The following is a 57671-nucleotide window of genomic DNA, read 5'->3' on the forward strand; positions in this document are numbered from 1 at the left end:
GAAAAGTAAAAACAGTTCAATTAGCTTAGGAAAGCGAAAATGGTGCCCCGGGGTGGAATCGAACCACCGACCAACAGCTTAGAAGGCTGCTGCTCTATCCACTGAGCTACCGGAGCTCGGATTCATCCAATCTGAACATTATAAAGGAAATGAGGCAGCTCGGCAATGCTGTCCAAAGCCTCTGGATGCAAACTTAAATACACTTCCAAGCCAAAGGCAAGGATATTATTGAAAGAATGAAAGGCCACCGAGGTCCAAACTGAACCTGTTCGACGATAGGTTTCATTCAAAATTAAACCCAAAATAAAAAGAGGAATAAAAGTCTGAAATTGCACATGGATGAGAGCAAATAAAACGGCACTGAGCACGCTTCCAAGCCAAAGAGGCCAAATCTTTACAAACACGCGATACACGAATCCACGAAAAAGAAATTCCTCCAAAAAAGGTGCGAATACGCCCACCAGAACAAAACCGATCAAAATGCCCCAAAAATCCTGACCAAAGAGAGGCAAATGCGATTCCTGAGCTTCATAACCCGGCAGCGCCGTTCCTGTCATATACAATGTCAGCACAATGCCAAGCATTAGCAAAACATAAGCAAAATAAGCCAAAAGCACCGTCGAAACCAAACATTTTAAAGAAACTTTTTGAAACCCAAAATCATCCAAACGCGCATTGTATTTCGCGACCACAAAAAACCAAAGAGGGCAAAACAAAATAACAAACTGCAAAAGGTACTGAATCAAAAAAGCAATGGACGGATGCAAAGTGATAAAAAAAACGTCCACTTCAGGAACCAAGGTCAAGAGGTAGACAAAAATCACATACAAAAAAATAGCAGTGCCAAAAACCTTGAGAAAATCTCGGAATTCAAAGCGGGTTTCCACCGTCGTGAAGGGGCTAGGATGGCTCGCATTATAAGAAATTTTTTGCTACATTGAAAGCCCAAAGACTCTCCCCATGATTGATCCCACTTTCATTTCAACCGAAGACGAAGCGACTCGCATCCCGCAAGCTCAAAAAATGCCGGAGGAAAATCAAAGTGAAAATGTGCTGCGTCCGCAATCCTTAAAAGATTACGTAGGTCAAGAAGAACTCAAGCGCAACTTAGATGTTTTTTTGGCGGCAGCTCAAAAACGAGGTGAAGCCATGGAGCATGTGCTCTTGCACGGCTGTCCGGGGCTGGGAAAAACCACTCTCGCTCTCATTCTAGCCAAAGAAATGGGCGTACAAATCCGAAACACGAGTGGTCCTGCTATTGAGCGCCCGGGCGACCTAGCCGCGTTGCTCACGAATCTACAGCCCAACGACGTCCTTTTCATCGATGAAATTCATCGCCTGCGACCCGCCGTTGAAGAAATTTTATACAGCGCCATGGAAGATTTTTGCCTCGATTTAGTCGTAGGAAAAGGCCCTTCCGCACGCAGCATGCGCATCACCCTGCCCAAATTCACCCTCATCGGAGCCACCACCAAACTCTCTTCTCTTTCTTCACCTTTGCGTGATCGATTTGGAAACGTTTTAAAACTGGAATTTTACAGTCAAAAAGACATTGAAGCCATCTTAAAACGCAGCTCCGACTTACTTGGGATTTCCATTGAAAAAACGGCTGCCCAGCGCTTGGCGCAAAGTTCGCGATCCACCCCTCGAGTGGCCAATCGACTCTTACGACGAGCGCGCGATTTTGCTCATGTGAACAACCACCCTCTCATTGCTTATGACACCGTGCTCGCCACCCTTGAACTGCTGGGAATCGACGAACTCGGCCTGGATGCCACAGATAGAAAATTACTTCTCACCTTGGCAGAAAAATTCAAAGGTGGACCCGTGGGTCTCTCCACCCTTTCAGCCGCCAGCAATGAAGAAGAAGAAACCGTCGAAGACATTTACGAACCTTTTTTGATGCAACTGGGCTTTCTGCAACGCACCCCTCGAGGTCGCCTACTCACCGAAAAGGTTTACGCCCATCTGGGTCTTTCTTTCGCTAACCCCCTTTCTCAATGAAACTTTCCACTTTAAAAATCAGCCTTTTAACCCTCAGCCTTTTTCTGAGCGCTTGCGGAAGCAGCGACGAATTGAGCGCCCCTCTCAGCCGAGAATACGAGTCCTACACGGGCACTTTGACTTCTTTGGGAAGCATTAAAGTCTCACCCATCGTGACTCACCTTTTTGAAACTCAAGAAGGCGATGTACTCTATGCCTTTTCCGAACGTTACGACCTGGATGAATATGCCAAGGCCATGGATGCTTATGGCATCGTCAGCACTTACGAAGAGCTCGACAAACCACTTTACGAAATCACTCGTTTGACCGAAGCCAAAGAGGAAGAAATCGAAGCCGAAGAAGTCACAAAAGTAGAATACCGCAATAGTGAACTCGGGGTCGTCACTCAAATCTATAGCAATTGGCAAGTGGAAATCAATGACGCAAGCGGTTTGATTTCCTTCAAAATTCCTCATGAAACAGAAGAAACCGAAACGCCCGAAACCCCAGTGTTGGAAGACCACATCGACCTCATACAGTTCAGCCAGGTTTTGAGCAGCACCAGTGAATCCACTCCTGAAGAAAGAAGCACCGACATCAAAAACCATGTGATTGGAAATTACGCCGATCTCGCCAACATCGTGCCAGAACAAATCACCGTGGGCATCGATGCCGTCATGGGCCTGCGCTACAAAACTTCAGCCGGAAACATTCATGTGTTCATCCCTCGCGGCTCTGACCTCCTCGAATGGAGTTATCACTATTTATACACCGATGAAACCCTGCGCGTTCAAAACACCAACCTATTCAGCGCCGTGCTCAATGAGTTCCGCTTCATCACCGTGGACGAAATCCCTGCCGAAACTCCCGACTCTCCCGCCCCCAGCAGCCCCTCAGTGAGCCAAGTTGAAATCAGTAAATTTGCCACTCTCAGCAGCAATTTTGGCTTCACCATGTCCTACCCCGCCGCTTGGTATTACGTGGGTGGCAGCACCGGTTATTCCTTCGACGATGCCGAAATTGAAGAAGTCACGGCAGAAGCCCTCGTGAGGATGGAATTCAACACCGGCGCAGCAGAAGGAGTCGCACACAATGGAAATTTGGTATCCGTCACAAAAAAAGTGGATAGCCGAAGCTTCACCCTAACAGGTTCAGCTGAGTATCAAAACGTGATGCAAACCATGCTCGATTCAATCCAGACCATAAAAGCAGAATAAATCAAAGCCAATTGAATGCTAAGAAGCGCTAGATTTGCTAGAATGAAATGAAACTTTTTCATCCACTCCACTCCTTATGAACAACCCCGATCAATTCAATAAATTCACTCGAGAAGCCAAACAAGCCCTGTTGGTGGCTCAAGAAGTCGCTAAAAAAACAGGGACTAGCTATGTGGGAACCGAGCACCTGCTCATTGGAATTTTATCTCAAAAAGCTTCCCTCGGAGCCACCGTTCTACAAAATTTTGGAGTCACTTTAGAAAATGTGAATTTGGTGCTCAAAACCGTAGGACGCACTCAAGTTTCATCACGCTCAAGCAAAAACCCTGGCGGACTTTCCGGCTTTGCAAAAAAAGTCATTGAAGACGCCATTCGCAGCGCACACGAATTTTCTCACAGTTTTGTGGGCACCGAGCATTTGCTCTACGCCCTGGTGATTCAAGAAAACACAGCCGCAACCGTGATCTTAGAAAACATGAAAATTTCCCCTGAAGATTTGCGCCAGGAGTTGATTCAAACTTTTGAACGCATGAAAAATGCTCCTCTGCCCAACAATGGAGGGCCGATGCACACGGCTCAAAATGTCAATCCTTTAGAATTCTTCTTGAATGGCCTTCAAGGAGTGCTTGCAGGACAAGACTCCAAAGAAACCGGATTCGACACGAAAAAGAAGGAGAGTAAATCTTCCACTCCCGCGCTGGATTACTTCACCACCGATATGATGGCGGAAGCGGCTCAAGAAAAAAAGATGGATCCCGTGATTGGAAGAGATAAAGAGATCGAACGTTGCATCGCCATTTTGCTGCGAAAAACCAAGAACAATCCCGTGCTCATCGGGGAACCGGGCGTGGGTAAAACCGCCGTGGTGGAAGGGCTCGCTCAACGCATCGTACGCGAACAAGTGCCCGACGCCATGCTCGACAAACGCATCCTCAGTCTTTCTATGGCCTCTGTCGTGGCCGGCACCAAATATCGCGGAGAGTTTGAAGAACGCATCAAACAAATCCTAGAAGAAGCAGCCAGCCAACCGAATGTGATTCTCTTTATTGATGAATTGCACACCGTGATCGGGGCTGGAAGTGCCGAAGGAAGCCTAGATGCAGCCAATATTTTAAAGCCTTCCCTTTCTCGAGGACGCGTGCAAGTCATCGGAGCCACCACCACCAACGAATACCGCAAACACGTGGAACCCGATGCCGCATTGGAACGACGTTTCCAATCGGTAATGGTGGATGAACCTTCCGAAGAAGACAGCGTCGCCATCTTAAAAGGACTGAAAGAGTCCTTTGAAAACCACCACAATTTGGTGATCATGGATGAAGCCTTAGACGCTGCGGTAAAATTTTCCAAACGCTACATCAACGACCGCTTTTTACCCGATAAAGCCATCGACGTGATGGATGAAGCCGCAGCCTTAAAAGGCATGGTGGCCAAACAAGACAACGATAAGGTGAAAGATTTTCAACGCGAACTCAAACGCATCATCAAAGAAAAGAACATGCCGTAACAGAACAAGATTACGAACGAGCCGCCGATCTTCGTCAACAAGAACTGATTCTGAATGAAAAATTGAGGAAGAAAAACACGTCAAAATTCCTCGTGAAATGCGAGGCAGCATCGACAGCGAAGACATCGCTCGGGTGATCTCTCGCATGACCGGCGTGCCTGTGACCAAGCTCGTGAAAGAAGACACCGATCGTCTGAAAGATTTAGAAAACATCATGAAAAATCGCGTGATCGGACAAGAAGAAGCCATCGAAAAAGTGGCTCGTGCCATCCGTCGTTCCCGCACCGGTATTTCCAGTGGAAAACGCCCCATCGCCTCCTTCATTTTTCTCGGTCCCACCGGAGTCGGTAAAACCGAACTCGTAAAAACCATCGCCAAAGAGGTTTATAACGACGAAGAAGCGCTGATCAAAATCGACATGAGCGAGTTCATGGAACGCCATAACACTTCTCGCCTCACCGGTACCACAGCAGGTTACGTGGGCTATGAAGACGGCGGTCAACTCACCGAAAAAGTGCGCCGCAAACCCTACAGCGTGATCCTCTTCGATGAGATTGAAAAGGCACACACCGACGTGTTCAATATTTTTGCTTCAAATTTTAGAAGACGGTCATCTCACCGATGGAAAAGGCCGCAAAGTGGACTTCACCAACACCATCATTGTGATGACTTCCAACATTGGAGCTCGCAAACTCACAGAAGGAGCCGCTCCTATCGGATTCAAGATCAATTCCGAGGCCATGGACGTGGCCATGCAAGATTTTGACCACAAACGTGACGAAGTCATGAAAGATCTCAAAGATCACTTCAAACCCGAATTTTTGAATCGCATCGACAACATCATCGTGTTCCGACCCCTCACCCACGAACTCATCAAAGGCATCGTTGAAATCCACTTGCAGGACTTGCAAAAGCACTTGCGTGACAAACATCTCGCCCTTGAAATGACGCCCGAAGCACTCGACACTCTGGCGACCCTCAGCACCGATCCCGATTACGGAGCACGCCCTGTGCGCCGTAAGGTTCAAGAGCTCATTGAAGACCCGCTGGCTCAAGGCATTTTGGATGGAGAATTCACCGAAGGATCCTCATTCAAATCGTCAAAGAAGGGGACAGCATCAAGCTTCAAAAAGGCACCGCTCAAGGAAAATCCAACGCAGGGATTAAAAAGCGCAGCTCAAAATCCTCTTTACAGGTTAAGAAAAACTAAGTAAAGTGCAGCCGCTCGCTTTCTTCCGCTTGTGTCAGCCACAGATGGAACGGAGGGGCGGGTTTTACTCCTTATTCCAGACTGTGCAAACCTTATTATGAGTGACTCAACTCAAACCGTTGTAGTCCCTATGGACTCGCTTCTTAATGATTCCCCTGCTTTTACCCTTCCTGAACCTGGACAAATCGTAGAAGGCAAGGTGGCTTTTATCAGTAAAAAACACATCATCGTGGATCTCGGGGGTGTGCTCACCGGTCTCATCTCCGGCCGAGAAATGAAAGATTCCATGGGCACTACAGAAGAACTCCACATTGGAGACCTCGTGTCTGCCTGTGTACTCGAAGCGGAAAATGAAGATGGACTCGTGGTCCTCTCTCTTCGCCGTGCCAGCCAAGACAAGACTTGGGACAAATTCGTCAAAGCTTACGAAGCCAATCAATCCCTCAAAGTTCGTCCTAAAGAAGCCAACAAAGGAGGATTGCTTCTGGAAGTCGATGGAATCAAGGGCTTCATCCCTGTTTCTCAATTGGCGCCGCTGCACTATCCTCGCGTGAACGGAGCCGACAGTGCCAAAATTCTGTCTCGCCTCCAAGAACTCATCGGACAAGAATTCACCGTGAAAATCATCAGCATCGACAAGGAAAACGGAAAACTCATCCTCTCTGAACGTGCAGCTTTCGAACGCGAACGTTTCGACACTCTGGCTACTCTCAAAGCAGGCAGTGTGGTCACAGGAACCGTCAGTGGAATCGTGAAATTCGGTATCTTCGTGGCTTTCGACGGTCTCGAAGGACTCGTTCACATTTCCGAAATCGCTTGGGGACATGTGTCCGATGCTCACGACTTCGCTCGCCTTGGAGACAAGGTGGAAGTGAAAATCATCGGAATCGAAGGAGATAAAATTTCTCTGTCCATGAAGCAACTCACTCCTGATCCTTGGGAAGAAATCGAAAAGAAATATAAGATTGGTACCGTGATCAAAACCAAAATCAGCCGCCTAGCTCAATTCGGAGCTTTTGTTCAACTCGAAGAAGACATCACCGGCCTCATCCACAATTCTGAAATTCCTGGAAACCCCGATGACGCTGCGAAGGCTCTCGAAGTGGGCCAAGCCGTGGATGCTCGGGTGATCGAAATCAATAAAGACGAAAAACGCGTCGGGCTTTCTTTGCTCGAAGAAGGCGCTGCTCCTACTGAAAAAAAGGAGAAAAAGGCTAAGAAAAACGAAAAAGAGGAGGAAGAAGGGGAAGAGGAAAATGCTTAGTCCAACTCTAGAGAAGAGCCCTCAAAAATGGGGGCTCTTTTTTCGTACAAAGAAGTGTTCATAAAATAAAAACTCTTTTCTTCAAAGAGCTTTTTAATAAATGATATTGATGAGCTAAAGGGGTGAGTTTATACTTACCGGTGAGCGGAAGAAAATTGCCAAGGAGGGACTCGTCTACGTATGGCAATGTTGAACCAAGCCACTCCCTGACAATTTTCTTTCATTCACCGTTTCTTTCAAAGGTCATCATAAAACTATACAACATTTAATTAAGAATGTCAAATACTATTCTAGCTCTTGTCTTAGCCATTCTGGCAGTGGGGGGACTCATTTTTTTCATCAATAAGAAGTTCAATGAACTGAAAACTCCTGCCGATGATTCCTCACAAAAATTGATGCTTCAACTGATGGCCGATCTTCGTAAAGAAGTGGGCGAAGGCCATGGAAAAAATCGGCAAGAACTGGAGGCAAAACTCAACCAAATGACTTTGCTCCTCAAACAACAGCAAAGCGACAACACTCAAACCTTGCAAAAACAATTCGCTCAAAGCACGGCCATCATTCAAGAAGTAACCAAGAATCTCACCCATCTTCAGGAGACCAACAAACAAGTCGTGGGTTTTGCAGAACAGATGAAAAGTTTAGAAAACATTCTTAAAAACCCAAAACAGCGCGGCATTTTAGGGGAATATTTTTTAGAAACTTTGCTGAATAATGTATTGGCTCCCGGTCAATATTCCATGCAATTCAAAATGGCCAATGGCGAAATTGTGGATGCAGCCATTTTTTACAATCAAATGGTGATTCCCGTCGACGCAAAGTTTTCATTGGAAAAATACAATTTAATGATGGAAGAATTGGATGCCGTTCGACGCGAAGAACTTGAAAAAGCCTTCAAAACAGATGTAAAAAAACGCATCGATGAAACTTCCAAATACATTCACGCCAACGAAGGAACCACCGACTTCGCCTTCATGTTCATCCCAGCAGAAGGCGTTTATTACAACCTGATGGTGGCTCAGGTGGGAAGTCTGCATGTGAATACTGAAAACTTACTGGAATACGCCTTTAAAAAACGAGTGATCATCGTCTCCCCCACCTCGTTCTTTGCCTATCTTCAAACAGTGATTCAAGGCATGAAGGCCATGAAAATGGAGGAATCCGTAAAAGAAGTCCTCAAAAACATTGAAACCTTAGGTAAGCATGTGGGCGCTTACGATGAATACATGCAAAAACTCGGTAAACAATTGGGTACCACCGTAAACACTTACAATACGGCTTCTCGTGAATTCAAAAAAATCGACAAAGACGTTTATAAACTCAGCGACGGAAAAGTTGGCGGAAACATCGAAGCCCTGCTTTTGGAAGAAAGGCCCTTAGAGGAGAATTAAGTTTTCTGAGCGGGTGTCTTTGAGACTAGAGGCTATCTCAAAAAAAGGAAAGGACAAGAACGCAGAGGATTTTAAGCTGAAAGAGCTGAAGACGAAGTCGGCTTAGCTGGGTTAAGTCGACTGAGGATGAAGCTTTTGTAAGCAAAATAATCCAGTTCTTGCCTTTAAGAGTGCATGGACGGACACGAAGTCAGTGCCGTCCTAAATACTCTGGTCTTTTTTTGAGATAGCCTCTAAAACAGAGCCCTGATGCAAACCCTTGGAGAAGCGATTCAATTCTCTTTGAATATCAGGACTGAGATAGAGCAGATTCTGCCTTTGCAAAGCCTGAATCTGCTCATAAAGGACAAGAAAACTCTTTAAGTCATCTCCTTCAGACAAGCCTTTTTCCATTAAACATTGTACTTTTTCATTGACCCTTTGCACCAGGCCCAAAAGTTCCTCATGAGTTAAAGCTTCAAGCAGGTCCTTCTTTTCGGCTTGCTTTGGAGTCGGGCCTCCTCCTTCAGAATTAGAAGTGAGTCTATCCTCATTATTCATAGCTTCTAAAGCTAAGAACGTTTTCAATTTTCAGTCAAGCCATTTGCTTTAAATAAAATTTATGGTTTAATTGAAAGCTCTCTCTCACGGCACGAGCCTCACCTCATTCTATACTGAAATGAATCATATACTCGACTCTCTCATGGACCCTCTCGTTATCCTTCACAGACATCTTTTAAGAGAAAAACAGGTAGGCAAAAAGGTAGAAGTGGAGGGCACCTCACCGAACTTACTCCAAAAAATCGCTCACTTTGGCCCCCTAGGCCTGATTCCATTTTTCCGAGAACAAATAGCTCAAATTCCAAACTTACCACACCTTGGACAAGGTCGCTTGGCTTTGATCGACAGCCAAGTCACTCCTCTAGCTTTCGATCCTCAAAGACTAGCACAGGCCGAAACCAATTTCAGAGCAGCGTTAGATTGTTGCAAAGAACCTATTTCCGCCGTAAGGGGACAAATCTTGATGCATTTGGGCGATATTGCCTACCTTAGAAATCAGCATCCAATAGCCTTGGCCTACTATGAGGCGGCCCATTCACAAGGCTTAAAAGATCCGGAGCTCTACTTCAGAACAGCTCAAACAGCATTCGCAATGCAAAGGATGCCTCCCGACTCCATCCAAACCCTGTTCAAAACGGCCATCAATGGAGGGTCCGTAGCGGCTTTGTACCCGTATGCGCAGTTCTTTAAAGCAAGGCATGACGGAATACCTCGCCTAACAGTACAACTTTGGATGCGCGCCGCAAGCTACGGGGACGAACGGGCCCAAATAGAGCTACAAAAGGCCGCACCTAGATGGAGACGCTGCATTGAGCAGGCCACTGAAGAAGAAGCAGCCGCAGATCGCAAGCAAGTGCAGGTGTACTGGGACCGCTTTTTCGCTAAAACCCATGATCGATTCGAAGCCTGACTTAAGCCTTGCCTTTGAACCTGTTTTAACCTAAAGTGGGTGGGCTTTATGGCCATCCCTCTTACACAACTCGCTTCCAAACTGGGTTTTACAGAAGCCGAAATGGAAAAAAAAATCCTTGAACTTGGTTTTGACGTGAGCGAAAAATTGGAAGACGACTTAGCCGAACTCATCATTGAAGAAGTGCTGGGAAAGGTGAAAAAAAGTGCCGCCGAATTTTATGATGAAAAAATCGCTGAAGAACAAGAAAAAGAAATCGTAAAAAGCCAACGCAAACAAAAAGCAGGGAAAATCGTAAAAAAAGCCCCCGCTCGGAATTTTGAACGAATGGAAGTGCGCAAAGGAACGGTTGAAATCCCAGAAAGCATCACCGTAAAAGAACTGGCAGAGAAAACCAGTGTGAGCGCTGCCGTACTGATTGGAGCCTTGATGAAAAATGGAATTTTGGCCAACATCAATCAAGTCATCGACTACGACACCGCCGTGATCATCACGGCCGACCTCGGTGTGCAGCTTAAAAAAGCGCACGAAAGCGCAACTGCAGAAGATATTTTTAAGGGAAATTTAGAAAAACTCCTCGAAGAAGATGATGAAGCCATTTTAGAAAAACGCCCCCCTGTTGTTTGTGTGATGGGTCACGTGGATCACGGAAAAACCACTCTTTTGGACGCTATTCGAGACGCTCATGTGGTGGAGTCGGAAGCAGGAGGCATCACTCAACACATCGGAGCTTACCAAGTGGAGCATAAGGGGAGAAAAATCACCTTTTTGGACACCCCCGGACACGAAGCTTTCACCGCCATGCGTGCTCGTGGAGCTCGAGTGACCGATGTAGCCATTTTGGTCGTGGCTGCCGATGACGGAATCATGCCTCAAACCATCGAGGCCATCAATCATGCCAAAGAAGCCGGTGTACCTGTAGTTGTGGCCATCAATAAAATGGATAAGCCCGATGCCAATCCCAACAAAATCAAAGCTGAATTGGTTGAACACGGCCTACAATCCGAAGACTGGGGAGGTCAAACCATCATGGTGCCGATTTCTGCCAAAAAACAGGAAGGAATCAATGAATTATTGGAAAGTGTGCTCCTGGTTGCAGATATGCTCGATTTAAAAGCCAACCCAAAGCGCCCTGCCGTCGCCAGTGTGGTGGAATCTCACCTCGACCCCAGTTTAGGTCCGGTGGCCACCCTACTTGTGAACACGGGAACGTTGAATGTAGGAGACAATTTCATTGTGGGGCAAACCTTTGGACGCGTGGAAATTGATGAAAGACGCGCATAAAAGAACCTTAAAACGCTGGGCCCCTCCGATACCGCTCAAATTGCCGGACTCAATGATCCTGTGGAAAGCGGCCAAATTTTACAGGTAATGGACACTGAAAAAATTGCTCGCCAAAAAGCCATGCAAGTGCACAACATGGCTCGGGAAGAAATGATCAGCGCCGGAATGGGCATGCAAGAAATTTTACAACGCATCAAAGAAGGAACCCTCAAACTCTTAAAAGTAGTTCTGAAAGCAGACACTCAAGGCTCCTTAGAAGCCATCAAACAAGCGCTCGCAAAAGTGAAAAATGACGACGTTGCGATCCGCGTGATTCACAGCGGGGTGGGCTCCATTTCTGAATCGGATGTGATGATGGCTGCAGCCAGTCGCGGAACTTTGGTGCTGGGCTTCCACACCGAAGCCAATTTACAGGTTGAACGCCTGGCCGAGCGCATGGGCATTGAAGTGGTGACTTATAAAGTCATTTATGAACTGATCGACGACCTCAAGAAGATCTTGACAGGCATGTTACAACCCGAACTCATCCACATTGAACTGGGCCAATTCAAAGTCATGAAGATCTTTTACACCGGAAAAAATGAAATGGTGGTGGGAGGAGCCATTACAGAAGGCAAAATGGAAAAGAAAGCCAAGTTACGAGTTTTGAGAGAAGGTGAAAAAATCGGTGAAGGACAGCTCACCGGACTCAAATTGGTGAATGAAGACGTGGAGATGCTTGAAAAAGGCACCGAATGTGGAGCGCGTTATCAAGGAAAAGTGAGCCTACAAGAAGGCGACATTTTAGAAGCTTGGAAAGAAGAAAAGAAAATGAAGACCCTTTAAGTTTTGTTATGAAAGTTCTTATAACCGGTGGAGCCGGTTTCATTGGCACCAACTACGTTTACGCTCATTTGGCGCGTCATCCGCAAGATGAGCTTTGGGTCTTGGATGCACTCACCTATTCAGGACATCGTGAAAATTTAGCAGAAGCCGAAGCCAAAGGAGTACACTTTATAGAAGGTCGCATCGAGGATGTTCCCTTTGTGAGAGACTTGTTCGAGACGGTGGGTTTCGATCTTGTGGTGCACTTTGCCGCCGAAAGCCATGTGGATCGCAGCATCAAAAACCCTGCTGCCTTCGTGCTCACCAATGTAGTCGGGACTCAAACTCTCTTGGATGCAGCTCGCGATTTCGAAGTAAAGCGCTTCCACCACATCTCCACAGACGAAGTGTATGGAGACCTCGGGTTCGGTTCAAAAGAGCGTTTCAACGAAAACTCACCCATCCGCCCCAGCAGCCCTTATTCAGCCAGCAAAGCTGCCTCCGATTTTTTAGTGCTTTCCTACCTGAAAACCTATGGATTGCCTGTGACTCTCAGCCGTTGTTCCAACAACTACGGCCCCTATCAAAGCCTTGAAAACCTCATTCCTCTGCTCATCTCTAAAGCAGTAGAAGGCGGCGCTCTACCTCTTTATGGAACCGGAAAAAACGTGAGAGATTGGCTTTTTGTGGAAGATCACTGCGAAGCCATTTTGACCATTTTAGAAAAAGGAAAAATTGGAGAAATTTACAATATTGGAGGGGACAGCGAACAAGAAAATGTAGAAGTGGCTCAAAACATTTTGCAAATCTTAAAAAAGCCAGAATCTCTCATCCACTTTGTAGAGGATCGCAAAGGGCACGACGAACGTTACGCCATCGATTTTTCAAAATTAAAGACCGAATTGGGCTGGAGTCCAAAAATGAATTTCGAAGAAGGGATGCGCCGCACCGTAGAATGGTATACACTGAGCACATATGAAAGGAGTCCTACTCGCGGGGGGAACCGGATCTCGGCTCGCTCCACTCACCAAAGTCACGAACAAACATCTGCTGCCGGTCTATAAGCAGCCCATGATCTATTACCCTTTGCTAAAAATGAAGCAAATGGGCATTGAAAGTGTTTTACTCGTGTCTGGAAGAGGCCACGCAGGTCACTTTTTGGAGCTTTTAGGAGGAGGAAATGAATTTGGCCTTAAATTGGCTTATGAAGTTCAAGAAGAAGCCGGCGGAATCGCTCAAGCTTTAAGCCTTGCAGAAGATTTTGTGGGAAACGAGCCCTTCACCGTGCTTTTAGGGGACAATATTTTCGAAGACGATCTCAAATCCGTCGCAGAAGCTTTTGAAAAGGGGATCAAGACGCTCACCTGTTCTTGAAAAAAGTGGCTCGTCCGCAAAGTTATGGAGTGCCTCGTTTTGAAAATGAAAAAATCGTTGAAATCCTTGAAAAGCCTCAAGTGGCTCCCAGTTCCTTTGCCATAACAGGCGCTTATTTGTATCGTCCCGCTGTTTTCGAGCTCATTCGACAACTGAAACCCTCCAGCCGAGGAGAATTGGAAATTTCAGATGTGAACGACCATTACGTGAAACAAGGTCATCTCAGCTACAGCATTTTAGATGGTTTTTGGGGGGATTGTGGAGAATCCATCGACGGACTCATGGAAGTGGCTCAGCAACTTCAAAAAGGTTTTAAAACATGAAGCTTTTTGTTTTTGGTTCCTTAGCGTTGGATGAATTGGGCCATTTCAAAGGCTGTTTTAAAGATTTGCTGCAAACGGGGTCGCCAGAAAAATTGTCCCTTTCTTTCATTGTTGAAGAAGTAGCAGAATCCCTGGGAGGTTGTGCGGGAAACGTGGCTTATGGCCTCGGTCTGCTCGGCTGCTCGGCGGTGGTGATTGGAAACTTGGGCCACGATGGAGAAAGCTATGCCAAAACCTTAAAAACTTGGGGTATGGACACGCGCTTCGTTGCTCGTAGCAAGAAATACCGCACCGCAAAAGCCACCATCACCAGCGACGCTACAGGGGCACAAATCGCGCATTTCAATCCAGGAGCTTTTGGAGAAGAAAAAGCTTTCATTTTACCTTCAAATGCTAAGCCAAACGACATTTTTCTACTGGGACCAGAAAATAAAAACCGCATGATGGAAGCGGCACAAGCAGCGAAAAAAGCTCACTTGCGCCTTTTTTTAGATCCAGGACAATTGTTGCACACTTTTTCAAAAAAAGAACTTTTAGAATGGATGGAAGGAGCCGAATGCCTCTTTTTGAACGAATATGAGTGGAGCCTACTTCAGTCCAAAACCACTTTGAAAGAAAAAGACATTCTAAAAAAAGTAAAAACGCTCATTCTCACTCACGGGGCTATAGGAGGGACTTTGCTTCAAAAAGAAGGCCGTTTTGAATGGGCGGCCTTCCCCGCTCGTTTTGTGGATGGAACAGGGGCCGGCGATGCCTTCCGAGCCGCCTTTTTGGCCGCCCTCCTAAAGGGCTTCCCTTTTCAAAAAGCCATCCAATGGGGTGCCATTTTAGGCGCAGCAGTGGTAGAAAGTCCCTTCGCTCAAGGTTACTCGCTCACAAAAGCTCAAGCGCTTGCTTTAAAAAAGCTCGGTTGGTCTGAATCAAAGCCTCAGCCTTAAATGCAGGAGCAGAAAGCCCTTTCAAGGCCTCACGCAAAGTCTCTTCCTCCCACTCCAACGGCTCTAAGATCACCTGATCCACCCCCAAGGCTTTAAAAAAAGCCGTCACTTTTTCACTGTAGGCCAAAGCCAAAAAAGGAGTGGAAGCCATCAAGGAAAAAATGCCCGCATGCAACCTGAAGGTGACTGCAAACTTGGCCTTTTGAAAGGCTAAAAACGCTTCCCGCGCAGAGGAAGGATAATAAGTTTCCCAAGGGAAAGCCTGTAAAAATTCTCGCTCTTTTAAGGGTTCCATGGACAAAAGAATCGGTTTCAAATGCTGCTTTTTTGCCCATTCGTTGATGGGTTTCACAAGCGTTAAAAGTCGCTCCAACGAAAAACCCGGCCATTTTCTAAACGACAATAAAAGCAGCTCTTGTCGTGCCACTTTAGGGGAAGCTTGCAGGTAGGACAAAGCAAAATCCGTGCCCACAGTAGCCGACAAACCCCATCTTTGAGGCCACTTGAGCGAAGTTTCATCTCGAAGATGAATAGCGCGAGCCCCCTGAAAAGCCTTTCGAGTCCACCAGCGAGCCCAAGGAGTTTTAAGCGGCCCCACACTTTGTCCCAAAATCACATAAGGAATTTTAAGTTTTTGCAAGATTTTAGCCTGACGATACCAAATGTAAGGTGCTTTCCAGGACTCCGCATCCGTAAAAAGCCCTCCCCCTCCAAAAAGAGCCAAATCATGCCCTGCCCACTGTTTTTCTAGAGCAGCAGCCTTGAAACGACTCCGAAACCCAGCCGGAGCAAAAGGGATTTTCTTCAAATTCCTATACAAATCCGTACTGCTGCGCAAACCCCCATGAGTGACCGTGAGCCCCCCTTTGAACTTTAAAGCCTCCAAATCCATCAAAATACCCCCTAAAATGGCATCGTCACCTAGGTTCCCGGCCCCATAATTTCCGATTATAAGAAGCTTTCTTGCAGACATTTTAAATTTTGAAGAGGTTTATAAGTTTTACGGTGCAAGTCACAAGGACCATGTTCTTGAAGCGCCCGCTGATGCCGTGCCGTCCCATACCCTTTATGAAATTCAAAACCATAAAGTGGAAACCGACTGGCCCATTCTACCATCAAACGATCGCGCGTAACTTTGGCCAAAATGGAAGCCGCTGCAATGCAGCGATAAATACCATCTCCTCTAATGACGGAGGTGTGAGGCAAAGAAAAATGAAAGGCATCGCGTCCATCAATGTAAATGTGATCCGCAGGAGCTTCAAGCTGAACCAAGGCACGAGAAAAAGCCAAAAAAGTAGCTTGCAAAAGGCCCTTCTCATCGACTTCCTCCGCACTGGCGACCCCAATTCCATGAGGACAAGTCGAACAAATCTTAGGGAAAAGCAATTCTCGCTGCTGGACCGTGAGTTTTTTGGAGTCATCCAAACCCGGCAAACGCAGCTTTTTAGGTAAAATCACGGCAGCAGCCACCACGGGTCCCGCCCAGGAACCACGGCCCACCTCATCCATGCCAACAACAATGCCATCAAAAGAAGGATTTTTCACCTTAAAAGCATAGAGGCTAGCTCAAAAAAAGGGAAGCAAATGAGTGAGCTTCGTGCGACAAAAAAGCTCCTTCCTGGGTTTTGAGAGGGCCTCTACTCTTGTTTTTCTTGTTTTTCTTCAGCAGGAGTTTCCACCGGAGTTTCAGGCGTTTCGTCCACAACTTCCTCTGGAGGAATCTCTGGCGTTTCCTCGGGAACAGCCTCTTCCTTCACCTCTTCCACCGCTTCAACGTCTTCCAAAGCTGGCTCGGAAGCACTTTGTTCCTCGGCACGAGTCGCCAAAAGCATTTCAATCACTCCGCCTTTCTTATCTCGAAGACGAGTGGATTTTCCTTCCAAAGTACGCATGTAATAAAGTTTGGAACGGCGAACCTTTCCGCTTTTCATGACTTCAATTTTTTCAAGAAGAGGACTGTGCAGAGGGAATACTTTTTCCACTCCAACACCTTCCACAACCTTGCGCACGGTAAAAGTCTTATCCGTCGCACGAGCACCAGAACTGAGCTTGATCACCAATCCTTCAAAAATTTGAACGCGTTCCTTTTCACCCTCTTTGATCCGTTGATGAACGCGAACCACATAACCGGGTTTAAGAACGGGAACATCCTTCTTAACAGAAGAGTTGGAAACGTGTGCTAACAGTGCTTGTGACATACTGAATTCAAAATGGCTTGGGTACTATAGGGATGCAAAATCCGTTTGGCAAGAGCATTTAGAGGCCACTTTAAAAAAGAGGGATCCCTATTGCCCTGAAGTGAGTTTATTAATGGCAATCATATTGTCTCGATCCTCCACCAAACTGAGGATGAACTTATCCTGACATTTCAAACGATACAAAAAATCATCGCTTTTAAGCACGCTGAACTTGATGGGAGCCTGATTTTCAAGCGTATCTAAATACTTTTCCAATTGTTCTTTATTAATGTCTCCAGAAATGAGCAAATCCACCGGCGATTCTTTTTCTAAAAAAACTCCTGAAACCAATAAAAAATCCAGCTGACCCATTTTTTGAATGTTCTTTATAACGGCATCAATGGAGGGATTCGCCTTAATGATGATGCGACGCAATTCATTGAAAAGCACAAAGTCTTTATTCACTGAATAAAATTTATGACGATTTTTCGCTCGACTCTTCAAAAGGCCCATTTTCTTGAGATTGTCCAGTTCACGGCGCACCGAGTTGATCTGTTCATCCAGCTCACGAGTCAGTTCACGCACGAAGTATTCTTCATCGGGCTTGAGAAGAAAAATAGTGAGCAATTTGACGCGTGCTTTCGAAGTGAACAGATGTTTCAGCATGTACACATATTTTATACAAACTTCCCGCAATGTATAATTTTTTAATTCAAATTGCAAGTTCAATTGCCCAAAAAGCCCCCTTTAAGATTAGAGACTTGGGACGGTCGGCATAGACTTAGCGAACAATTTATTTGATCGCAATGTGCTTCCTAAGCAGGCTATGAACAATTTACTTACTCGACTTCCGACTCCTTCGAACACCGCTTGAAGGCACTTATTTTTGCGTGTGTCCACGAACCAATTTCTTGAATCGAGCCGTTTGCTTCATGTATTCACGCTCTTCGGTCCCCGCCGCATAGCGACCGCGAAGCATTTCGCGGAACTGTTCAGGGTAACGACCTAAGATTTTTTCCACTTCTTGCTCCACTTCTTCTTCGCTCACTTCAGGATTTTCAAGTTCAAACAGCTTTTCCAAGCCAAGGCGCACCAGCACCTGCTCGGCTGCCGTGGTTCTGAGTTCCGTACGCAGGTCCTTCCCTTCTTTCTTTAGATTTTCCTGATAAGCTTCCCAACTTTCTTTGCGCTTTTCGACATCCTCTTTAATGCGTTCCACCATCAGATCAATCTCACGTTCCACCAAGGCTTCCGGTACCTCCGCTTCCACATGCTCAGCCAGTTGTTTTAAAAAGTCATTTTCAAGGCGTCCTTCTTCTTGCATTTGCTTCTGAACAATGAGCTCTGCATGGATGTCCTTTTTCATCGTTTCCAATGTTTTTTCAGGGTCTCCAGAAACCTGCTTCGCCCACGCATCGTCCGCCGTAGCCGCCTCCGACTCTTCCACACGATTCAATTTGATGTGAAATTTGACCTTTTTATCTTGGAAAGAAGCCTTGTGATAATCCTTGGGGAAAGTGATCCAAAAATCCTTTTCCTCACCGATTTCCATGCTCTCCACCTCTTCTTCAAAACCAGGGATCAGCGAGCCTGAACCCAAAATCACAGGATGATTCTTGCTAGAAGTGCCTTCCAAGGCCACTCCATCTTCATCTAAACCGTCGAAATCGATTTCAACGCGATCTCCCTTTTTCGCAGCACGAGTCACATCCTTCCAGTTTTTAAAACGTTCCAAAAAATTGTCGATCACTTCTTTGACTTCTTTTTCGTTCACTTCCATTTTCGCCATTTTCACGGAAAGATTTTTAGGGTCTTTTTTAAAACTCACTTCGGGGCGTAGCGCCACCAAAGCCTCATATTTGAGAGGCTGATCTTTTAAAATTTGGATCTTAGGATAAGCCACTGGACGAAGTTCTTTGGAGCGAACGGCCGCTTCGTAACTGACTCCAATGGCATGATCGAGCACTTGAGCCATAAAAGCTTGTTCCCCCACATGGTCTTTTAAAACCTCAACAGGCACGTGTCCCTTGCGAAAACCGGGCACATTCACATGTTCTTGCAGCTCCTGCGTGGCTTTTTCTTCATATTGCTTCATTTCCTCAGCAGTGAGCTCAATGGTGAGCTTGGCTTCGGATTTGGCCAATTTTTCAACTTCGATATTCATGCAGTGGGGTAAAAAAACTTGGCATAGAATACTTGACCTTATAGGGTATTGCAATTTTTTCCGTTTTTTGCTATAATTCAAAGATTTACAAATACGTATGGCTATGGATTTGTCCGCTCCAAAAAATGAAAACCTCGAACTCGGCGAGATTGAAAAACCTCGCGACCTTTATGAGAAAGCCATGGATCTGGCTTATGAAAAAATGGATCTTCAAGCCGAATATGCCGGGCTTCTAGACGGTGGTTTTTCAGAAGACAATGAGCAGGTACAAAAAGTGGAAGTGGAAATCGCCCTCATCGACCGCCAAATCGACTCCCTTGCCACTCAATGGGCCGAAGGAAAAGTATCGAACCGCGTGAATCAAAAACGCAGTGCACGAGTGGAAACTCGAAAAAATCACTTCCTCTCTCGCTTGGAGCGAAAAATGAGACGAAACGAAAGACAAATGGATCGGGAAGAAGTGGATGAGGAAAAAACAGGAGAAAAAGTCGACCGACGCATGGACCGTTGGGAACGTCGCATGGATCGTAAAAAGAGCCGCCAAGAAGCACGGGACATCAAACACGGTGGACGCACTCGAGCTTCAGAACGAAAACAAGCGCGCTGGGAAGCGCGTGGAGACCGCCGTAGTGCAAAATGGGAACGTCGCATGGACAAGCGAACCGATCGTCTTGAGCGACAAGTAGAAAAGACCGACAAAGAGTTGGTGTTTAAACTCAGAGAAGCGGGTCTCAGACCCACTCATTTGGGGATGGAAGGGCCTGAAAGAGACCGTGCCTTGGCCTTGGCCTTTGCCGATGATCCCGAAACTCTGGCCTATTATAGAGAAGTTTTAGCCGAAGGGCCCGAGTCCCCTGAATATGAAGAAGTGATGGCTGAACTGCAAGAACGCCAAGGCGAACTGCAGACCTCTGAAAGATACCGAGAGACCTTGGACAAGACTGACGTTGCCCTTAAACAATTGGAAAGAGCTTCTTTGCAAGACAATTTGTGGGGCAAGTTTGGCGATTTGATTGGTGATTTTGGAAGAAATCCCGGTGCCATGGCAGCCATGGCTGGAGTACTAGCGGGTGTTTACTTTTTTAGAGATAAAATCTTCACCAAAGAGGTGGGTTATGTCGTGGGAGGCTTGGCCCTTCTGGGAAGCGGAGTTTACACTGCCGACTTTTTGATGGAGAAATTGGATAAAGAACATCGAGGTATTTTTGATCGCCTAGGATGGAAACCCAGTGATGCTTTGGCTCCTAATGTTTTAGAGAGTTATAGAAAAGAACACTTCCCTTATCTTCCTGAGAAAGACAGGGACAGCGCAGATGAAATGATGCGAATTTTCAATGTTCCGATGAGTCGAGTGAACGATGTCTTTGGACAAGCTGTGAATGAACATGAAACCAGCATCGATACCAGGAAGTTCTTGGGAGAACAAGCTGACGATAGAAAAGACGCTGTAGATACAAAAAGTGAAAGTCATATGGATGGAACGGACCTTTACCGTGGCCTGCGTTCGTTCTACATGGAATGTGCCGAGCGTTCATTGGGTGAGCGTGGCCTTTCAAAACTTTCAGAAGACCAAAAAATTCGAGCGGGTATTGCCTACTCAAAGGCTCACTTCATAGGAAAAAGTTTTGCTGAAGCCTCCACCATTTTGAGACTGGATTCTCGTATTCCTTCTCATAAAAGCGAGCAAGTTGCCGGCGCTCCAATGTCTAGAGCTGAGAGTTTCGACCGACATTTGGCCTTCCCACAAAATGCTTCCTTAAAAGTTTGGGCTGAAAACCCTGCTGCACTCAACACCTTGAGGGCCTTGCCCACTGGAGAAGTGCTCGTGAAAGGGTATCCTTATAAATACAATTTTTCCGATCAAAAAAACACGTGTTCACCGATGTTCTAGACGGTTCGGTCTATGTGATTCCCGATGCTTTAGAATCTGGGGACCTCAACCAACGCCTTGCCGCTTTAGCTTCTGAAGCAGAAATCAAAGTGAACAAAGCATTTGCAGCTTTCAAAGGTCAAACCGAAGCCAAACTTCAATACCTCGAAAGTGGAGATTGGAGCACAGTACCTCGGATGCCTCGTTTGACTCATGGCGGGCTCAAGACCGGTACCGATGGCATTTCTACTCTGCTCTTCGCAGACTCAACAGGCTTCCACATCACTTTTGAAGGAGCTAAAAAAGATCAATACTTCGGCAGTTTGGAAGAAATGCAAAAAGCTTACGACAAACAAAACGTCTTCCCCGAGCTGGTGAATCGCGACGTGGGTCATCTTTTGGTGGACATCCCTTATTCAGTGGAAAGCGTGACGGACGACGAAAAAACCACCACCGTAACCCTCAACTATGACGGAGGACACACCGGGGTACTCACTTATAAAAACGGCGTGCTCGACTCCACTCGTTTGGCTCAAAGTACCGAACTGGCCCAGCGCCAAGAAATGGAAGTGCAAAAAGAAATCGTGAAGTTCTTCTCACGTGCAGAAATTCAAGACAAACTTGTGGAAGCAAAAGGCATAGATCCTGACCTTTACTTGCGCCTTGAAAATTTTGCCACCGAAGGATTGGTGAGCAATGCACCTGGTATCGAATACAACGCGGGGCTCTTCAGAACTGCAAGCAAAACCGCTTCTGAAATGTTCAATGCACTTTTGGACAGCAACGACTGGACCGGAAACACCGTGGAAGCGCGAGCCAAAGAAGAAACAGAACTTCAAATGGACAAAGATCTCGGAAGCATGATTGTTCAAATGAATAAAGAATTGCTGGAACTCCTGCAAAAGGGACTCCCTCGCACCCAGTACGAACAAGAAAAGAAAATGCTCATGAAGGGCTATGAAAGCCAAATCGATACCCTTATTGGCAAAGAACACGACATTCAATTGTCGGATGAAGAGTTGAATCGAATGAAAACAGCAGCGGAAGAACGAATGGAAGAAGCCCTGTCACCCATGAAACACCTCCTCAGCATGGACGGAAATCAAGAGGCGCTTTACCAAGAAAAGCTTCAGGGCTGGCAAAAAAACGTCGTTGCCGCCATCACAGCTTTGGGAAGAAACCCCATGAAATCCAAAGTAGATGCAGTGATTGAGCAGCATTACGCAGACGCCAGTAAAGAAGCCAATGAACATCGAGGACTCAACACCAGTGAATCAGCGGACCTCTTGATCGAAAAGAAACTCAACGGAACCAACCAAGAAAAATGGAAAGAGGCCACTCGTTTGGTTTACTCGAATCTTTCAAATAACCTAGCTTGGAAAGCCTCTGAAATTTTAAACAAAGGAGAAAATCTTAAAGATTTAATGGATCTTTACTATGAAAAAATCAAAAACGGAAACGCTGCCGCGAGCAAGGAAAAGGCAAAAGAATACGTGCTCCACTACTTCCTCCCTCTAGTTCACCTAGAATTGAAAGAAGTGTCCTACCAAGAAGCACGCGGCAAATTGGAAGGGCTAAAATCCTTTGACGAATGGCTCGCAAACCCTGAACAATACGCCGTGCCTTCTAGCCTCGATGAAAGCTTCCGCATGGAACAGGACAAAGATGCCGTGATGGAAAGCTTCATGGAAGAATTCGACACTCACTTGCAAATTGGAACACTCAACCCCACTCGTTTGGATTTCTGGGATCAACAATGGCCCGAGCACTGGCGTGCTTCCGTGGAACGACGCGCGCAGCAAATCCGCACGCTGCACGACAACGACCCTGTGGACTACACTTCAGAAGCTTACCGACAAGATCTAGTCGATTTCAGAAAATTCGTGGCCCTGGAACACAATGTCTTCCAACTGCTCATTCAGCACGACCTGGAACCCGATGACCATGCTCGTCAAATCGAAGGAATCATCGATAGAAATTTCACCCTATGTTGGAAAGACAAAGATTATCCAAGTTATTTCAAAAATCTATACAAGGAAATCGTCGCTGTCGATGAAGACTGGCTTCCCGAATGGCAAGATCCAGTGATTGAAGAAGCCTTGGATGGCATCGATATAGAACGCCTATTTACCATCCCGTTCCTATGGACGAACGGCTTCAAAACATAAATGAACCTCCCCGAGCTTACGCTCGGGGTTTCAGCCTAGTTCAAGCTGCGCTTGGCCCGCATCTTCTTCGCCCTGTTGTTGGATATACTTTCGAATGACCTCCTCGTTAATCCCAACTGTGGAGGCAAAGTAACCTGCCGACCAAATACTTCTCGTCCCCCAGTACACTTTTCTAAGAAACGGAAACTTTATGTTCAACTCACGAGCTGTGTTGGCTTTTATTATTCTCACCACCTCTCCCACTGCTATTTGTGGAGGTATGGAAATTAAAATATGTACATGGTCTAAATCCGTGTTTACCTCTTTCACCACCAGTTCCGGATAGTACTTCGGAATATCCTTCATCACTTCCTGCAGAAAAGCCAACACACCTTCGTTGAATATCTTCCGACGGTATTTGGTCGGCCAAACTAAGTGATAGTCACAGATGAAAACTGCGTGTGAGCTTTTTCGTAGCTTCTTCATGCCTCCACTTTACACCACCACGAAGATGCGGGCACCCACTACATCCCTCGGGCTTACGCCCGGGGAACTACGTCAGTTGATTAGAATGCCTCTAAAGGCTATCTATTTCAGCAAAATGCTTTCCTCCCCGGGCAAAGGACAAGAAGTGGCTTCAGCGAGTTCTTCAAAACTCTGAACTCCCGTCACCTTCGTTCCGTCTGCAAAAATCCAAGTGGGGTACTGCTCCACCCCTGCCGCAGTACAAGCCCCTGCATCGGCATTTTTCCCGTTGGGATCACATTCCACATAAGGAAGCAAATCTTTGGCATCTCCAAATTCCTTCTTTTGATCCGAACAATGAGGACACCAGAAAGCTCCATAAAAAGTAGCTCCGCTATTGGCAATACACGTAGCGAAGGCATCATTTGTGGTGTCGCGAGCACAACCGAGCAAGAACACAGCCATAAGGGCAAGCAAAGCGAAGATTTTTTTCATATCATTGAGATTTAGAAGAATTAAGAAGAGAAATAAAAACCCCGTACTCAAGCAGAATCAGCACTTGCTGGCTCATGCAAAAAATACAAAAAGTTTGGAGTACAAAAGCCTCCACGGCCGTCAAATAAAGAGAGAAAGCCAAAGCCCCAGTGAGCCCCGCAAAGACCCAAGGAACTGCTTTTTTTTGGTCGACATAGAGTCCACGCAAACTGAAAAGCACTAAGAAAAAATACGTAGCAGCCCCCAGGCCCGCCACCGGAAGGCCAAAGAGTGTGGAGTAAATGCTTTTGTTCACGATATCGCAATTCCAACGTTCCCCTAAATTACAAACATCACCGAGTTCAGGCCTAAAATGCAAATGCAGCAGATGCAAAGCAATGCCCAAAGCCAACAGGTTTATGACGAATAAAACGCGATAATGTTTTTTATAGGAAGAAGGCGTCACGCAAACATGCTAACACTTTGCTGTTGCTCTTTCTAGATGAAACTCTTAAAATTGGCCCGCCCTGCAATGGGTTTATTACGGTGGGTGTAGCTCAGTTGGTTAGAGCGCCAGGTTGTGGCCCTGGAGGTCGTGGGTTCGAACCCCATCATTCACCCCAGTTTTGTTGTACATAAAAAACCCATCGAGAAGTCCAGTTTGTCAATATTTTTGACAACAGCAAATAGGTATATTACGCTTTACAAATTCCTAAATTGTTAGAGAATCTGGGTTAGCAAATTTAAAAAATAGAAAAATATCAAAAAAATTGATTTCAACATTCATCCACTTGTCAAAATGCTTAACACAAATTTCACACTAGATCGAAAACTTTCCGCTCAAGATATCAAATTGCACGAACTCGTTGAAAACTTACTGGTCGTGCTCTCAGAAAAAGAAAAGTTCATCATCAAAAGTCGTTTTGCCCTGAATGTTCCTCAAAAACTGACTCTGGAACAAATCGGACAACAGTTTGGAGTGACTCGAGAACGGGTGCGGCAAATTGAAAAAACCGCCCTTCGAAAACTGGAACGCAATGCCCAAAACACCAACATCAGAATCTTAACCGAGTTCGCCAAAGCCCTCCTCCAAAAAGAAGGGGGCATCGCCGCCGATTCTTACTTCAAAGAGCAACTTTTAAAAATCCTTCCCAACATCACTTCTGAAGAGATTCAAGAACTGCATTTGGCCCTTTCTCTCGATCGAGACATCCACTTTGAGCCCAACACTCTAAAAAATCACCCCTATTGGAGAACCGCTCGCTTCAACGACAACTCCATCGCCACAGTGGGGAACATCAGCAACAAAACCCTCAGTAAAACAAGTCACATACTCCCCATTGAACAATTGGCTGAAAAAATCAATGAAAACAGCGAAAACCCACTGAGCATAAATCAGATCACAAACATATTCCGCATCATTCGAGAATACAAAATCACCGACCAAGGAATAGGCCTTTACAACTGGAGACACATCAATCCACGAACTCTAAAAGACAAAATCATCTACATCTTGAATCGCGAAAAAAGGCCTCTGCATTTTGAAAAACTAACCAACTTGATTCGAGAAAGCAAATTCGATCAAAAACGAACCAATATACAGGCCGTGCACAACGAACTCATCCGCAATGAAAATTTCATTCTGATTGGGCGCGGAATTTACGCCTTGCAAGAATGGGGCTATAAAACAGGCACCGTAGCCGACGTGATCACCGAAATTTTAGCCGACGGAGTGCCTCGCAGCCGCGAAGAAATCACCAAAGCAGTCCTCGATCAACGTCATGTGAAAACCATCACCATTTACCTCAATTTAAAAAACAAAAACCAATTCGCTCGCGTGGGACGAGACAAATACACCTTGTTGCGCTTCGCTTAGAAGCCCTCTACGCCCACTTGATGGAACAGCCCATGGAATGAATTTGTTCTTTTGAAGGAGCCTGCCCTTCCAAAAGCGCTTCCACCGCAGTTTTCAAACCCTCAAAAGCCCCGTGATAAGCCAAACAACGATCGGGACCATAGACAAAAATATCGGGCGTGCACGCCGCCTGATAAGCCTCCGCCGCACTTTGATCTTCATCGTATAAATAAGGGAAACTTTGCCCTTTTTCTTGGGCATAGTGCTTCATTTTTTCAAAAGAATCTTCAGGGTAAGCAGTGTTCGCTCCATTGGAATTGATCCCGAGCATTTGCACTTCCGAAGGAAAGTTTTTATCTAAAGTTACGAGCTCGGACCAAATTTTCTGCACATAAGGGCAGTGGTTGCACATAAAAATAAGCACCAGCACCTTGGCTGAAGCGTAATCCTCTAAAACATGCCATTTTCCATCAATGCCCTTGAGTTTGAAATCAGGAGCCGAGGAGCCCAAAGGAAGCGTTTTAGAGTGCAAAAGCACCATAACTCACAGGGATTAAAGCACTCGCCCATCCTACCAGAACCACAAGGATCATTGAAAGCAAGACACGTAAACCCACCTGCCGTGAAGCCAAAAAAAGAGCAATAAACCCCTTCGAGAGCGTATTGGTCATGACCACAATCAAAACCCCCATGGCCGCCATAGAATTGGAAATACTGCCATCCTGAGCCAAGTGTGTCATTGAAACCGTAATGGCATCCACATCAAAAGTTCCCGAGAAAAAAGCAGTCAAATAAAGCCCCAACTCACCAAAACTCACCGCAGCAAATTTGGAAGCAAAAAGTAAAACTGAAAAAATCAAAGCAAATTGAATGGCCGTGCTCAACTGAAAAGGACTTTTTAAAGGAAGTTCTTGCAAGGACAGGACGTCGCTAAAAGGCTCTTTTTTTTGAAACCAAAAATAGGTGGCCAAAGCAAAGCCGCATAAAGTCATGGCCAGCAAAGGGATCAAAAGCTGTTCAAGCAGTGCAGGATGGAGCACCAAAACTGTAAAAAGCACACGAATGAACATGGCCGAGGCCGCAAGCAAAAGGCCAAAAATAAAGGGATTCACAAGTTTTTGAGATTTTTTACTCAAAGCAGAAAAACTCAACGTCACGGCCGTAGAAGAAATGAGTCCACCCAAAAAACCACCGAGTCCTATGCCTTTTTTGGGTCCAAGCAACTTAATGCCCACATAGCTGGCAAACGAAATGGAACAAATCAAAACGACCACAAACCACACTTCATAAGGATTGAAAATGTCCAAAGGCCCATATGAACGATTGGGCAAAAGAGGCAAAATCACAAAAACCACCGCAATGAATTTAAGGGTATCGTAAAGCTCCGTCTTCCCTAAACGATGGGCAAAACGGTGTAAGGGTTGTTTAAAGTACAAAATAAGCACAAGAACCAAAGTGATCACCGTGGCATACAACTCCCCAACTCCTCCCCGCCCAACCAAAAGCCCGATCATATAAACAAAGAAACCAGCCAGCTCGGTAGTGGCTCCTAAATTTTTATTTTGCAGGGAAGAGATCACATAAGAAGCGATCACTAAAGAAAAGTAAGCCGCCGTAAACAAAACAAACAAAAATAAGTGATCAAAAAAGAGGCGATAAGCCAAAAAGCCATACAGAGACACCAAAGCCATGGTACGCAGCCCTCCAAAAGCATGAACAGGCTCTGTTTGCCCGTGATTGCGTTCACGCTCCAAACCAATGAGCCCTCCCATAAGAAGAGCGAGTCCAAGATCTTGAAAAAAAAGGAAAGTTTCAGGCATGAAAGGCGGCGTCTAAAAATCATGATAGAAAAATCTTGCCCTTTCCGCAAGATTCGCTAAAATGCGTGGGCACTTTGAAAAATGCGCAGGTGGCGAAATTGGCAGACGCACTACCTTGAGGTGGTAGCTCCCTTACGGGATTGGAGGTTCAAATCCTCTCCTGCGCACCATCTCTCCGTCCTCACTGCCAAGGACACCCCACACATGTGGGCGCTTAGCTCAGTTGGCTAGAGCATCTCGTTTACACCGAGAGGGTCGGGGGTTCGAATCCCTCAGCGCCCACCAGATTCGGAAAGACAGCCGGCCTTCAGGTCGGGTGGCTTTGCGATGTCTGCGAAAATCCTGTGAGCGTCATCCCTCAGCGCCCACCCTCCCATTTATAAAGCACTTCCACCAGTTCCCCCCAGGTTACGGCCTGGGTCGGCGAACGTTTTTCTTGAATGAGTCCACGCTGCTGAGCCCAATCCATGGCCTTGTCGGACCAATGAGGAGGCACAGTGACTTTTTTAAGATAAGCCAAAGGATCAATATTGTAGCCCTTATAGACCAACTCCGTGCGGCGCATGACCTCCCCACCTGCTTCAGGCTGTGCCGCCAGCACCTCAAAATGCAAGTGAGGGCCGCTGGTCACACTGCCTGTGTTGCCCGAACGTGCAAAAACCGACCCTGCCTTCACCGAATCACCCGCTTTCACTAAAAACTCACTCAAATGTGCAAAAACCAAGATATTCCCTTCCACATCTTGACCATATAAAACCTTGCCCATTTGAGGCTGTTCACGCAACGTTAAAACCTTAAAAGGAATGGGGAAAGTCAAATCGCTGCCCAAACGTGCCCCTAAATCCACCCCAGTATGACCTCGCGTAGGGTCGTATTCCTTGCGAGAACGGCTGCGGTAAGGATTCGTAACCCGAAAACCTAAGTATGTATCCATAAAAAGAAGGTTAGCAGATTAAAAGTCAACGCTGCCCCAACTCCGCCATCTTTTCACCAAACAAATATCCAAGACCCAAAGTGACAATGGGCACAACCATTTCGAAAAGACTGCCTTGGTCTCCCTTGTAAAAAATAAGCGATCAAAGCCCCCAAAATCAAAATCAAAATAATAAGCCCGGCAATGTTGCGAGCCGCGTTGGTTCCCGTACCAAAAAGTTTACCCAACACTCCAGCCTGCAAACGGCGTTCAGCCAAATTGACCGAAGGGTCTTCCATGGAACTGGGAACTTTAAGTACACTCATGATTTGGCTTGATAAAAAGTATAGTGAAGCAAGCGGCAATCAGAATCCGCCAAGGCATAGATTCGATAATTCAAATACAAAGGCTTTTCATCGATCATACCGAGTTCAATGGGGCTCACATTTCCCGTACCTAAATCGTAATCAAAATTCACAAACTGCAATTCCAATTTACGGTCCCCACACGGAAGCACTTCCACCCGTGGACGATGAGGGTCGATTTTTTCGGAATGAAAACTGAAAATAAACACCAAGTCTTCGCCTTCCAAAGGCAAAGTGAGCGTCAAAGGGTCCTCATGAAAAGTGATGACGGAGCCCGCCGCAATGATGTGATGACGTTTGGAATCTGCAGTGAGTTTCATACAAACCCATTATCCCGCTACAACTCACTCTTCGCCAAGCGAACTTGAAGAGAGAGACTTTCCCCCTTGCGCCAGACTTCAACCTGAATCAGATCATTAATAGAATATCCGGCAATGGCATTTTGCAATGAAAAATATTCCGTGAGGGCTTTCCCATTCACCGAAAGCAAAACATCCCCTTCTTGAATTCCAGCCTCATCTGCAGGGCTATCCTCCACCACTCCCGGGCCCGATTCAGGGTCGCCAATCACATAGGCTCCATGCTCCACACCCAAAGAAAAATGCTCTTGCAAACCAGGTGTCACAGGCACATAACGCACTCCAAAGAAAGGCCGTAAAATTTCTCCATGCTCTTGGTAAGACTTGAGCACCACTGCAATGTCATTGGAAGGAATGGCAAAGCCAATGCCGCTGGCCGTGCTGTCGATAGCGGTATTCATCCCCACCACTTCTCCAGCCAAATTGAGCAAAGGCCCCCCACTGTTGCCGGGATTGATGGCCGCATCGGTTTGTATGAGATTCACTAAATTTTCGGATCCAAAACCAGCTCCACTGGCCACAATTTGACGATCGCGCGCAGAAATGATTCCCAAAGTCGTGGTATTGGAATATTCACCCAAGGCATTTCCGATGGCCAAAACAGGATCGCCCACCTGCAGCGCATCCGAATCAGCAAAATTCAAGTGAGGTAAATCCCCCAAACGTTCGTCCTCCCCCACAATTTGGACCAAAGCGATGTCATTCAAACTGTCTTTATCCAGCACCTGTGCTTCCAACTCAGTACCGTCATCCAAAATCACCACATACTCGGCTTCTTCATCTAAAACCACATGCTTATTAGTGACCACCAAACCCTCAGGACTCACCACAAAACCCGTGCCGCTGCTCACTTGCGAAAGCTCAGGCTCTTCATTCTGATCAGGCTCAGTAGGTTCAGAAAATGGAAATGGACCGAATAAATTTTGATTGTAATATTCCGATAAATCTTTCAAAGCGACAATAGAAACCACCGCCGGAGCCGCTTCTTCAATCACGGAAGCGTAAGAGGTTCCATCAAAGTTCAGCTCGCTGGAAGGGTTGGACAAAGGCTCAGTCCCATGGAAAATCAAAGCCGCCACCAGCCCCCCTCCCAGTGCCCCAAAAAAGACTCCAGCAAAAGAAGAAAGAAGGAAAACTTTTTTAAGCATAAAGATCATTAAAAGAAGTACACAAATTTTAGAGGCCATCTCAAAAAAAGGGAAGAGCAAGAACGCAGTGCCGTCTTAAGCACTCTGGTCTTTTTTTGAGATGGCCTCCGGCACTATTTTTGGCTTTACAAAAGAAAGCCCAGCCGTCACACTGTGCACGGTTTCAACCCAATGACAAAACAACTCCTTCGAACGCAATTCAGGGAGAAGCGCCGTGCGCTGCTTCCAGACTTAGCCGGGGAAAAAAGCCTCGCCATTACTCGCAAACTTCTCGAACTCAAAGAATACAAAGACGCCACAAGCGTCCTTTTTTACGTCTCAATGCCCGAAGAAGTCGATACTCATCAAGTGATTCAAGAGACCCTCGCGCTCGGTAAGAAAGTCTACCTGCCCAAGATCAAAGGGGAAGTTCTAGCAATCTGCCCACTCAACCGTTTCGAAGAACTTCAACCTGGCGAATTCGGCATTTTAGAACCTTGCGAGCCCACCAGCCCCTCACATCCTGCCCACATCGACCTCATCGTGATTCCTGGCATCGCCTTCGACCAGCACGGTCACAGGCTCGGTCACGGCAAAGGCCACTACGACCGCTTGCTCAAAGAAGTGCACGGCTTTAAAGTGGGCCTCGCTTTCGACGAACAAATGGCCGACGACCTGCCCGTGGAAGCACACGACGTGCCTTTAGATCTGCTGCTTACGGACTCCCATTCCTTCACTTTTTAAACTGTCGCCTCGCGACCCTTAACCCCTTCCCTCATGCTCCCTCACCTCCAAGCTCAAGACCCCGCCATCTATAGCGCCATCATGGCCGAGTCCAAGCGCCAAGCTGAAGAACTGGAATTGATCGCCTCTGAAAACTATGTATCCCCTGCGGTACTTGAAGCCATGGGAACTATTTTGACCAATAAGTATTCCGAAGGCTACGTGGGCAAGCGTTACTACGCCGGACAAGTGAACATCGACACCGTCGAGACCCTTGCCATTGAACGCGCCAAACAGCTCTTCGGCTGCGACCATGTGAACGTTCAACCCCTCTCCGGTTCTCCCGCCAATGCCGCCGTTTATTTTGCGACCATCAAACCCGGAGACAAAGTGCTCGGACTCAGCCTCGACCATGGAGGACACCTCTCTCACGGTCATCCCGTGAACTTCAGTGGAATGCTCTACGACTTCGTGCGTTACGGCGTGGAAGAGAACGGCTACATCGACATGGATAAGGTGGAAGAAATTGCCCTGCGTGAAAAACCCAAGATGATTGTGGCCGGCTTCTCTGCTTACTCTCGCAATATGGATTGGAAGCGCTTCAAAGAAATCGCAGATAAAATCGGAGCCATCACCTTTGCCGACATCGCACATATTGCCGGACTCATCGCCGGTCAACAACTCGAAAATCCCGTGCCCTACTTCGACATCGTGAGCACCACCACTCACAAGACCTTACGCGGTCCTCGCGGAGCCATGATCATGTGCAAAGAAGCTTATGCTAAAGCCATCGACAAGGCCGTGTTCCCCGGAATGCAAGGCGGACCTCACGACCACATCAATGCCGCCAAGGCCGTGGCCTTTGCCGAAGCACTGAAGCCTGAGTTCAAGGAATACAGCCGCCAAGTGATCGCCAACGCCAAGGTGCTTGCCAGTGAACTCATGGCCAAAGGCTTCAAAATTGTCTCTGGAGGAACCGACAATCACCTCATGCTCATCGACACCATGGCCAGCAAAGGTGCACCCGGTAAAGATGCTGAAAAAGCTCTGGAACTCGCCGGCATCTCCTGCAACAAAAACATGGTACCTTTTGACACTCGCTCTCCTTTCGATCCTTCTGGAATCCGCATCGGAACCCCCGCCCTCACCACACGCGGCATGAAGGAAAATGAAATGCGCATCCTCGCAGGCTGGATCGACGAGGTCGTTTCCACCCCCACCGACGCCGCCATTCAAGCCAAGGTGCTCGGGGAAGTGAAGGAACTTTGTAAGGGCTTTCCGGTACCAGGGATTGAGGCTTAGGAATTTTGAACAAAGTCCTGACAAAAAACTGACGCACATTTCAGGTTTTATTCAGGACTTTTGTAAATCCACTTTGCTAAACTCCATTTGTTCAGCTTGGGCCTAGGCCGGCGCTCACAGAAGTCCTGTCATTTTTATTCTATACAAAAACAAGAAAACCTGCAAGCCATGGCCCCCCTTCACTTCCTCTTCATCACCACAATCGTGATGTCGTCGAGGTGATTTTGCTCGCCAATGTATTGAAGCACATCGGCAAAGACAGCGTTTTTCACTCCTTCTGCCGTGAGCAGATCATCCCCCGCCTGTTGCACAATGCGGCGCAGGCGTTGCATGCCATATTGCTCGTGATGTTCATTCTGAGCCTCGGGAAATCCATCCGAATAAAGCACAACGACATCGCCCGTCTCTAAAATCAGCTCTTGAACTTGAAGAAGATTTTCAATGTCGTCCACCATTCCAAACGCAATGCCCGGCAATTTCACTTCGGTGACCTTCTTACCTTTAGCACTGTAATGCAAAAGAGGGAGATGACCGGCATTCAAATAAGCAAGGCGACCCGTTACAGGGTTCCAACGAGTGAGCCCCATGCTCATGAACATGGCACTGGAAGATTTTTTTCGTATCACCTCATTCAAAGAAAGCGCCAAGGTTTTGAGGTTCGATTCATCCCGTAAGGAATAAATGAGCCCATTGGCAATGGAAGACAAAATTCCCGCAGGCACTCCATGCCCACTCACGTCTCCAAGGTAAATGAGGGTTTCCCCCGAAGCGGTGGGAATGAAATCAAAGGCATCTCCTCCAATTTCCGTAGCAGGATCCAAACCGCCCGCCAAGTCCAAGCTGGGCAATTCAACGCGCTCTTTGGGCAAAAGATCCGCCTGAATTTTAGCCGCCAATTCCAGTTCTTTAACCACGCGTTCTTTGTAAAGACGCACTTCCAAGGCCGCCGCCAAATCATTGGCCATTTGATTGAAAGTGGAAGCGAGCACTCCCACTTCATCCTTGCCTTTCACCAAAACGCGAGTGGTGAAGTCGCCAGTGGCCAACTTCAAAGCCCCTTCTTTAAGAGCTTTGAGCGGACGTGTCACACTCACAGAAAGCATGTAAGAAAGCAATAAAGTCAATAACATGCCCACCAGAGCAAAAATGCCGATTTGCATTTTGGCCGCAGCAAGACGCTGCTCCATGAGTTCATAAGTCACCCGGTAGCTCAAGGCATAAGCGTTTCCATAAGGCACCACAATGTCGAGCACCCGTTCCGAAGGCAAAGGAGCCTCCACCGGGTTTTCATTGAAATTCACATAAGAAACCTGCTTGTCTTCATCGGTTTTCACATAAACAACGCGACCACTATCGAGAAGCAAAGACATTTTATTGGCCTGGATGCGCTCAATTTCAGACGCCTGAGTCACGGTACGCAAAGAGCCTTCATAACGCGACGTTTGCTCTTGGGAAGCCACGTATAAAACCACCCCTCCATAGCTGGTGATTTGCACGTCTGAGATGGAGGTGTTTTGGCGCAGCAAAGATGAAAGTTCCCGGCTGAAAGCCAAATAATTTCCAGGCTTAAGATACTGCTCGTAAGCCTCCACCATTTTTGCAGCAGTGAGCTCAGAAAAACTTTGACTGCCCTCCGAAATATCCAAGGAAAGTTCTTGAGTTTTTGCATCCACCAAAAAAAGTCCGAGCACGGTAAAAAGAAGCAAGATCAAAGTACCGAAGGCTAAGATGAATTTTGACTTGAGCGAACGAAACATGCCGTACTCCTTTAAATCATCTGATCATTATAACACAGTTTCAATGATTTCTGAAGCCCAAAGCTGGCCATCCAAACGAAGCTTCCAATAAAGCCCCGGCTGAAAACCATAAAGCGTTTTAGCCTCAAAGAGCGGGATCATATTTTTATCCTCCAAAAGTCGCTGTGAAACCGCATTCAAAACCGAGCGCCTTTCCTCTGGTGACAAAGAAGTCGCCGCCGTTTCAATCCACTCATCCAAAGCCGGATCGGCATAAGCCAAGCCATTGAATTCCCCATAAGCCCCCTCTTGAGAATGCACCACGGATTCATAAAAATCCGCCACATCGGCGAGTTCATACTTCCATCCAAAAAAATAAAACTCCGATTGAGCCGCCTGAATTTTCTCTTCTAAATCCTGAGGATTCAAGACATTCACCGTCACCTCCACGTCGATTTGACTCAAATCCTGAGCAATGGCCTCACCCAAAACTTCCAGACCCACGGGCAAGTCCAAGATGACCGACACCTCACCGGGAACCAAATCCCGAAAACGCTGAGCCACAAGCAAATCGGTTTCACGTGCAGGACTTTCTGGCAAATAACCAAAAATACCCCGAGCCGCATATTGATCCGTATCTTCTAAAAACCCACCGCCAAAAGAGGAAGCATAATCGGTGGAAAGCGCATGCCACACGGCTTCTCTCAAGTTGGAATTGGCAAAAACACCTTCCCGACTCATCATCAAATAGCTCACTTCCAAACTAGGAAATTCCAATAAATCATAGGCTTCTTCCTGCAAATTTTCCACATACTGCGGAGGCACATTCGCAAGCACGTGATAGCTTCCGTCTACAAATCCGTTGTAGCGCTGTTCAGGGTCCGGCACATGATTCAAAGTCACAAAGGGAAAAAAGCCAAAGGTCCCCAGTAAGATTCAAATCGTTCTAAGGTCAAAGTATTTTGCGAAAATGCACTCACTCGATAAGGCCCCGTTCCAATGGGCAGTTTAAAGTCCACATAGCCTTCGGGAAGCATGTACACATACGAAAGTTTATTCAAAAGCAAAGGATCGGGCTGCGTGGTGCGAAGCGTGAAGCGATAATCGCCCGTTTTTTGGACCTCCGAAAGCGTGGATAGCAGGGCCCCGAGCTCCGAATCCCCTTGCGCTTTGGCCAAGCTCAAAGAATACAGCGCATCGTCGGCATCAAAGGTCTCACCCGTATGGAATTGCACGCCTTGTCGCAATTGAAAATCCCAGGTGTATTCATCCAAACGTCCCCACGAAACTGCTAAGGCTGATTCCATGTTGAAACTGCCATCGAAACGAAGCAAAGGTTCATAAATATTGCCCAAATATTTACGATCCGCCGAATTGTAACGCAGCGGAGAATAGTCCAAAAGAGGCTCGGCATAGGCAATGCTCAGCGTATCAAAACGAGGAGCCGGCGCTTTGAAGTCACTCAATTCTGCGCATCCAGTCAGGCAAAGCGCAAAGAAAAGCGTAAAGGCGAGGAGTCGTTTCATGGCGTGGACAGTTTAAACGTCCTTCCTAAGAACGGCAAGAAAAGCCTTTTGAGGCACCTCCACTTTCCCAAACATCTTCATGCGTTTTTTTCCTTTCTTCTGTTTTTCAAGAAGCTTATTTTTACGAGAAACATCTCCACCATACAAATAGCCCGTCACATCTTTTCTATAAGCTGCAATGGTTTCACGAGCCAAAATCTTGGCCCCCACCGCCGCCTGAATGGGAATTTCAAATTGAGCTTTAGGAATGATTTCTTTCAAGCGCTTGCACACCGCCCTCCATGACGAAAAGCCTCGCTACGATGAATGATGATGGAAAGCGCATCCATGCGTTCATGATGCACCAAAAAGTCGAGCCGTACCAAGTCTTCAGTGCGGTATTCTAAAAATTCATAGCTCATGGAAGCATACCCAGCCGTTAAACTCTTGAGTTCGTCATAAAAATCCACCACCAGCGAAGCCAGCGGCACTTCATAGTGCAGACTCACTCGTTTTTCATCCAGGTAAACCACATTTTTTGAAATCCCGCGACGATCCGCCAGCATCTGCATGAGTGCCCCCATGTATTCTGTGGGGGGTGAGCACTTCCACCTTCATCCAAGGTTCCAAAATCGCATCCACATGGGCAGGCTCAGGGAGCTGTGCAGGACTCGAAATAGTGATCATTTCACCATCTGTTTTTTTTACTTGGTAAGACACGCTCGGCGCCGTAATCACCAAATCGAGACCATACTCCCTTTCCAGACGCTCTTGCACAATGTCCATGTGTAAAAGTCCCAAAAATCCACAACGAAAACCCGAACCCAAAGCCGAAGATTGCTCCGGTTCAAAAGTCAGGGAGGAATCGTTCATGCTCAATTTTTCCAGCGCATCTCGTAGCAGCGGGTATTCATCTGTATCGGTACAAAACACACCTGCAAAAACGAAGGGCGTCACACGCTTGTAACCGGGCAACGGCACCGGCTTCATTTCATCGCGCAAATGCCAATCTTCGTGCCGCCATACCGTGTCCCCCACACGCACATCTCCAACTGTTTTCATTCCTGTAACAATATAGCCCACCTCTCCCGCAAAAATTTCAGGCAAAGCTTGGTATTTGGGTTTGAAACAACCCACTTCTGTGATTTCGGTTTCGGCCTTGGTGTTTAAAAGTTTCACACGATTTCCACGCTTGAATGAGCCACTCATGAGGCGAACATAAGCCACAATGCCTTTGTAAGGATCGTAAATCGAATCAAAAATGAGGGCTCGCGTTTCCTTCGGAGCATCCTTCAATTGAGGGGGCGGCACTTTTTCAACCACCAACTCCAATAATTTATCGACATTGGTCCCTTCTTTGGCAGAAATACACAAAATCTCAGAAGCCGGAATTCCAAGCGCATTTTCAATTTCACGGCTGCGCCCCTCCACATCCGCCGCAGGCAGATCGATTTTATTCAGCACAGGGATGATTTCCAAGTTATGTTCCAGAGCCATGTAACAATTGGCCAAGGTTTGCGCTTGAATGCCTTGCGTAGCATCCACGACTAAAATTGCCCCTTCACAGGCGGCAAGCGAGCGAGAAACTTCGTAAGAAAAGTCCACATGCCCGGGGGTGTCGATGAGGTTCAATTGATACTCCTCACCTTTGTAGTTCCAGTTCATCCGCACGGGCTGAAGTTTAATGGTGATGCCTCGTTCCTGTTCAAGTTCCATGGTGTCGAGCATTTGACCGTGCTTCATTTCTCGTTCTGTCAGGGTGCCCGTCACCTCCAAAAAACGATCCGCCAAGGTGGATTTACCATGGTCAATGTGTGCAATGATACAAAAATTACGGATGTTTTTCATGCGGAGGGAGTGTAGCAACAGCTTGGACGAGAAACAAGCACACCCGAGCCCAACCCTTTCTTTTCCATACTTTTTCTGCTATAATGAACGGATAAAAAGTGCGTCTAAAAAGAACAAATGCAATACAAAATCCCGCAAAACGTACAGATTGAAGACAAAATCGTCGGGCCTCTCACTCTGCGCCAACTCATTTATGCCGGAATCGGCGGTGGACTCACCTATGCCCTTTACAGTTATTTCGGGAGCCGTTATTACATGGGCCTTTGGGTCATTTTACCGCTCAGTACAGCCATTTTGACGCTTTTGAGCATTTTCTTTCACCCCAACGGAATCACGTTTGGGAAATGGTGCATGCTCACAGTGGAATATTTTTTAATGCCCAATAAACGCACCTTTGTAATGGGAGCCGGAGACACTTACGCCGCCACCTTGTTTGCTCAAAAAGAAAAAAAAGTGCAAACTAAAACCGAAGACAGCGGCAAGAGCGAACGCGACCACGAACGCCTTCAAAAGATTGGAGAAATTTCCAAATTGCTGGATTCTTACGGCAAACCTCAAACCTCATGACTCCCCCTCCCACCTCTAAAGATTCGGTGAAAGGAACTAAAAAAGACAAGCGCTTCAGCACTCAGCTTTACTTGAAGGTTTCTGAAATTCGTGACGACGTGGCCATTCTTAAAAACGGTGGGCTTCGCGCCGTACTCAAGACCTCCAGCATCAATCTAAATTTGAAGTCAGAGGAGGAGCAAAACGCTGTGATTTACTCCTATCAAAACTTTTTAAATTCGCTCGAATTTCCCATCCAAATCGTGATTCGCAGCAAAAAATTAGACTTGGAGCATTACATTGAAAAACTCAAAAAAATAGGTGTCAAACAAGGCAATCCTCTCCTGCAAAAACAGACTTTTGAATACATCGAATACATCAGTCGTCTGGTGGAATACGCCGATATCATGGAAAAACAATTTTACGTGGTGATCCCTCAAGACCCCATTGGGGAAGAACGCCGCAGTTTCATCAAGAGTTTTCTCGAATCTCTTTTCCCAGGAGACACCGTGGCAAAAATCAAACAACGCCACGCTCAATTCGCTGAGCTAAAAAAACGCATCACTCAACGCATGAACACCGTTCGTGCCGGGCTTGAAAGCTGTGGCCTTCGTGTGGACCCTCTCACAACCCAAGAACTCATCGGACTCTTTTACGAAACCTACAATCCCCTCACCTCTCGCAGTCAAAAAGTGGAGCTGGAAGATGAGCTCGCCCTAGAACAAGACCAAGACTCAAAAACCTCCACCGGCACTGCGAGTGTGCCGGGTTGATCATGAACGATTCGTTCCTCTGGCAAACAAAACCTCTAGATCGAGATTACCCGTACCCTTCCGGTATGGATGTCTTAGTAAACCATGTTTGTTATATTCTTGTCTGAAGAACTCCTGCCAAGCTAGGCCACTGTCTTGCATAGCCCTTTCTACTGCAGGGCCACCAAAAAAGTAATAGGCATCACGCATAGGCCTGAGACCCGCTCCATTCACAACGAAATTTATACGCTTTTTAATCACATCCTGCTCCCAGTGCTTATAATTTAGTAATGCGCTTGTGATATCATCTTCAGATGCATTGTTGAGATGAAATAAAACAGCAATTTCCAAGAAGGAATAGAGCTTTAAGCGATCTAGATTCACCGTTTTATTTAAACCATTGGCCTCGCCAAAACAATGTCCAAAAGCAGTGGCCCATGCCTCTGATCCCTCCATAGTAAGGGGAAGGCCTCCCCTTTTCACCAGCAGTGTGCTGCAGAGTGTGAGCAAATTCATGCGCAACCAACATGCCAATGAGAGGGCGCTTATCTGGAGTCCACAGCTCTGGCTCTGGTAGACGTATAACCCCTTCTTGCTGTGTCCCACTGAGTACCTTTAAGTCAAAATGAACGGCACCTTTTATTGGTTCTACTCCAAATATCTCACCAACACGATTTCGAATACGATCGACAACTTGCGCCGGTTCCCCAGAGAGTTCATCAGGCAGACAGTCCTCTCCCAGATTTTTAAGTAACTCGTCTCTGCGAGCGTGTATTAACTCGATCAATCTGCCTGCATCAGGTCGCTGAATACCTCTTGTATCAAAATACTTCATTACTCTATCCCTTTGAGCCTCCATTTTCGCAGGGGCTGCCAAAGACTCCCACTTTTTTATGTATTCATCAATGGTCTGACAGTAAGCAGCCCACATGGGAGGGAACTGATCAGAAACCCCACCATTATCGACCCAAAAGTTGGAAAACGAATTTTTAATGGAGTCAGATTTTAAAGCCTTGAGACGCTTCAATGCATTAGTTTGCTCCGCTTCTGAAAAGAATCCCTTTCCCAAGAAAATATCTTCTAACGCTTGTAGTGCATCGCGAAAGGCCTGGCCTAGGTGCGATCGAACAATCTCTAAACGGAAATCCGCATCAAAATGACTCTTGTCAGGATCGCGTCTGTCCAAATAGCTCAAAACTGTTTTGAATCGCGTTGGGTCTCCCAAGCCTGCATCAACAGACATTCCACCTCTATCTGTAGAGCCATCTCCCCACCGTGCTAAGCCTTCTTCCAAATACAAACCTTCTTCAGGTAAGAGGCCAGGAGACTCTAGAAGTTCTTTTACCCTCTCACGATAGGTTTCGATCCGCTCCAAGGACACAGTGGTTCCCATCAACGCTCCTTTAAGTAAAGCTCTAGTTTTTGGGTTATCAACATCAACATCAAAATCAGTCAAAAACTGCACTCGAAAAGTCTCCATATCTATGGACTTAATCTGTCTTGCAAAATTGTTGTATTGTGGGAGCCTATCCATTTGAAAATAAGGTTTAGAGTTTGAGCCTATAATGACTACGCTCGCTTATTAAGAGGGGAAGTATAAATACAAAAAACAGATATGTCAAAAAAACGCCCTCATACAAAAAAGCGACTCAGTCCAGGCAACGTCCTACACTCCCACAACTCAGGTTGCAGTACTATCGGCGATGAGAAGCTTAACTGCTGTGTTCGGAATGGGAACAGGTGTGACCTTCTCTCTAAAATTGCCTGGACCAAATCGCTTTTTAAAGTTCTGGAAAACTCGGAAGCGTTTATATAGAAACCTCTTTTTCTGAGTAGCATTATCTTCTCGGAATGTCATAAAAGTCTGGAAGAAGACATTAACAACATCAGTGACCTGTTAGTACCGCTCGGCTGAACACATCGCTGTGCGTACACCTGCGGCCTATCAACCTTGTAGTCTACAAGGAGGTTCATAGGGAAAATTTTCTTAGGACTGGCTTCCCGCTTAGATGCTTTCAGCGGTTATCCAGACCGAACATAGCTACCCTGCAATGCCGCGGACGCGACAACAGGTACACTAGAGGTTCGTTCATCCCGGTCCTCTCGTACTAGGGACAACTTCCTTCAATTTTCCTTCAGATATGGCGGATAGAGGCCAAACTGTCTCACGACGTTTTGAACCCAGCTCGCGTACCGCTTTAATTGGCGAACAGCCAAACCCTTGGGAGCTTCTCCACCCCCAGGATGCGACGAGCCGACATCGAGGTGCCGAACCTGGTCGTCGATGTGGACTCTTGGACCAGACTAGCCTGTTATCCCCGGCGTAACTTTTATCCGTTGAGCGATACCCCACCCACATGGTGGTACCGGATCATTTTCACCTACTTTCGTACCTGCTCGGCTTGTAGGCCTTGCAGTCAAGCTCACTTGTGCGAATACACGACGAGATCGGTTTCCATCCGACCTTAGTGAACCAATTGCGCGCCTCCGTTACTCTTTAGGAGGCAACCGCCCCAGTTAAACTACCCATCAAACACTGTTCCCCCAGTGGGGGTTAGATTCAAAGCAAAACAAGGGTGGTATCTCACTGATGACTCCACCAAGGCTTACGCCCTGGCTTCAACGTCTCCCACCTATGCTGCACAAGTAGTGCCCTGAATCAATGTCAGACTATAGTAAAGCTGCACGGGGTCTTTTCGTCCTGCCATATCTAATGGGCATTTTTACCCGTATTGTAATTTCACCGAGTCTGCGCTCGAGACAGTACTCCCATCATTACCCCATTCGTGCGGGTCGGAACTTACCCGACAAGGAATTTCGCTACCTTAGGACCGTTATAGTTACGGCCGCCGTTCACCAGGGCTTAGATTCGAAGCATACACCTCTCCTCTTGACCTTCTGGCACTGGGCAGGGGTCAGCTCGTATACATCGTCTTACGACTTTGCACGAACTTGTGTTTTTGATAAACAGTTGCAGGAGTTCATTCGCTGCGGCCTACACCGAGTTGATATAATCTCATGGTGCAGGCAAGGCTTATCCCGAAGTTACGCCTGCTGTTTTGCCGAGTTCCTTAAGCGCAGTTATCTCGATCACCTTAGTATACTCTACCTACCCACCAGCGTTGGTTTGCGGTACGGTAAGATGCAACTCTCGAAACGAGGATTTTCTCGTCCGCTGAATTCACCCGAATCAGCACCTTGCGGCGCCTTTACATAATGGATCGCGAACCTGTGCGGATTTACCTACACAAGCATAAGCTTACCACTTGAACGCAAATTCTTAATGCGCTCGGATTATCCTGCGGCGTCCCCCCGGATCTAGCGCCACTTTCAATCGGATGTTCATTCATCGCGGCCCCGAAGGGCTTTGACTCACGAATATCGTCAATCCAGCTTTGCTTGGACGATTTGCATCTTGTTCAGGAATATTAACCTGATGTCCATCAGTTTACGGCTTTCGCCTGGACCTTAGGACCGACTAACCCCAAGTCGATTAACGTGGCTTGGGAAACCTTGGGTTTTCGGTGGGAGAGTTTTTCACTCTCCTGACGTTACTTATACCAACATTTGCACTTCATAGCGCTCCACCAGACTTCCCAGTCTGACTTCACTGCTGCTACGAACGCTCTTCTACCATTTATATAAATATAAATTCGCATCTTCGGTTAGAAACATGAGACCCGTTACATTTTCGGCGCAAGAACGCATAGACCAGTGAGCTGTTACGCACTCTTTAAAGGAATGGCTGCTTCTAAGCCAACCTCCTGGTTGTATACGCATCCTCACATCCTTTACCACTAAGTTTCTATTAGGGACCTTAGATGACGATCTGGGCTGTTACCCTCTTGACGATGGCACTTAGCTGTCACCGTCTGACTCCCGATCTCAAGTTTGGGTATTCGGAGTTTATCTAGGTTTGGTAGACGGATTTTGCCCCCTAGCCTAAATAGTGCTCTACCCCCCAAACGTATAATCGAGGCTAGCCCGAAAGCTATTTCGAAGAGAACCAGCTATCTCGGAGTTCGATAAGAATTTCTCTCCTACCCACAGGTCATCCACCGGTCTTGCAATACCGGTTGGTTCGGACCTCCAATAGGTTTTACCCTATTTTCATCCTGCCCATGGGTAGCTCACCCCGTTTCGGGTCTAGTGCATGATACTTGGCGCCGGTTAAGACTCGCTTTCGCTACGCCTACGGATTTAAACTTCCTTAAGCTTGCATCATACAGCTAACTCGTTGGTCCGTTCTACAAAAAGTAGGCCGTCACCCCGAAGGGCTCCGACTCATTTTAAGCAAAGAATTTCAGGTTCTATTTCACTCCCCTATCTGGGGTGCTTTTCACCTTTCCCTCATGGTACTTGTTCACTATCGATCTCAAAACTTATTTAGCCTTGGAAAGTGGTCTTCCCAGATTCAGGCCGGATTTCACGTGTCCGACCCTACTCAGGAACACTCTGGAGATCTTCCCTATTTTCGCCGACGGGGCTATCACCCTCTTTGGCCGCCCTTTCCAGGGTCGTTTGGCTAATAGGAGAAGGCCTCGTATTGAGGTCCTACAACCCCCTATCCCGAAGGATAAGGTTTGGGCTGATCCCGGTTCGCTCGCCGCTACTACGGGAATCTCTATTGATTTCTTTTATCCAGGGTACTTAGATGTTTCAGTTCCCCTAGTGTCCACCTCTTTCGAGGTTACAAGACATAACTCTTGTAAGGTTTCCCCATTCGGAAATCTCCGGGTCAAAGCTTGCTTAGCAGCTCGCCGAAGCTTATCGCAGCTGGCCGCGTCCTTCATCGGAGTTTTGAGTCAAGGCATCCATTCTATGCTTTTTTTACAATGTTGTAACGTCATCTTCCAATTACTTTTATGACAATCTGAAAAGATAATAACTATTCATTTGAAAAGACTGATTTCTATAATTTGATCAGTTCCGAATTTTCAAGGAACAAAAAGAGTGTATGTCTCCATACACTCCAGAATTCCAAACCGTCATAAAGACTAGTGTTTGATGCTCTGGAGTTGATGGAGTAGAACCATTCAGTACTTTAGTAGAGTAAGAAGGTACCTAACGAAGCAGGCTGGGGCATTATAGGAAGTGGAGGGAGCTCAGTCAAGAGATTTTTTACTCCATTGCTTATTCCCTTTTTGCAAGAAGAGAGTCGCCCTCTGCAGGGCCAGAAAAGAATTCAGTCCAAAACCCATCAGAATGGAACTGGACATTCCCATTTTTGTCCAAAACAGCATTCCACGAAACACCCTCGAAACTAAAAGCCGTCCTATTGACGGTAAGCTTATAGCCATCCTCAACGGCAGTACAAATCCACTCACTAAAATCCACCATCCCAGGGTGCTCTGCAAATAATAGTTTTCTTTTTTGCACTGAAGGCAAAACGGTACCCATAGATTCACATTTGCCCTCTAAACCTCCCATCAAACCAACCAAAGCTCCTCGAAATTGGTCGGCGAAAGGGAACGTCCGTTCTTCCATGCAAGAACTCACGGCAACAGAAAGTAAAGCGGCGCTCAAAGCCAAAACCGGAAGACCTTTGCCAAGAACATCTTTGAGATCAAGCACTTGACCTGGAACATCAGGACGTCCCATAAGAAAAATAAATACTAAGTACTCTAAACTAAAGCGCTTCACGTTGTTTTGTCAAGCACGTCGTCAAAAACGCCTCTTTTTTACAGAAACTGCGAAAAACGATCCGACGTAAAACTTTGAAAAGTTCCGGTCGCCCACAAAAGACTCAAAATAAAAATGCCCACACCCAGAATAATGAAGAAAGTCCAAGTTCCCCCAGAGCCCAAATAGCGCTCGGCAAAAGCAATATCGCCCGTAAAATCTTTGATCTTGGGCCTATAAATAAGAATCAGAAGGCCGATCAACATCCCAATAAAACCCTGAAGATATTGCATGAACGTGGCGTCGTTAAAACTGCTTCCAGTCTGCCCAGTTTTATAAGGAAGATCAAATCTAAAATCTCGCCTTGATTTCGCTCCTCGCAAAATGATATAAGTTCCCTGCTTTCTTTTCGAAGGCGACGGAAGTGGGGCTGTAGCTCAGTTGGCTAGAGCGCCTCGTTTGCACCGAGGAGGTCAGGAGTTCGACTCTCCTCAGCTCCACCACTTTCCAATTCGGAACCACACCCATTTGAGGGCGATTAGCTCAGGTGGTTAGAGCGCGACACTGATAATGTCGAGGTCCCAAGTTCAAGTCTTGGATCGCCCACCAGTTTTGTAATGCCCAAAAGAGGTCATTTACATACTACGAAGAACATGCTAAAATAAACAGATTAGAGCCATATTTTATCCGAATAACAGTCAGCCTATGTCAGACAATGAAGTCTTTCATTCAAACCACGGAGGGGTCAGCAAGGAGAACCCACATGAACTCGTAGAAGGAAGTGCTAAAGAAACAGCATACAGAGCTCTAGAATTGAAATATGAAGTCGACCACAATCAGCGCGCGCAAGAGGCATTCCAAGAAAAAGGCTATCAAAACCCAGAAGAAATAAGAAAAATATTGCTGGAGGGACCGATAGATCCCTATGATCCTAAAAAAGAATCTTTTGACAAGAAAGGAGACCTGTTAAAAAGAGATTCTCTTTATTTGATTTTGGTTGATTTTTTTAGGAAATGTTACTCTACGAATCCATCCGTCAAAGAACTAGCTCACAAAGAAGCTTTAATGTCCCTTGCTTATTTGACCGAGCAAAAGATGAATGTGGACAAGATTCCCGCCCATGGAAAGTTTAAAATTGAAAATGGAAAACTTTTCATCTCCAAAAGCTCAAACGCCACCACGGGGGACATTTGCAATGGCCTTCCGTTGATCAAGCAGGGTGGAAGTGTAAAGTCCCTTTAATTGAGAGCTGGATCTTCTCGAAATAAAGGCACTATGTAAGGTGTAGAAAGCGAAAGCGAATTGCAGTCCGGTAGAGGGTAAGATCTTGCCACCGACCATTCCCCCAGTTTTACAACAAGACGCTGTTCTTCAAGCTGAACATCCACTTCACCACTACGAGCAAGAATCGATGACTCTGTAAGGCCTGGATTACACTGAAAAACAAGTGCTGCGTCAGCATTTGTATGGCGGTCCAAAAAACGATGGACCTCTAAAGGACCAGTGGAAGCAGTTGGGATTGAATCCACTTCTACAACAGATAGCACTTGGACTTTCGATATGGACACAAGACCCTCACTCTCATCCGTTGCCGGGTGACGTGCAAAAGCAAGTTCCTTTTGTGCATCACCTTCCTTGAATGGAGTCGCCCGCGTGCCCCCATTCAAAAAACAACACGCCACAAGAAGAGCATGAGTCAAAGCTATAGGTAACCTAAGGGACTGCTGTCTCAAAGGCAAAGGCGACACCTCCCTTTCAACAGGTTTACTTACAGCAACAAATTCACTTGCTGCTACATTCTGAGCTACTGAAAAAGATGCCCTAGGCATAACAAGCGGAGGAGGTGAAACTGAAGGTGGACAACCCGCACTCACTGATCCTGGCTCTGGATCGTTAATCAAATCCCTAATGTTCGTCGCTGCTGCCTCCTCCGAGGCTCCATCTTCACCAGGCGGTGGCACAAGCGTTCCCGACGCTAAGTCAAAAGCCAAAGCAGGAACGATCGTCCTCGAAGACGTCACATTCCTAGCTCCAAGCGCTCCTGAGGTTAGGGCCCCTAGACGAGAATAAGGAGGAAAAGGCCGAGGTCTATTGCCAACTTTTTGGGAGAACGTATGAAAACTTTGTGCTGCTCTAAAAAAAGCCGCAATAAATTTGAACAAATCTGGCTGATGAGAAGCCACCTCACCATCCTCAGTCAGACAAGAGAAACACTTTGCGAAATACTTCTCTGCAGGCACACCCTCCAATGAATCTCCCAAGACATATTCAATAAAGTCTATTCTCCCGAGAGGATTAGGATTTGTCGTAAAGTTATCGCAAGAAAAATCATAGATATGACCCATCAAAATATTCACAAGTTCTTTAATTTGTTCAGGTGAATGCTTCCCTAGCATTGAAATCCTCCAGGCCAATCCAGTAAAGCAACTACTGAAAAAAGCCATTTCATCACCCATAGTCTCCCCCTCTGGATTCGTAGCTGCTACAAGACTTTCACTCAAAAGTGTATCACTCCGTGATCTAAAAAAGAGACTCAAGGGCCTAAACAAAGTCCTCAAATAGTTTTGATAAGAAAGGCAAAGGCTATTAAAAGTCTCAAAGGATTGAGCCGCCCATTCCTCTTCAGTGAATGAATCCATGCGTTGAATCCATGAATAGAATTCAGGGTGATAAAAAGACCCTTCAATAAATAGTGCTGACCCTCGTGTACCTCCTGAAAATTAATAGCATCCATGACTCGTCTAAACAATTGGAGTCGAGCAACGACATCCATCGCCTTAAAAACTTCCCCTCCATAATCTCTTGAAAGGACAAGATCCCAAGATTCTTGCTGAAGAACATCTTCAGTTAGGTCGTCACGAAGATTTTCTTCCGCTACAAGGGCGGTGTTACCCAATTCAGACAGGTCTTCGCTTGACATTTGCCATAGTGTTAATTTATTTCATAAAATAGTCGTTTGTCAAAATCTACAAGCGAAAAACGAAAAAACTCCCCGAAGGGAGCATTTCATTTGAGAAACCATGACAATCAGAACTTAATAGAGAGGCAAAAAATCAGGGTGAGCCTACCTCGCGGTAGCTCAGCTCTGCATAAAGCAGAGACGACCTGGGAATATATTACACAGTCTCTTACGAGATCCTCGTAACTCCTTAAAAGGAGATGGTCCATCCGCACGTTCTCGTACGGATACCTTGTTACGACTTAGTCCCAATCAATAGTTTTGCCTTAGTCCCTGCTGAGCAGGGCCTTTGGGCACCCCTATCTTTCATGACTTGACGGGCGGTGAGTACAAGACCCAGGAACATATTCAATGCGCCGTGGCTGATACGCATTTACTAGCGATTCCAGCTTCATGAGGTCGAGTTGCAGACCTCAATCCGAACTTGGACCGGTTTTGGGGATTCGCTCCGGATTACTCCTTGGCTGCCCGTTGTACCGGCCATTGTAGCGCGTGTGTCGCCCAAGACATAAGGGCCATGCTGATTTGGCGTCATCCCTACCTTCCTCCTTGTTATGCAAGGCAGTCTCCTGTGAGAAATACAACACAGGATAAGGGTTGCGCTCGTTTACGGACTTAACCGAACACCTCAAGGCACGAGCTGACGACAACCATGCAGCACCTGTCTTCGGGTTCCTTGCGGCACTCCTCTGTTTCCAGTGGATTCCCGAGATGTCAAGCCCTGGTAAGGTTCCTCGCTTATTATCGAATTAAACCACACGCTCCACCGCTTGTGTGGGTCCCCGTCTATTCCTTTGAGTTTTAATCTTGCGATCGTACTACTCAGGCGGATCACTTATCGCGTTTGCTTAGGCACTGAGAGGGTCGAACTCCCAACACCGAGTGATCATCGTTTACGGCGTAGACTACCGGGGTATCTAATCCCGTTCGCTACCTACGCTTTCGTCCATGAGTGTCAGATATAGGCCAGTGAGCTGCCTTCGCTTTTGGTGTTCCTCTGCATATCTACGGATTTTACCCCTACATGCAGAATTCCGCTCACCTCTCCTAATCTCTAGTGAGATAGTTTAGGGCACAGCCTTGAAGTTGAGCCTCAAGATTTAACACCCTACTTATCAAACCACCTGCGGACGCTTTACGCCCAATGATTCCGGGTAACGTTTGTACCTCTCGTATTACCGCGGCTGCTGGCACGAGATTTGCCGGTACTTATTCCTGAAATACCTTCAGAATTATTCTTTCAGAAAAGCAGTTTACAACCCGAAGGCCTTCATCCTGCACGCGGCGTCGCTCCGTCAGACTTTCGTCCATTGCGGAAGATTCTTTACTGCTGCCTCCCGTAGGAGTGGGAACCGTGTCTCAGTTTCCCTCTGGCTGGTCGTCCTCTCAGACCAGCTACCCGTCATCGTCTTGGTGAGCCGTTACCTCACCAACTAACTGATAGGACGCAGGCGCCTCCCCCATCGATAAATCTTTACCCTTGCGGGACTATCCGGTATTAATCTTTCTTTCGAAAGGTTATCCCTGAATGGGGGGCAGCTACCAACGTGTTACTCAGCCGTCCGCCGTGGGTCTAAACCCACTCGACTTGCATGTATTAGACGCGCCGCCAACGTTCACCCTGAGCCAGGATCAAACTCTCCAAAAAAGTAGAATTTGAGTGACTCTGTTTTCCTTAAAAAGGAATAGAGTTCAAAATTTCAAAATTAAAATCTGAATTTTGGGAACTCTCTATTAGGTTCGAACTGTCAAAGGTCAATCAAGCGCTCGCTTCCCATAAGGAAACGTGCTTGACGATTTTAGCGTTCCTAGAACTAGAGTCAATAGAATTTTAGAAAGACTGCTCCTAAAGAGAAGAAACGACTTAGAGACACCTTGAAGAACAAGACGCATTCTGTTATAATGAACAAATTAAACTTACAGATGTATCCGCGCTACAATCATCTCCAAAAAAAGTTCAGTCCCTTCCTAAACTATCATGAGGAGGTCAAAACCTATGACTACGGGCATTTAAATGCTCAATTCAACGGAGAAAAAGAAGTTCGAACAGATCAAATCATCGTGCCTCCCACTCCTTTTGAATACAACAAAAACAAAGGGATCAGTGGCAATTTAAAAGGTGCGTTCATAAAAGCAGGAGTGAAAGAGCTTGAAGCAGAAGCAGCTATGTATGAAACCTTACAAGCACTAGAAGATCATTTAAAAAAAGACCCCCAGCTCCCTCCCCTAGACAGACTGGAAGATTTCCTAAAAAGCACTGGTGTGCAAGGTTTTGAGATGAAAGAAGGCATTCTATCTTTTTACGCGGAAAACAGTTCAGCCACCGTATTGAGACTGGAAGTACTATCCGAGCGTCAAAAGGCTCTAAAAGAAGAGGTTCAGAAAAAGTTAAACACACTGCGTACGCACACCGAAACAGCTAAGCAAACCAAAGAACTTAGAAAAGAAATCGCCCGTCTGGCGCTCAAACAAAGCCGCCAAGATGCCGAAAAAACCGACGACAGTCAGGCCGTACACATTACGGTGCCTTCTCTGGCCGCCACCTACGAAGCACCGTATCGCATCCCTCAAAGTTATTGGATTCAAAATGGATCAGCCCCTGAAGGACTTCCCTCTGAACTCAGAGGAGAAGTGCGTTGCATGGCCTATGTAGCGGGTCGTCTCACGGAACGCATTGGATGGGGAAATTTAGTGGCTATAGGGTTCAATGGGGAACATCACGCCTGGCAGCTCAAAAGGGATTTGATGAAGAAAAACAGTGTGGATGTTTTAGCGTCCATGCAGGGTTACCTCTCGATAGGAAAAGGTACCATTCACCATCACAGGCTCAACACACCTGAATACCAAACAGACCTGCTCCAATTCCGAAACCAACTGGAGCAAAGCCTTAGCGACTCAAAAACAGCGGATACGCCGCACCTTTTGACACTTCGTTACCGGCACTCCGACTATGCGGGCAAGTCGGCCCGTTACAATGCTGGACTCAAAAATCCTTCAGAACGCAGTTTAAACACTCACATTTTAGAATGCCTAGGCAAAGGAAAAGGACCGATCAAAATAGCAGCTAAAGCCAATGAAGAACTCACGACCTATGTAAAGCGAAGTTTGAATGTAGACGCTTCAAAGACTTACCTGCTAAAATCCATAACTTTGTGGGCAAATGGAAAAGCTTACACCCATAAAGACGATGCTTTTAGAGACGACACAGGTCAAAAATGCATCTTAAAAGAAAATCAAAAGGTGCTTCTGGAAGACATTTATTTTGCCCATCACATGGAGGGCGCTCAAAATGACAGCTTTACGGCCTTGATCGCCAGCGGGAAATACGACGTAGTAGACATTTTAAGGATCAAACCTGAGAAGGTGAAAAACATGCCTCGTTCACGAGAAATGCCCGCAGTTGCTTTGATGAAGCATCTTTATTTAAAGAAAGGGGAAGACCTCAAAACAGCATTCAACGAACAGATTTCCAAAGATCCACAAGACTGGAAACTCGCCAAAGAATATTGGGATCAAGTGGGTTTTGACGCAAATCAAATTCGCCTTGAAATGGAAGGAATTCCCATTCCTGATTTCATTGCCATGAAGAATTGGGTAGCAAAACAAGGCGGATTCGACGCACTGCAAAAAAAGAAACGTCAGATACAAGCCCTGTATTACGAAAAAACACACCCGGGAGAACACCTGCTGCCTGTTGAAAGTGGCAAAACACCTTGGCAAATGATAGAACCCTTTTTCACTGAAAAGTTGGGTAAAATTTCTAAAGAAGAAAGAAACGAATTGTTGATTCAATTGGATCGCCTGAATTCCAGCATCGACCTGCGCACCTTTGTTTATCGTGATGAGACAGGAAAAACAAACACCGGCTACCTAAAATTCGAATTGGGCAGTTTTGTATGGATCAATGATGAGCTCATCCAGGCCCTCACTCGAAAAATAGTGAGAGATCGCATCACTGCCCGCATCCTCATTCCAGAGAGCATGCCCGTGGTACGAGATAAATTTTTAGGCCCTGCCCTAGAGCAAGTGGCCATAAGCCCCGAAGAAAAACAACTCGTCGAAGAAGTGACCGATAACCCTATTTATAGAACGGGTTTACTGCTGATTTTGCTGAATGAACAAAAACGAAGCGGCGGACTCATCAATCGATCCTGGGTTTCCGACCGAAATACAGTAGGCCTATTCCAAGTGAGCCTGGACGAAAAACAAATGCAAAAATTCGGTTTTAAAGATATGAATGCCTATAAAAAAGCCTTGATAGAAGATCCAAAATTGAATGCAAAAGTAGCCCTCGAAAATTTAAAAGGAGCCCGTGGCAGTTTAGATCATTATCTCACGCAAAACTCTGAAGCCGTGAATGAACGCAGTCAAAGTTACATGGCTGCTCTATGCACTTTGTACAACCGCCCATACAGAGGAGTATTGAACGGACTGATGAAACATCAAGCTCAAAAAGTAAGCGATGCTTTTGGATTGTCTTTAAGCGCCGTTGACTTTGAAGCCCAAGCTCGCGAGGACAAAAAGGTTCCAGAACAACTGCAAGGACTCAATTCGGCAGTCGACACGCAAAGCACAGCCGACTATTGGGAGGCAATAGCCAAAGCACTCACCGCACAAGGAGTCATTGAATTGACTGAGGCCCAAATCAAAAAAGACACCGCTCTCATTGTTGAGCAGCGAGATCACTTTTTCCAAAGTGAAACCTATTCCGCCATTAAAGAACATTATGAAGCAAAGACAGGCCAGAGCCTCAAGCTCCTTTTGGAAGGAAACGAATTCAAAACCACAGCCATTTTAAATTACGGCTATCGAGTCACTCGCAATGGGGAGTTGGCGCAGATCCAAAAATACTCTGCTCAGAAAAATGACCTTGAGTTACAAGACCCTAAAAATGCTATACTGAGCTCAGTTTTAATCCCGCCCAATGTCTAATTTTTTCCACTTCACTCGATCCAGCCTGCTCAAAAATCAGGCCAAACATTTAAAAAACAATCGCGGACTCGCGCCCGAAATCACCAACATGCTGGTGCCCACGGTGCTCGAAAAGTCTCACGACGGAGAACGTGCCTACGACCTCTACTCTCGTCTGATGAAAGACCGTGTGATCTTCATGTTCACCGAAGTCGAATCCAACATGGCCAGCCTGCTCATCGCCCAAATGCTCTTCCTTGAAAACGAAGATGCCAAGCGCGACATTTTGATGTACATCAACTCCCCAGGGGGACACGTGACCGCGGGACTCGCCATTTACGACACCATGCAATATGTGAAGCCCGACGTTTCCACCATTGTGATGGGCATGGCGGCTTCTATGGGCGCCATCATCTGCACCGGTGGAGCTAAGGGGAAGCGTTTCTCGCTGCCCAATGCCGAGATCATGATCCACCAGCCTCTTGGAGGAACCGAAGGGCAGGCCACCGACATCCGCATTCACGCTGATCACATCATCCGCACCAAAAATCTTTTGAACGAAATCATCGCCAAACACAGCGGGCAAAAACTGAAAAAAGTGGAGGACGACACCGAGCGCGACAACTTCATGACCGCAATACAGGCCAAAGACTACGGACTGATCGACGGCATCATCATGAAACGTTAATGCCTCTCCGGAAGAAGCCGTACGCCCTCAGCAATATCCGTGGGCGCGTTTGCATGAATCCACGCTCATCGAACTCGGAGATAGCCTCTACTTATCCGAATCTCTAAAAACGTGAAACGGCGAACTCAATGATGGGTTCCCCACATCCACGCCAGTCACACGCACAATACGCGTAAGAACCGGCTCTCTTCGCCATTCCGTCTCACTCAGCCCATCACAAAAGGGAAATGTAACTCGCACAGTTGATCCCGCTTGTTGAAAATATTTTTAACTTATGTCAATATGCCGACCCTGAATTCATCATCAAAAGCATGTTACCACTTGAAAAAGACCACAGAATCATCGTGCATCGAGGACTCAGCAACCCCATCTGCCCAGTAGCAGAGTTAAGCAACAGCAATGCATTGCAACAACACAATGGCCACCACACAACAAGAGTAGGTCTATTGTTAGCTATCGTAGACATCCATGACAGAATTTCGCTAAAATGTTTGGGAGATACCCTACTCAAGGTCAAGCGTATTGGGGAGCCTAATGGAATTTTGGACGATGCAGAATTCACGCCTTTTCTGGGGTGGTGGTGCCACGTTACAAGTATAAAAAGTACAAATTTTGCCCTAATTGGAAGACCAAACAAAAGATGGGTGGCTCCACAAAAGCAGATTCCTTCTTTTGACCACCTGATCTCGACCAAAAGGTGGAAGATGGCATTAAACATCTTAGCAGAATCAGAAGCCGTCAAGGCATATATAGAGGATAAAAGAACAGAAAAAAGCCCATATACGGCAAGGGCATTTGATGGGATTGGCGTACCTTTTGCTCCACACTCAAGGTATGGATACGAATGGACAAGTCATTGTTAAAAGCATTTAAAAAGTAGAATACTTTGATACAATGAACTCACTATGAAAAAATTTACTGTTTTTTTATTAAATCTAAGTCTTCTCCTCGCCTCCTGCAACGGATCGGACAGCGGCAGTGACGACGGCAGCAACGGCGACACTTATCGCTTTGTGGAATACAAAGCCAGTGACTTCCTCATTGATAAGCCTGAAGATTGGGAAACCGTCAATTCCTTCACCTCCGAATATCCCGATGGCATTCGCGTGGCCTTTCGAGACAACCTTAAAGACGGTGATTTTGTAGCCAATGTGACCGTGATCCGCGAAGCCAACGAAGACAACCTCACCAGTTTCGATGTACTGCAAGAAAAACTCAGCGAACATGAAGACCACCTGCTGGACTACACCCTGCTCACCCAAGAAGAATTGACCCTCAGCGTGGGTGGCGGCGAAAGCAAAACCACGCTCTTCACTTTTTCAGGGAAGAATGAAAGCAGCAGCGAACCGCTGCAATTCATGCAATTGGCCCTCGCCAAAGGGGAGCAGGCTTACATCGTGACTGCCACTTACGACCCACGCGAAGATGAATTCACCGTCGAGCGCATGCTCACCATGCTCAAATCCTTTGAACTTCGCTAAACTGTTAATCCCTCCACCATGATTTGGAACATCGATCCCGTCCTCCTGCACCTGGGCCCCTTGGAAATTCGTTACTACGGCGTGTTCTTTGCCCTGGGGCTCTTTTTAGCCTACCAAGTGGCACGGCAGCTGGTCCAAAAAAAGGACCTCTCGCTTGAAAAGCTCGATTCTCTGACCGTTTACCTCATCGTGGGACTCATTTTGGGCGCACGCTTTGGACACATTGTCTTTTACGAACTGGATTATTACCTGTCCAACCCCATGCAAATCCTCAAAATATGGCAGGGGGGGCTCGCTAGCCACGGCGCCGCGATTGGTCTACTGGTGGCTTACGCCCTTTTCCTCTGGCGCAATAAAAAAGTCAAAACCTTTGATTATGCCGACATTATCGTTGTAGTGGCCGCCCTGCCCATCAGCCTGATTCGCCTTGGAAATTTTTTTAACAGCGAACTCTATGGCCGCATCACCGACCTGCCCTGGGCAGTGACTTTCAGTCGAATCGACAATCTGGCTCGTCATCCCTCTCAACTCTATGAATTTGGCATGGGTGCCCTGCTTTTTGTAATTTTATACCCGCTGTGGCTCAAGAAAAACAAAGACATGAATCCCGGCTTTTTCGTGGGACTTTTCTTCACCCTTTACTTCGCAATGCGCTTCACCGTGGAGTTTGTCAAAGAATTCCCTTTGCACGAAAACTTCTTCAATCTCACCACCGGACAAATGCTGAGTTTGCCTTTCTTTGCAGTGGGCCTTCTGATCCTCGCCCACTCAAAGGGTCTTTTGGGCTCGGTTTCCAAATAAAATCAGGAGGAAAGAAACTCCAATAAAGAGGTAGGCCTCTGTAATAAACCCAGAGAGCAAATAGAGGAAGAAACCGAGTAAAGCAATGCTTTCACAGAGCGCAAGACGAATAAAGAAAGCCGCCTCTGGATTTTTGATGCGTGCGGGCAGCGCAAACTGAAGTATCCCACTCAAGACAGCCACTCCGGCAAAAATAAGAAGCAATTGTTGAGAAAGGGGATCGGAAGGGACATTGGTGAATCCACCTTCCGCCTCAGAGAGAATAAATTTCTCAAGCAGCACGATCAAAAGGCCGTACACCACGACGGAAGTCGCAAGAATGAATTTAAAAAACATGAGGTCTTTAGAAGGGAAAGTCATAGGTATGAGTTTTAGGTGGTGCCTGGGGTGGGAATCGAACCCACATGACCTTGCGGCCACAAGATTTTAAGTCTCGCGTGTCTACCATTTCACCACCCAGGCGCGGTGTTAAAAATCTGGAGGCAAGGATGGGAGTTGAACCCATTTGGTACGGTTTTGCAAACCGCTGCGTGACCGTTCCGCCACCTTGCCCCAAAACTGGTGGACCGGGAGGGACTCGAACCCTCGACCAAAAGATTAAGAGTCTTCTGCTCTACCAACTGAGCTACCGATCCACGGGCAGGATATTAACGAAATAGGCCTTAAGGTTCAATGCTATTTTGCTCTTGCATGTGGGGTGAGTATACACTACCCTAGGCTCATCCAACGCTTATGAAACTCAAAACCATCTATCTGTGTCAAAATTGCGGCCAAGAAAGCTCCAAATGGCAAGGCCGCTGCCCCTCTTGCGAGGAATGGAACACTTTTGCCGAAGATGTGATCAATGTGGGCAAAGCCGAAAAAAGGGTCAGCTCTCGTGGACTGCCAAGAGAAGCCCCAAAAAATCTCAATGAACAAGCGGCCCCTAAAGCTCGCGCAAAAACCGGCATTGAAGAGTGGGATCAAGTGCTGGGCGGAGGCATTGTGGAGGGCAGTCTCCTCTTGCTTTCCGGGGAACCTGGCATAGGAAAGTCCACCCTTACCATGCAAGTCTTAGATCGCATGGCCGGGCAAAAAGAAAAAGCACTCTACATCACGGGTGAAGAATCGGTGGAGCAAGTTTCCGACCGCGCACGTCGTCTCAAAGCTCAGCACGGAAACATTCGCATTTTGTACGAAAACACTTTAGAAAACATCCTCGCCACAATAGAGGCAGAAAAACCCAACTTTTTAGTCATCGACTCCATTCAAGTGCTGTCCTCCAATGAAATTCCAGGAGTGGCCGGCAGTCTGAGCCAAGTGCGTTACTGCACCGAAATCTTGATGAACACCATCAAAACCCTTCACATCCCCACCCTGCTCATCGGTCATGTGAACAAAGAGGGCAACATTGCTGGACCCAAGGTGCTGGAGCATCTCGTGGACACGGTACTGATTTTAGAAGGGGAAAGGGACCAAGAACTGCGCATGCTTCGCGCCGTGAAAAACCGCTTCGGACCCGTGAGCGAAATCGGGCTCTTCGAAATGAGTGAAGAAGGCCTACAAGAAGTGAAAAATCCAGGCGAGCGTATCCTTGAAAATCGACCCAAAAACGCCGTCGGGAGTGCCCTCACCTTGAGCATGGAAGGCCATAGACCCCTCCTCATGGAAGTGCAAGCCCTGGTCAGCACCACTCATTTTGGCTACCCCAAACGCATGGCCAGCGGTTTCGACCGAAACCGCCTCGAATTGCTGATCGCCGTACTGCAAAAACACAAAGGCCTTGACCTCGCAGACCAAGACGTCTACATCAAAATCACCGGCGGTTTAAGTTTAAATGACCCCGCCGCAGACCTGGCCGTATGCTCCGCCATTGTATCCAGCTTCCAAAAAAAGCCCCTCCCCGAAAACGCCGTTTTCTGGGGCGAAATGAGCCTCACCGGCGAAATTCGCAAAGGATACAAAGACAAAGAAAGACTGAAGGCTGCGGAGAAGATGGGACTCCAATTTCAAAATATGTTCTTTTACAGATGAGAAAATATTGAAGAAAAGACGGGTTTGGTATATAATTCAAACATGTCAACAGACAAAACAGACGAAGACGGAGCAGAAAATACACTGCAGGTGGGGCTGACCGCACTAAAAGATCTGCCAAACAACCAAGATGGGCTCTCACTGAATCTACAAGCACAAGACACAATTAGAAACTGGACAGATCAATTTGGCCCAACGCTTTTTTACAGCCATAGCCCCCCTGCTCACTGTTTTAGACAGAGCAGTGATGGGAAGAGAAAGTGTCAAACCGACAGCAGTGGGGCTCACACCAGGGTTACATTT

The 57671-nt window shown here is 46.7% G+C and carries 53 protein-coding genes, 9 tRNA genes, 3 rRNA genes and 3 pseudogenes (1 of these 68 cut by a window edge); 34 read left to right on the forward strand and 34 right to left on the reverse strand.

Annotated features, from left to right (window positions below; translation table 11 throughout):
* Window positions 1–40: 40 nt before the first annotated feature.
* Together IPG41_00935 and IPG41_00940 are read right to left on the reverse strand one after the other, a co-directional pair.
* Window positions 41–116 (reverse strand) — tRNA-Arg (locus tag IPG41_00935).
* A gap of 6 nt (window positions 117–122) precedes the next feature.
* The gene (locus IPG41_00940) at window positions 123–887 is read right to left on the reverse strand and encodes a CPBP family intramembrane metalloprotease (protein ID QQR55127.1); all 765 of its coding nucleotides are present in this window, start codon (window positions 885–887) and stop codon (window positions 123–125) included.
* 136 nt (window positions 888–1023) lie between these two features.
* On the opposite strand from IPG41_00940, the gene ruvB reads away from it, so the two are divergent.
* From ruvB to IPG41_00980, 8 genes and pseudogenes are all read left to right on the forward strand, one after another.
* Window positions 1024–2004, forward strand: coding sequence for a Holliday junction branch migration DNA helicase RuvB (gene ruvB, locus IPG41_00945; GenBank protein ID QQR55637.1), 981 nt, complete (start codon window positions 1024–1026; stop codon window positions 2002–2004).
* Window positions 2001–3200, forward strand: coding sequence for a hypothetical protein (locus tag IPG41_00950; GenBank protein QQR55128.1), 1200 nt, complete (start codon window positions 2001–2003; stop codon window positions 3198–3200). Before ruvB ends, IPG41_00950 begins: the two co-directional genes overlap by 4 nt.
* Window positions 3201–3276: 76 nt before the next feature.
* Complete coding sequence (locus tag IPG41_00955) at window positions 3277–4707, forward strand: ATP-dependent Clp protease ATP-binding subunit (protein ID QQR55129.1); 1431 nt, start codon at window positions 3277–3279, stop codon at window positions 4705–4707.
* Window positions 4692–4844: pseudogene (locus IPG41_00960) on the forward strand (UvrB/UvrC motif-containing protein). The gene IPG41_00955 and the pseudogene IPG41_00960 overlap by 16 nt, the downstream one beginning before the upstream one ends.
* Window positions 4805–5473 carry an ATP-dependent Clp protease ATP-binding subunit gene (locus IPG41_00965; GenBank protein ID QQR55130.1) on the forward strand — a complete coding sequence of 223 codons (669 nt, stop codon included), beginning with the start codon at window positions 4805–4807 and terminating at the stop codon, window positions 5471–5473. Before IPG41_00960 ends, IPG41_00965 begins: the two are co-directional and overlap by 40 nt.
* Window positions 5460–5921, forward strand: a complete 462-nt coding sequence (locus IPG41_00970) for a hypothetical protein (protein ID QQR55131.1) — start codon at window positions 5460–5462, stop codon at window positions 5919–5921. Before IPG41_00965 ends, IPG41_00970 begins: the two co-directional genes overlap by 14 nt.
* A gap of 93 nt (window positions 5922–6014) precedes the next feature.
* Window positions 6015–7181, forward strand: a complete 1167-nt coding sequence (locus IPG41_00975; GenBank protein ID QQR55132.1) for a S1 RNA-binding domain-containing protein — start codon at window positions 6015–6017, stop codon at window positions 7179–7181.
* A 275-nt stretch (window positions 7182–7456) separates the two neighbouring features.
* Window positions 7457–8572 (forward strand): DNA recombination protein RmuC, encoded by a 1116-nt coding sequence (locus tag IPG41_00980; GenBank protein ID QQR55133.1) that lies wholly within the window; start codon window positions 7457–7459, stop codon window positions 8570–8572.
* 201 nt (window positions 8573–8773) lie between these two features.
* Here IPG41_00980 and IPG41_00985 read toward each other — a convergent pair whose 3' ends face one another.
* Entirely contained in the window at window positions 8774–9112 is a 339-nt protein-coding gene (locus tag IPG41_00985; protein QQR55134.1) for a hypothetical protein, read from the reverse strand.
* A 142-nt stretch (window positions 9113–9254) separates the two neighbouring features.
* On the opposite strand from IPG41_00985, the gene IPG41_00990 reads away from it, so the two are divergent.
* The 6 genes and pseudogenes from IPG41_00990 to IPG41_01015 all read left to right on the forward strand — a co-directional run bounded on the left by IPG41_00990 (window position 9255) and on the right by IPG41_01015 (window position 14745).
* Window positions 9255–10022, forward strand: a complete 768-nt coding sequence (locus tag IPG41_00990; GenBank protein ID QQR55135.1) for a hypothetical protein — start codon at window positions 9255–9257, stop codon at window positions 10020–10022.
* A gap of 48 nt (window positions 10023–10070) precedes the next feature.
* Complete coding sequence (gene infB, locus IPG41_00995; protein QQR55136.1) at window positions 10071–11306, forward strand: translation initiation factor IF-2; 1236 nt, start codon at window positions 10071–10073, stop codon at window positions 11304–11306.
* Window positions 11307–11393: 87 nt separating this feature from the next.
* Entirely contained in the window at window positions 11394–12131 is a 738-nt protein-coding gene (locus IPG41_01000; GenBank protein QQR55137.1) for a hypothetical protein, read from the forward strand.
* A gap of 8 nt (window positions 12132–12139) precedes the next feature.
* Window positions 12140–13174: a dTDP-glucose 4,6-dehydratase gene (gene rfbB / locus IPG41_01005; GenBank protein QQR55138.1), complete on the forward strand. Its 1035-nt coding sequence runs from the start codon at window positions 12140–12142 to the stop codon at window positions 13172–13174.
* Window positions 13086–13807, forward strand: a pseudogene (locus IPG41_01010) (NTP transferase domain-containing protein). The gene rfbB and the pseudogene IPG41_01010 overlap by 89 nt, the downstream one beginning before the upstream one ends.
* Window positions 13804–14745: a hypothetical protein gene (locus IPG41_01015; protein ID QQR55139.1), complete on the forward strand. Its 942-nt coding sequence runs from the start codon at window positions 13804–13806 to the stop codon at window positions 14743–14745. Before IPG41_01010 ends, IPG41_01015 begins: the two are co-directional and overlap by 4 nt.
* Here IPG41_01015 and IPG41_01020 read toward each other — a convergent pair.
* The 5 genes from IPG41_01020 to tig all read right to left on the reverse strand — a co-directional run bounded on the left by IPG41_01020 (window position 14681) and on the right by tig (window position 19086).
* Window positions 14681–15718, reverse strand: coding sequence for a polysaccharide pyruvyl transferase family protein (locus tag IPG41_01020; GenBank protein ID QQR55140.1), 1038 nt, complete (start codon window positions 15716–15718; stop codon window positions 14681–14683). The two genes, IPG41_01015 and IPG41_01020, sit on opposite strands and share 65 nt — an antisense overlap.
* The gene (locus tag IPG41_01025) at window positions 15694–16254 is read right to left on the reverse strand and encodes a ribonuclease HII (protein ID QQR55638.1); all 561 of its coding nucleotides are present in this window, start codon (window positions 16252–16254) and stop codon (window positions 15694–15696) included. Before IPG41_01025 ends, IPG41_01020 begins: the two co-directional genes overlap by 25 nt.
* 128 nt (window positions 16255–16382) lie before the next feature.
* Entirely contained in the window at window positions 16383–16943 is a 561-nt protein-coding gene (rplS, locus tag IPG41_01030) for a 50S ribosomal protein L19 (GenBank protein ID QQR55141.1), read from the reverse strand.
* Window positions 16944–17030: 87 nt separating this feature from the next.
* Window positions 17031–17588 carry a winged helix-turn-helix transcriptional regulator gene (locus tag IPG41_01035; protein ID QQR55142.1) on the reverse strand — a complete coding sequence of 186 codons (558 nt, stop codon included), beginning with the start codon at window positions 17586–17588 and terminating at the stop codon, window positions 17031–17033.
* A 214-nt stretch (window positions 17589–17802) separates the two neighbouring features.
* Window positions 17803–19086 carry a trigger factor gene (gene tig / locus IPG41_01040; protein QQR55143.1) on the reverse strand — a complete coding sequence of 428 codons (1284 nt, stop codon included), beginning with the start codon at window positions 19084–19086 and terminating at the stop codon, window positions 17803–17805.
* A 97-nt stretch (window positions 19087–19183) separates the two neighbouring features.
* On the opposite strand from tig, the gene IPG41_01045 reads away from it, so the two are divergent.
* Window positions 19184–20977, forward strand: a complete 1794-nt coding sequence (locus IPG41_01045) for a hypothetical protein (protein ID QQR55144.1) — start codon at window positions 19184–19186, stop codon at window positions 20975–20977.
* A complete protein-coding gene (locus IPG41_01050) occupies window positions 20959–23124 on the forward strand; it encodes a hypothetical protein (GenBank protein ID QQR55145.1) in 2166 nt (721 codons plus the stop codon). The genes IPG41_01045 and IPG41_01050 overlap by 19 nt, the downstream gene beginning before the upstream one ends.
* A gap of 30 nt (window positions 23125–23154) precedes the next feature.
* Here IPG41_01050 and tnpA read toward each other — a convergent pair whose 3' ends face one another.
* From tnpA to IPG41_01065, 3 genes are all read right to left on the reverse strand, one after another.
* Window positions 23155–23589: an IS200/IS605 family transposase gene (gene tnpA, locus IPG41_01055; protein ID QQR55146.1), complete on the reverse strand. Its 435-nt coding sequence runs from the start codon at window positions 23587–23589 to the stop codon at window positions 23155–23157.
* A 102-nt stretch (window positions 23590–23691) separates the two neighbouring features.
* Window positions 23692–24063 (reverse strand): hypothetical protein, encoded by a 372-nt coding sequence (locus IPG41_01060; GenBank protein ID QQR55147.1) that lies wholly within the window; start codon window positions 24061–24063, stop codon window positions 23692–23694.
* 1 nt (window position 24064) lies between these two features.
* Window positions 24065–24508, reverse strand: coding sequence for a vitamin K epoxide reductase family protein (locus tag IPG41_01065; GenBank protein QQR55148.1), 444 nt, complete (start codon window positions 24506–24508; stop codon window positions 24065–24067).
* An 80-nt stretch (window positions 24509–24588) separates the two neighbouring features.
* On the opposite strand from IPG41_01065, the gene IPG41_01070 reads away from it, so the two are divergent.
* Window positions 24589–24665, forward strand: a tRNA-His gene (locus IPG41_01070).
* A 176-nt stretch (window positions 24666–24841) separates the two neighbouring features.
* Complete coding sequence (locus IPG41_01075; protein QQR55149.1) at window positions 24842–25918, forward strand: hypothetical protein; 1077 nt, start codon at window positions 24842–24844, stop codon at window positions 25916–25918.
* Window positions 25919–25925: 7 nt separating this feature from the next.
* Here the strand turns inward: IPG41_01075 and IPG41_01080 are convergent, their stop codons facing one another.
* Both IPG41_01080 and IPG41_01085 read right to left on the reverse strand, forming a co-directional pair.
* On the reverse strand, window positions 25926–26438 hold the full coding sequence (locus IPG41_01080; GenBank protein QQR55150.1) for a thioredoxin family protein: 513 nt from the start codon (window positions 26436–26438) through the stop codon (window positions 25926–25928).
* Entirely contained in the window at window positions 26419–27717 is a 1299-nt protein-coding gene (locus IPG41_01085) for an MgtC/SapB family protein (GenBank protein ID QQR55151.1), read from the reverse strand. Before IPG41_01085 ends, IPG41_01080 begins: the two co-directional genes overlap by 20 nt.
* An 83-nt stretch (window positions 27718–27800) precedes the next feature.
* Here IPG41_01085 and IPG41_01090 point away from each other — a divergent pair.
* Window positions 27801–27887 (forward strand) — tRNA-Leu (locus IPG41_01090).
* Between the two features lie 38 nt (window positions 27888–27925).
* A tRNA-Val gene (locus IPG41_01095) sits at window positions 27926–28002 on the forward strand.
* Window positions 28003–28075: 73 nt separating this feature from the next.
* Here the strand turns inward: IPG41_01095 and IPG41_01100 are convergent.
* From IPG41_01100 to IPG41_01115, 4 genes are read right to left on the reverse strand one after another with little or no spacing between them, the layout of a single operon-like run.
* Window positions 28076–28651: a M23 family metallopeptidase gene (locus tag IPG41_01100; GenBank protein ID QQR55152.1), complete on the reverse strand. Its 576-nt coding sequence runs from the start codon at window positions 28649–28651 to the stop codon at window positions 28076–28078.
* Window positions 28652–28704: 53 nt separating this feature from the next.
* Window positions 28705–28956, reverse strand: a complete 252-nt coding sequence (locus tag IPG41_01105; protein ID QQR55153.1) for a hypothetical protein — start codon at window positions 28954–28956, stop codon at window positions 28705–28707.
* A complete protein-coding gene (locus tag IPG41_01110) occupies window positions 28953–29315 on the reverse strand; it encodes a hypothetical protein (GenBank protein QQR55154.1) in 363 nt (120 codons plus the stop codon). The genes IPG41_01105 and IPG41_01110 overlap by 4 nt, the downstream gene beginning before the upstream one ends.
* Before the next feature lie 17 nt (window positions 29316–29332).
* Entirely contained in the window at window positions 29333–30502 is a 1170-nt protein-coding gene (locus IPG41_01115; GenBank protein QQR55155.1) for a trypsin-like peptidase domain-containing protein, read from the reverse strand.
* Window positions 30503–30673: 171 nt separating this feature from the next.
* Here IPG41_01115 and IPG41_01120 point away from each other — a divergent pair, with 171 nt between their 5' ends.
* Window positions 30674–31225 carry a 5-formyltetrahydrofolate cyclo-ligase gene (locus IPG41_01120; protein ID QQR55156.1) on the forward strand — a complete coding sequence of 184 codons (552 nt, stop codon included), beginning with the start codon at window positions 30674–30676 and terminating at the stop codon, window positions 31223–31225.
* A 33-nt stretch (window positions 31226–31258) separates the two neighbouring features.
* Complete coding sequence (locus IPG41_01125; GenBank protein QQR55157.1) at window positions 31259–32506, forward strand: serine hydroxymethyltransferase; 1248 nt, start codon at window positions 31259–31261, stop codon at window positions 32504–32506.
* A gap of 179 nt (window positions 32507–32685) precedes the next feature.
* Here the strand turns inward: IPG41_01125 and IPG41_01130 are convergent, their stop codons facing one another.
* The 4 genes and pseudogenes from IPG41_01130 to lepA form a co-directional block, all read right to left on the reverse strand.
* A complete protein-coding gene (locus IPG41_01130) occupies window positions 32686–34263 on the reverse strand; it encodes a PP2C family protein-serine/threonine phosphatase (GenBank protein QQR55158.1) in 1578 nt (525 codons plus the stop codon).
* A gap of 27 nt (window positions 34264–34290) precedes the next feature.
* Window positions 34291–35145: a hypothetical protein gene (locus tag IPG41_01135; GenBank protein QQR55159.1), complete on the reverse strand. Its 855-nt coding sequence runs from the start codon at window positions 35143–35145 to the stop codon at window positions 34291–34293.
* Window positions 35142–35768 carry a hypothetical protein gene (locus tag IPG41_01140; protein ID QQR55160.1) on the reverse strand — a complete coding sequence of 209 codons (627 nt, stop codon included), beginning with the start codon at window positions 35766–35768 and terminating at the stop codon, window positions 35142–35144. Before IPG41_01140 ends, IPG41_01135 begins: the two co-directional genes overlap by 4 nt.
* A gap of 12 nt (window positions 35769–35780) precedes the next feature.
* Window positions 35781–37595: pseudogene (lepA, locus tag IPG41_01145) on the reverse strand (elongation factor 4).
* Between the two features lie 117 nt (window positions 37596–37712).
* Between lepA and IPG41_01150 the strand changes: the two are divergent.
* Together IPG41_01150 and IPG41_01155 are read left to right on the forward strand one after the other, a co-directional pair.
* A complete protein-coding gene (locus tag IPG41_01150) occupies window positions 37713–38162 on the forward strand; it encodes a PrgI family protein (protein ID QQR55161.1) in 450 nt (149 codons plus the stop codon).
* Window positions 38159–38914, forward strand: a complete 756-nt coding sequence (locus IPG41_01155; protein QQR55162.1) for a hypothetical protein — start codon at window positions 38159–38161, stop codon at window positions 38912–38914. The genes IPG41_01150 and IPG41_01155 overlap by 4 nt, the downstream gene beginning before the upstream one ends.
* Here the strand turns inward: IPG41_01155 and IPG41_01160 are convergent, their stop codons facing one another.
* From IPG41_01160 to IPG41_01185, 6 genes are all read right to left on the reverse strand, one after another.
* Complete coding sequence (locus IPG41_01160; protein QQR55163.1) at window positions 38915–39277, reverse strand: hypothetical protein; 363 nt, start codon at window positions 39275–39277, stop codon at window positions 38915–38917.
* Window positions 39278–39281: 4 nt separating this feature from the next.
* Window positions 39282–40349 (reverse strand): hypothetical protein, encoded by a 1068-nt coding sequence (locus IPG41_01165; protein ID QQR55164.1) that lies wholly within the window; start codon window positions 40347–40349, stop codon window positions 39282–39284.
* 197 nt (window positions 40350–40546) lie between these two features.
* A 5S ribosomal RNA gene (rrf, locus tag IPG41_01170) occupies window positions 40547–40661 on the reverse strand.
* Window positions 40662–40770: 109 nt separating this feature from the next.
* Window positions 40771–43736, reverse strand: a 23S ribosomal RNA gene (locus IPG41_01175).
* A gap of 290 nt (window positions 43737–44026) precedes the next feature.
* On the reverse strand, window positions 44027–44494 hold the full coding sequence (locus IPG41_01180) for a hypothetical protein (GenBank protein ID QQR55165.1): 468 nt from the start codon (window positions 44492–44494) through the stop codon (window positions 44027–44029).
* Window positions 44495–44574: 80 nt separating this feature from the next.
* Window positions 44575–44808 carry a hypothetical protein gene (locus IPG41_01185; protein QQR55166.1) on the reverse strand — a complete coding sequence of 78 codons (234 nt, stop codon included), beginning with the start codon at window positions 44806–44808 and terminating at the stop codon, window positions 44575–44577.
* 133 nt (window positions 44809–44941) lie between these two features.
* On the opposite strand from IPG41_01185, the gene IPG41_01190 reads away from it, so the two are divergent.
* The 3 genes from IPG41_01190 to IPG41_01200 all read left to right on the forward strand — a co-directional run bounded on the left by IPG41_01190 (window position 44942) and on the right by IPG41_01200 (window position 45757).
* Window positions 44942–45018: transfer RNA gene (locus tag IPG41_01190), tRNA-Ala, on the forward strand.
* Window positions 45019–45047: 29 nt separating this feature from the next.
* Window positions 45048–45124 (forward strand) — tRNA-Ile (locus tag IPG41_01195).
* Between the two features lie 96 nt (window positions 45125–45220).
* A complete protein-coding gene (locus IPG41_01200) occupies window positions 45221–45757 on the forward strand; it encodes a hypothetical protein (protein QQR55167.1) in 537 nt (178 codons plus the stop codon).
* Here the strand turns inward: IPG41_01200 and IPG41_01205 are convergent.
* From IPG41_01205 to IPG41_01215, 3 genes are all read right to left on the reverse strand, one after another.
* Entirely contained in the window at window positions 45754–47016 is a 1263-nt protein-coding gene (locus tag IPG41_01205) for a hypothetical protein (protein ID QQR55168.1), read from the reverse strand. The genes IPG41_01200 and IPG41_01205 overlap by 4 nt on opposite strands.
* Window positions 47017–47069: 53 nt before the next feature.
* On the reverse strand, window positions 47070–47435 hold the full coding sequence (locus IPG41_01210; protein ID QQR55169.1) for a hypothetical protein: 366 nt from the start codon (window positions 47433–47435) through the stop codon (window positions 47070–47072).
* Between the two features lie 232 nt (window positions 47436–47667).
* Window positions 47668–49122: ribosomal RNA gene (locus tag IPG41_01215) — 16S ribosomal RNA — on the reverse strand.
* 254 nt (window positions 49123–49376) lie between these two features.
* Here IPG41_01215 and IPG41_01220 point away from each other — a divergent pair.
* The 5 genes from IPG41_01220 (at window position 49377) to lgt (ending at window position 55355) form a co-directional block, all read left to right on the forward strand.
* A complete protein-coding gene (locus tag IPG41_01220) occupies window positions 49377–52406 on the forward strand; it encodes a hypothetical protein (GenBank protein ID QQR55170.1) in 3030 nt (1009 codons plus the stop codon).
* Window positions 52407–52497: 91 nt separating this feature from the next.
* Window positions 52498–53073 carry an ATP-dependent Clp protease proteolytic subunit gene (locus IPG41_01225; GenBank protein QQR55639.1) on the forward strand — a complete coding sequence of 192 codons (576 nt, stop codon included), beginning with the start codon at window positions 52498–52500 and terminating at the stop codon, window positions 53071–53073.
* Between the two features lie 242 nt (window positions 53074–53315).
* A complete protein-coding gene (locus IPG41_01230; GenBank protein ID QQR55171.1) occupies window positions 53316–53936 on the forward strand; it encodes a hypothetical protein in 621 nt (206 codons plus the stop codon).
* Between the two features lie 42 nt (window positions 53937–53978).
* Complete coding sequence (locus tag IPG41_01235; GenBank protein ID QQR55172.1) at window positions 53979–54554, forward strand: hypothetical protein; 576 nt, start codon at window positions 53979–53981, stop codon at window positions 54552–54554.
* Window positions 54555–54572: 18 nt separating this feature from the next.
* On the forward strand, window positions 54573–55355 hold the full coding sequence (gene lgt, locus IPG41_01240; protein ID QQR55173.1) for a prolipoprotein diacylglyceryl transferase: 783 nt from the start codon (window positions 54573–54575) through the stop codon (window positions 55353–55355).
* Here the strand turns inward: lgt and IPG41_01245 are convergent.
* The 4 genes from IPG41_01245 to IPG41_01260 all read right to left on the reverse strand — a co-directional run bounded on the left by IPG41_01245 (window position 55323) and on the right by IPG41_01260 (window position 55990).
* On the reverse strand, window positions 55323–55715 hold the full coding sequence (locus IPG41_01245; GenBank protein QQR55174.1) for a hypothetical protein: 393 nt from the start codon (window positions 55713–55715) through the stop codon (window positions 55323–55325). The genes lgt and IPG41_01245 overlap by 33 nt on opposite strands.
* 16 nt (window positions 55716–55731) lie before the next feature.
* Window positions 55732–55817: transfer RNA gene (locus IPG41_01250), tRNA-Leu, on the reverse strand.
* A 15-nt stretch (window positions 55818–55832) separates the two neighbouring features.
* Window positions 55833–55907, reverse strand: a tRNA-Cys gene (locus IPG41_01255).
* 7 nt (window positions 55908–55914) lie between these two features.
* Window positions 55915–55990 (reverse strand) — tRNA-Lys (locus IPG41_01260).
* Between the two features lie 97 nt (window positions 55991–56087).
* On the opposite strand from IPG41_01260, the gene radA reads away from it, so the two are divergent.
* Both radA and IPG41_01270 read left to right on the forward strand, forming a co-directional pair.
* Window positions 56088–57368, forward strand: a complete 1281-nt coding sequence (gene radA / locus IPG41_01265) for a DNA repair protein RadA (protein QQR55175.1) — start codon at window positions 56088–56090, stop codon at window positions 57366–57368.
* 187 nt (window positions 57369–57555) lie between these two features.
* Window positions 57556–57671, forward strand: partial view of a hypothetical protein gene (locus IPG41_01270; GenBank protein QQR55176.1) — the start only. 1552 nt of this gene lie beyond the right edge of the window; the window shows 116 of its 1668 coding nt (coding positions 1–116); the start codon lies at window positions 57556–57558; the stop codon falls past the right edge of the window.

The organism is Candidatus Peregrinibacteria bacterium, assembly GCA_016699145.1.
Taxonomy (GTDB): Bacteria; Patescibacteriota; Gracilibacteria; order UBA1369; family 2-02-FULL-48-14.

Excerpts from the sequence above, each read along its gene's own strand:
- ruvB (QQR55637.1), top strand. The coding sequence starts at position 1,024 with ATGCCGGAGGAAAATCAAAGTGAAAATGTGCTGCGTCCGCAATCCTTA.
- IPG41_00950 (QQR55128.1), top strand. The coding sequence starts at position 2,001 with ATGAAACTTTCCACTTTAAAAATCAGCCTTTTAACCCTCAGCCTTTTT.
- IPG41_00955 (QQR55129.1), top strand. The coding sequence starts at position 3,277 with ATGAACAACCCCGATCAATTCAATAAATTCACTCGAGAAGCCAAACAA.
- IPG41_00965 (QQR55130.1), top strand. The coding sequence starts at position 4,805 with ATGCGAGGCAGCATCGACAGCGAAGACATCGCTCGGGTGATCTCTCGC.
- IPG41_00970 (QQR55131.1), top strand. The coding sequence starts at position 5,460 with ATGCAAGATTTTGACCACAAACGTGACGAAGTCATGAAAGATCTCAAA.
- IPG41_00975 (QQR55132.1), top strand. The coding sequence starts at position 6,015 with ATGAGTGACTCAACTCAAACCGTTGTAGTCCCTATGGACTCGCTTCTT.
- IPG41_00980 (QQR55133.1), top strand. The coding sequence starts at position 7,457 with ATGTCAAATACTATTCTAGCTCTTGTCTTAGCCATTCTGGCAGTGGGG.
- IPG41_00985 (QQR55134.1), bottom strand. The coding sequence starts at position 9,112 with ATGAATAATGAGGATAGACTCACTTCTAATTCTGAAGGAGGAGGCCCG.
- IPG41_00990 (QQR55135.1), top strand. The coding sequence starts at position 9,255 with ATGGACCCTCTCGTTATCCTTCACAGACATCTTTTAAGAGAAAAACAG.
- infB (QQR55136.1), top strand. The coding sequence starts at position 10,071 with ATGGCCATCCCTCTTACACAACTCGCTTCCAAACTGGGTTTTACAGAA.
- IPG41_01000 (QQR55137.1), top strand. The coding sequence starts at position 11,394 with ATGGACACTGAAAAAATTGCTCGCCAAAAAGCCATGCAAGTGCACAAC.
- rfbB (QQR55138.1), top strand. The coding sequence starts at position 12,140 with ATGAAAGTTCTTATAACCGGTGGAGCCGGTTTCATTGGCACCAACTAC.
- IPG41_01015 (QQR55139.1), top strand. The coding sequence starts at position 13,804 with ATGAAGCTTTTTGTTTTTGGTTCCTTAGCGTTGGATGAATTGGGCCAT.
- IPG41_01020 (QQR55140.1), bottom strand. The coding sequence starts at position 15,718 with ATGTCTGCAAGAAAGCTTCTTATAATCGGAAATTATGGGGCCGGGAAC.
- IPG41_01025 (QQR55638.1), bottom strand. The coding sequence starts at position 16,254 with ATGGATGAGGTGGGCCGTGGTTCCTGGGCGGGACCCGTGGTGGCTGCT.
- rplS (QQR55141.1), bottom strand. The coding sequence starts at position 16,943 with ATGTCACAAGCACTGTTAGCACACGTTTCCAACTCTTCTGTTAAGAAG.
- IPG41_01035 (QQR55142.1), bottom strand. The coding sequence starts at position 17,588 with ATGCTGAAACATCTGTTCACTTCGAAAGCACGCGTCAAATTGCTCACT.
- tig (QQR55143.1), bottom strand. The coding sequence starts at position 19,086 with ATGAATATCGAAGTTGAAAAATTGGCCAAATCCGAAGCCAAGCTCACC.
- IPG41_01045 (QQR55144.1), top strand. The coding sequence starts at position 19,184 with ATGGCTATGGATTTGTCCGCTCCAAAAAATGAAAACCTCGAACTCGGC.
- tnpA (QQR55146.1), bottom strand. The coding sequence starts at position 23,589 with ATGAAGAAGCTACGAAAAAGCTCACACGCAGTTTTCATCTGTGACTAT.
- IPG41_01060 (QQR55147.1), bottom strand. The coding sequence starts at position 24,063 with ATGAAAAAAATCTTCGCTTTGCTTGCCCTTATGGCTGTGTTCTTGCTC.
- IPG41_01075 (QQR55149.1), top strand. The coding sequence starts at position 24,842 with ATGCTTAACACAAATTTCACACTAGATCGAAAACTTTCCGCTCAAGAT.
- IPG41_01080 (QQR55150.1), bottom strand. The coding sequence starts at position 26,438 with ATGGTGCTTTTGCACTCTAAAACGCTTCCTTTGGGCTCCTCGGCTCCT.
- IPG41_01085 (QQR55151.1), bottom strand. The coding sequence starts at position 27,717 with ATGCCTGAAACTTTCCTTTTTTTTCAAGATCTTGGACTCGCTCTTCTT.
- IPG41_01100 (QQR55152.1), bottom strand. The coding sequence starts at position 28,651 with ATGGATACATACTTAGGTTTTCGGGTTACGAATCCTTACCGCAGCCGT.
- IPG41_01105 (QQR55153.1), bottom strand. The coding sequence starts at position 28,956 with ATGAGTGTACTTAAAGTTCCCAGTTCCATGGAAGACCCTTCGGTCAAT.
- IPG41_01110 (QQR55154.1), bottom strand. The coding sequence starts at position 29,315 with ATGAAACTCACTGCAGATTCCAAACGTCATCACATCATTGCGGCGGGC.
- IPG41_01115 (QQR55155.1), bottom strand. The coding sequence starts at position 30,502 with ATGCTTAAAAAAGTTTTCCTTCTTTCTTCTTTTGCTGGAGTCTTTTTT.
- IPG41_01120 (QQR55156.1), top strand. The coding sequence starts at position 30,674 with ATGACAAAACAACTCCTTCGAACGCAATTCAGGGAGAAGCGCCGTGCG.
- IPG41_01125 (QQR55157.1), top strand. The coding sequence starts at position 31,259 with ATGCTCCCTCACCTCCAAGCTCAAGACCCCGCCATCTATAGCGCCATC.
- IPG41_01130 (QQR55158.1), bottom strand. The coding sequence starts at position 34,263 with ATGTTTCGTTCGCTCAAGTCAAAATTCATCTTAGCCTTCGGTACTTTG.
- IPG41_01140 (QQR55160.1), bottom strand. The coding sequence starts at position 35,768 with ATGAAACGACTCCTCGCCTTTACGCTTTTCTTTGCGCTTTGCCTGACT.
- IPG41_01150 (QQR55161.1), top strand. The coding sequence starts at position 37,713 with ATGCAATACAAAATCCCGCAAAACGTACAGATTGAAGACAAAATCGTC.
- IPG41_01155 (QQR55162.1), top strand. The coding sequence starts at position 38,159 with ATGACTCCCCCTCCCACCTCTAAAGATTCGGTGAAAGGAACTAAAAAA.
- IPG41_01180 (QQR55165.1), bottom strand. The coding sequence starts at position 44,494 with ATGGGACGTCCTGATGTTCCAGGTCAAGTGCTTGATCTCAAAGATGTT.
- IPG41_01185 (QQR55166.1), bottom strand. The coding sequence starts at position 44,808 with ATGCAATATCTTCAGGGTTTTATTGGGATGTTGATCGGCCTTCTGATT.
- IPG41_01200 (QQR55167.1), top strand. The coding sequence starts at position 45,221 with ATGTCAGACAATGAAGTCTTTCATTCAAACCACGGAGGGGTCAGCAAG.
- IPG41_01210 (QQR55169.1), bottom strand. The coding sequence starts at position 47,435 with ATGTCAAGCGAAGACCTGTCTGAATTGGGTAACACCGCCCTTGTAGCG.
- IPG41_01220 (QQR55170.1), top strand. The coding sequence starts at position 49,377 with ATGAACAAATTAAACTTACAGATGTATCCGCGCTACAATCATCTCCAA.
- IPG41_01235 (QQR55172.1), top strand. The coding sequence starts at position 53,979 with ATGAAAAAATTTACTGTTTTTTTATTAAATCTAAGTCTTCTCCTCGCC.
- lgt (QQR55173.1), top strand. The coding sequence starts at position 54,573 with ATGATTTGGAACATCGATCCCGTCCTCCTGCACCTGGGCCCCTTGGAA.
- IPG41_01245 (QQR55174.1), bottom strand. The coding sequence starts at position 55,715 with ATGACTTTCCCTTCTAAAGACCTCATGTTTTTTAAATTCATTCTTGCG.
- radA (QQR55175.1), top strand. The coding sequence starts at position 56,088 with ATGAAACTCAAAACCATCTATCTGTGTCAAAATTGCGGCCAAGAAAGC.